The 57,671-nt window shown below is 43.0% G+C and carries 49 protein-coding genes, 1 tRNA gene and 1 pseudogene (2 of these 51 cut by a window edge); 21 read left to right on the top strand and 30 right to left on the bottom strand.

All coding sequences use genetic code 11. The features are described 5' to 3' along the window. The 5 genes from JWG45_RS08290 to JWG45_RS08270 all read left to right on the top strand — a co-directional run. On the top strand, positions 1-1,018 hold the 3' portion of the coding sequence (locus tag JWG45_RS08290; RefSeq protein WP_332476383.1) for an AraC family transcriptional regulator. 161 nt of this gene lie to the left of the window's left edge; only the last 1,018 of its 1,179 coding nucleotides appear in the window; its start codon lies off the left edge, out of view; its stop codon occupies positions 1,016-1,018. 227 nt (positions 1,019-1,245) lie between these two features. Further along, complete coding sequence (locus JWG45_RS08285) at positions 1,246-2,349, top strand: helix-turn-helix domain-containing protein (RefSeq protein WP_205279300.1); 1,104 nt, start codon at positions 1,246-1,248, stop codon at positions 2,347-2,349. A gap of 174 nt (positions 2,350-2,523) precedes the next feature. Further along, on the top strand, positions 2,524-4,758 hold the full coding sequence (locus JWG45_RS08280) for an Lcl domain-containing protein (RefSeq protein WP_205279299.1): 2,235 nt from the start codon (positions 2,524-2,526) through the stop codon (positions 4,756-4,758). Positions 4,759-4,770: 12 nt separating this feature from the next. Then, the gene (locus tag JWG45_RS08275; RefSeq protein ID WP_205279298.1) at positions 4,771-5,367 is read left to right on the top strand and encodes an Lcl C-terminal domain-containing protein; all 597 of its coding nucleotides are present in this window, start codon (positions 4,771-4,773) and stop codon (positions 5,365-5,367) included. Between the two features lie 469 nt (positions 5,368-5,836). Beyond that, a complete protein-coding gene (locus tag JWG45_RS08270; RefSeq protein WP_205279297.1) occupies positions 5,837-7,480 on the top strand; it encodes an EAL domain-containing protein in 1,644 nt (547 codons plus the stop codon). An 11-nt stretch (positions 7,481-7,491) separates the two neighbouring features. On the opposite strand, the gene JWG45_RS08265 is transcribed toward JWG45_RS08270, so the two are convergent. Next, entirely contained in the window at positions 7,492-8,406 is a 915-nt protein-coding gene (locus tag JWG45_RS08265) for an AraC family transcriptional regulator (RefSeq protein WP_205279296.1), read from the bottom strand. Between the two features lie 194 nt (positions 8,407-8,600). On the opposite strand from JWG45_RS08265, the gene JWG45_RS08260 reads away from it, so the two are divergent. From JWG45_RS08260 to JWG45_RS22145, 6 genes and pseudogenes are all read left to right on the top strand, one after another. Next, positions 8,601-9,356 carry an SDR family NAD(P)-dependent oxidoreductase gene (locus tag JWG45_RS08260; protein WP_205279295.1) on the top strand — a complete coding sequence of 252 codons (756 nt, stop codon included), beginning with the start codon at positions 8,601-8,603 and terminating at the stop codon, positions 9,354-9,356. Positions 9,357-9,915: 559 nt separating this feature from the next. Continuing rightward, positions 9,916-10,728 (top strand): hypothetical protein, encoded by an 813-nt coding sequence (locus JWG45_RS22165; protein ID WP_232380588.1) that lies wholly within the window; start codon positions 9,916-9,918, stop codon positions 10,726-10,728. 8 nt (positions 10,729-10,736) lie between these two features. Continuing rightward, positions 10,737-11,042: a hypothetical protein gene (locus JWG45_RS22160; RefSeq protein WP_232380587.1), complete on the top strand. Its 306-nt coding sequence runs from the start codon at positions 10,737-10,739 to the stop codon at positions 11,040-11,042. A 35-nt stretch (positions 11,043-11,077) separates the two neighbouring features. Beyond that, entirely contained in the window at positions 11,078-11,509 is a 432-nt protein-coding gene (locus JWG45_RS22155) for an SNF2-related protein (RefSeq protein WP_232380586.1), read from the top strand. Positions 11,510-11,619: 110 nt separating this feature from the next. Continuing rightward, positions 11,620-12,055: pseudogene (locus JWG45_RS22595) on the top strand (SNF2-related protein); the annotation flags it as partial. Between the two features lie 24 nt (positions 12,056-12,079). After that, positions 12,080-12,655 carry a DEAD/DEAH box helicase gene (locus JWG45_RS22145; RefSeq protein ID WP_232380584.1) on the top strand — a complete coding sequence of 192 codons (576 nt, stop codon included), beginning with the start codon at positions 12,080-12,082 and terminating at the stop codon, positions 12,653-12,655. A 186-nt stretch (positions 12,656-12,841) separates the two neighbouring features. Here the strand turns inward: JWG45_RS22145 and JWG45_RS08250 are convergent, their stop codons facing one another. From JWG45_RS08250 to JWG45_RS08220, 7 genes are all read right to left on the bottom strand, one after another. Then, positions 12,842-13,318, bottom strand: coding sequence for a hypothetical protein (locus tag JWG45_RS08250; RefSeq protein ID WP_205279294.1), 477 nt, complete (start codon positions 13,316-13,318; stop codon positions 12,842-12,844). Between the two features lie 399 nt (positions 13,319-13,717). Then, a complete protein-coding gene (locus tag JWG45_RS08245) occupies positions 13,718-15,451 on the bottom strand; it encodes an ArnT family glycosyltransferase (RefSeq protein WP_205279293.1) in 1,734 nt (577 codons plus the stop codon). Positions 15,452-15,465: 14 nt separating this feature from the next. Beyond that, positions 15,466-15,753, bottom strand: coding sequence for a Cys-rich protein (locus tag JWG45_RS08240; RefSeq protein WP_069606545.1), 288 nt, complete (start codon positions 15,751-15,753; stop codon positions 15,466-15,468). A 30-nt stretch (positions 15,754-15,783) separates the two neighbouring features. Then, positions 15,784-16,845 carry a 23S rRNA (adenine(2503)-C(2))-methyltransferase RlmN gene (gene rlmN / locus JWG45_RS08235; RefSeq protein ID WP_205279292.1) on the bottom strand — a complete coding sequence of 354 codons (1,062 nt, stop codon included), beginning with the start codon at positions 16,843-16,845 and terminating at the stop codon, positions 15,784-15,786. A gap of 628 nt (positions 16,846-17,473) precedes the next feature. Beyond that, positions 17,474-17,863 (bottom strand): hypothetical protein, encoded by a 390-nt coding sequence (locus tag JWG45_RS08230; RefSeq protein WP_205279291.1) that lies wholly within the window; start codon positions 17,861-17,863, stop codon positions 17,474-17,476. A gap of 688 nt (positions 17,864-18,551) precedes the next feature. Next, positions 18,552-19,310 (bottom strand): indole-3-glycerol-phosphate synthase, encoded by a 759-nt coding sequence (locus JWG45_RS08225; RefSeq protein ID WP_205279290.1) that lies wholly within the window; start codon positions 19,308-19,310, stop codon positions 18,552-18,554. Between the two features lie 7 nt (positions 19,311-19,317). Further along, positions 19,318-19,650, bottom strand: a complete 333-nt coding sequence (locus JWG45_RS08220) for an STAS domain-containing protein (RefSeq protein ID WP_010575596.1) — start codon at positions 19,648-19,650, stop codon at positions 19,318-19,320. A 79-nt stretch (positions 19,651-19,729) separates the two neighbouring features. Between JWG45_RS08220 and murD the strand changes: the two genes are divergently transcribed. Next, the gene (gene murD / locus JWG45_RS08215; RefSeq protein WP_205279289.1) at positions 19,730-21,121 is read left to right on the top strand and encodes a UDP-N-acetylmuramoyl-L-alanine--D-glutamate ligase; all 1,392 of its coding nucleotides are present in this window, start codon (positions 19,730-19,732) and stop codon (positions 21,119-21,121) included. A gap of 853 nt (positions 21,122-21,974) precedes the next feature. On the opposite strand, the gene JWG45_RS08210 is transcribed toward murD, so the two are convergent. The 6 genes from JWG45_RS08210 to JWG45_RS08185 form a co-directional block, all read right to left on the bottom strand. Continuing rightward, a complete protein-coding gene (locus tag JWG45_RS08210) occupies positions 21,975-23,957 on the bottom strand; it encodes an HD family phosphohydrolase (RefSeq protein WP_205279288.1) in 1,983 nt (660 codons plus the stop codon). A gap of 248 nt (positions 23,958-24,205) precedes the next feature. Next, positions 24,206-25,600: a flagellar hook protein FlgE gene (gene flgE / locus JWG45_RS08205; protein ID WP_205279287.1), complete on the bottom strand. Its 1,395-nt coding sequence runs from the start codon at positions 25,598-25,600 to the stop codon at positions 24,206-24,208. 27 nt (positions 25,601-25,627) lie between these two features. Continuing rightward, positions 25,628-26,338 carry a flagellar hook capping FlgD N-terminal domain-containing protein gene (locus JWG45_RS08200; protein WP_205279286.1) on the bottom strand — a complete coding sequence of 237 codons (711 nt, stop codon included), beginning with the start codon at positions 26,336-26,338 and terminating at the stop codon, positions 25,628-25,630. A gap of 18 nt (positions 26,339-26,356) precedes the next feature. After that, positions 26,357-27,955 (bottom strand): flagellar hook-length control protein FliK, encoded by a 1,599-nt coding sequence (locus JWG45_RS08195; RefSeq protein WP_205279285.1) that lies wholly within the window; start codon positions 27,953-27,955, stop codon positions 26,357-26,359. A 234-nt stretch (positions 27,956-28,189) separates the two neighbouring features. Further along, on the bottom strand, positions 28,190-29,416 hold the full coding sequence (locus JWG45_RS08190) for a hypothetical protein (protein ID WP_205279284.1): 1,227 nt from the start codon (positions 29,414-29,416) through the stop codon (positions 28,190-28,192). Between the two features lie 4 nt (positions 29,417-29,420). Continuing rightward, positions 29,421-29,972: a thioredoxin family protein gene (locus JWG45_RS08185; RefSeq protein WP_205279283.1), complete on the bottom strand. Its 552-nt coding sequence runs from the start codon at positions 29,970-29,972 to the stop codon at positions 29,421-29,423. Between the two features lie 274 nt (positions 29,973-30,246). Between JWG45_RS08185 and JWG45_RS08180 the strand changes: the two genes are divergently transcribed. From JWG45_RS08180 to JWG45_RS08170, 3 genes are all read left to right on the top strand, one after another. After that, positions 30,247-30,675, top strand: a complete 429-nt coding sequence (locus JWG45_RS08180; RefSeq protein WP_232380583.1) for a DUF1499 domain-containing protein — start codon at positions 30,247-30,249, stop codon at positions 30,673-30,675. A gap of 138 nt (positions 30,676-30,813) precedes the next feature. Continuing rightward, positions 30,814-31,911: a helix-turn-helix domain-containing protein gene (locus JWG45_RS08175; protein ID WP_205279281.1), complete on the top strand. Its 1,098-nt coding sequence runs from the start codon at positions 30,814-30,816 to the stop codon at positions 31,909-31,911. 138 nt (positions 31,912-32,049) lie between these two features. After that, positions 32,050-33,267 (top strand): serine hydrolase domain-containing protein, encoded by a 1,218-nt coding sequence (locus JWG45_RS08170; protein ID WP_205279280.1) that lies wholly within the window; start codon positions 32,050-32,052, stop codon positions 33,265-33,267. 230 nt (positions 33,268-33,497) lie between these two features. Here the strand turns inward: JWG45_RS08170 and lp30 are convergent, their stop codons facing one another. The 6 genes from lp30 to JWG45_RS08140 all read right to left on the bottom strand — a co-directional run bounded on the left by lp30 (position 33,498) and on the right by JWG45_RS08140 (position 42,611). Continuing rightward, positions 33,498-34,352, bottom strand: coding sequence for a plasminogen-binding receptor Lp30 (gene lp30, locus JWG45_RS08165; protein WP_205279309.1), 855 nt, complete (start codon positions 34,350-34,352; stop codon positions 33,498-33,500). Positions 34,353-34,839: 487 nt separating this feature from the next. Beyond that, a complete protein-coding gene (gene carB, locus JWG45_RS08160; protein ID WP_205279279.1) occupies positions 34,840-38,160 on the bottom strand; it encodes a carbamoyl-phosphate synthase large subunit in 3,321 nt (1,106 codons plus the stop codon). A 42-nt stretch (positions 38,161-38,202) separates the two neighbouring features. After that, positions 38,203-40,470, bottom strand: a complete 2,268-nt coding sequence (locus tag JWG45_RS08155) for a sulfatase-like hydrolase/transferase (protein ID WP_205279278.1) — start codon at positions 40,468-40,470, stop codon at positions 38,203-38,205. 703 nt (positions 40,471-41,173) lie between these two features. Then, entirely contained in the window at positions 41,174-41,830 is a 657-nt protein-coding gene (locus JWG45_RS08150; RefSeq protein ID WP_205279277.1) for an RsmD family RNA methyltransferase, read from the bottom strand. Beyond that, complete coding sequence (locus JWG45_RS08145) at positions 41,827-42,414, bottom strand: hypothetical protein (RefSeq protein WP_205279276.1); 588 nt, start codon at positions 42,412-42,414, stop codon at positions 41,827-41,829. The genes JWG45_RS08150 and JWG45_RS08145 overlap by 4 nt, the downstream gene beginning before the upstream one ends. Beyond that, complete coding sequence (locus JWG45_RS08140; RefSeq protein ID WP_100785869.1) at positions 42,411-42,611, bottom strand: hypothetical protein; 201 nt, start codon at positions 42,609-42,611, stop codon at positions 42,411-42,413. The genes JWG45_RS08145 and JWG45_RS08140 overlap by 4 nt, the downstream gene beginning before the upstream one ends. A gap of 105 nt (positions 42,612-42,716) precedes the next feature. Here JWG45_RS08140 and JWG45_RS08135 point away from each other — a divergent pair, with 105 nt between their 5' ends. The 4 genes from JWG45_RS08135 to JWG45_RS08120 all read left to right on the top strand — a co-directional run bounded on the left by JWG45_RS08135 (position 42,717) and on the right by JWG45_RS08120 (position 46,861). Further along, positions 42,717-43,721 carry a hypothetical protein gene (locus JWG45_RS08135; RefSeq protein ID WP_205279275.1) on the top strand — a complete coding sequence of 335 codons (1,005 nt, stop codon included), beginning with the start codon at positions 42,717-42,719 and terminating at the stop codon, positions 43,719-43,721. Between the two features lie 18 nt (positions 43,722-43,739). Further along, positions 43,740-44,159: an LIC12806 family lipoprotein gene (locus JWG45_RS08130; protein ID WP_205279274.1), complete on the top strand. Its 420-nt coding sequence runs from the start codon at positions 43,740-43,742 to the stop codon at positions 44,157-44,159. Between the two features lie 149 nt (positions 44,160-44,308). Next, the gene (locus JWG45_RS08125) at positions 44,309-45,001 is read left to right on the top strand and encodes a response regulator (protein ID WP_205279273.1); all 693 of its coding nucleotides are present in this window, start codon (positions 44,309-44,311) and stop codon (positions 44,999-45,001) included. A 9-nt stretch (positions 45,002-45,010) separates the two neighbouring features. Then, on the top strand, positions 45,011-46,861 hold the full coding sequence (locus JWG45_RS08120) for a sensor histidine kinase (protein ID WP_205279272.1): 1,851 nt from the start codon (positions 45,011-45,013) through the stop codon (positions 46,859-46,861). Between the two features lie 6 nt (positions 46,862-46,867). Here the strand turns inward: JWG45_RS08120 and JWG45_RS08115 are convergent, their stop codons facing one another. The 5 genes from JWG45_RS08115 to JWG45_RS08095 all read right to left on the bottom strand — a co-directional run bounded on the left by JWG45_RS08115 (position 46,868) and on the right by JWG45_RS08095 (position 51,552). Next, complete coding sequence (locus JWG45_RS08115) at positions 46,868-47,602, bottom strand: hypothetical protein (RefSeq protein ID WP_205279271.1); 735 nt, start codon at positions 47,600-47,602, stop codon at positions 46,868-46,870. Positions 47,603-47,650: 48 nt separating this feature from the next. Continuing rightward, entirely contained in the window at positions 47,651-48,568 is a 918-nt protein-coding gene (locus JWG45_RS08110) for an energy transducer TonB (RefSeq protein ID WP_205279269.1), read from the bottom strand. Continuing rightward, positions 48,543-49,568, bottom strand: a complete 1,026-nt coding sequence (gene ruvB / locus JWG45_RS08105; RefSeq protein ID WP_205279267.1) for a Holliday junction branch migration DNA helicase RuvB — start codon at positions 49,566-49,568, stop codon at positions 48,543-48,545. The genes JWG45_RS08110 and ruvB overlap by 26 nt, the downstream gene beginning before the upstream one ends. Further along, the gene (locus JWG45_RS08100; protein WP_205279265.1) at positions 49,569-50,726 is read right to left on the bottom strand and encodes a S1C family serine protease; all 1,158 of its coding nucleotides are present in this window, start codon (positions 50,724-50,726) and stop codon (positions 49,569-49,571) included. It lies immediately after the preceding gene. 217 nt (positions 50,727-50,943) lie between these two features. Beyond that, positions 50,944-51,552: a S1C family serine protease gene (locus JWG45_RS08095; RefSeq protein WP_205279264.1), complete on the bottom strand. Its 609-nt coding sequence runs from the start codon at positions 51,550-51,552 to the stop codon at positions 50,944-50,946. 92 nt (positions 51,553-51,644) lie between these two features. Between JWG45_RS08095 and tmk the strand changes: the two genes are divergently transcribed. Further along, positions 51,645-52,280 (top strand): dTMP kinase, encoded by a 636-nt coding sequence (gene tmk / locus JWG45_RS08090; RefSeq protein WP_269750283.1) that lies wholly within the window; start codon positions 51,645-51,647, stop codon positions 52,278-52,280. Between the two features lie 98 nt (positions 52,281-52,378). Here the strand turns inward: tmk and JWG45_RS08085 are convergent, their stop codons facing one another. Further along, positions 52,379-52,765, bottom strand: a complete 387-nt coding sequence (locus JWG45_RS08085) for an LIC10421/LIC12816 family protein (RefSeq protein WP_205279261.1) — start codon at positions 52,763-52,765, stop codon at positions 52,379-52,381. A gap of 128 nt (positions 52,766-52,893) precedes the next feature. Between JWG45_RS08085 and JWG45_RS08080 the strand changes: the two genes are divergently transcribed. Next, a tRNA-Arg gene (locus JWG45_RS08080) sits at positions 52,894-52,965 on the top strand. Positions 52,966-53,696: 731 nt separating this feature from the next. On the opposite strand, the gene JWG45_RS08075 is transcribed toward JWG45_RS08080, so the two are convergent. From JWG45_RS08075 to JWG45_RS08060, 4 genes are all read right to left on the bottom strand, one after another. Next, positions 53,697-54,152 (bottom strand): hypothetical protein, encoded by a 456-nt coding sequence (locus JWG45_RS08075; protein ID WP_205279260.1) that lies wholly within the window; start codon positions 54,150-54,152, stop codon positions 53,697-53,699. A gap of 134 nt (positions 54,153-54,286) precedes the next feature. Next, positions 54,287-54,946, bottom strand: a complete 660-nt coding sequence (locus tag JWG45_RS08070) for an ankyrin repeat domain-containing protein (RefSeq protein ID WP_205279259.1) — start codon at positions 54,944-54,946, stop codon at positions 54,287-54,289. A gap of 437 nt (positions 54,947-55,383) precedes the next feature. Further along, positions 55,384-56,547 (bottom strand): YncE family protein, encoded by a 1,164-nt coding sequence (locus JWG45_RS08065; RefSeq protein ID WP_205279258.1) that lies wholly within the window; start codon positions 56,545-56,547, stop codon positions 55,384-55,386. Between the two features lies 1 nt (position 56,548). Further along, positions 56,549-57,671: the 3' portion of a TonB-dependent receptor plug domain-containing protein gene (locus tag JWG45_RS08060; RefSeq protein WP_205279257.1), read on the bottom strand. The gene runs 1,010 nt beyond the window's last position; only the last 1,123 of its 2,133 coding nucleotides appear in the window; its start codon lies beyond the right edge, outside the window; it ends in the stop codon at positions 56,549-56,551.

Genomic DNA, 57,671 nt, shown 5'->3' with positions numbered 1-57,671 from the left:
ACTCATCTTTTCTACTCAGAATTATCTTCTCGATAAAACCATCCGTCTGATCGGAGATTTTCTGTATTCTTTCTTTATGATCGCCGGAACAATCATCATCTACACGATTTGTAAAGAATCCTTCGATCTAGGTGAAAAGAATAGAACTTCGAACCAGAAAAAAATCTCCTTCACAAAGGAATTATTAGGTATCGGTTCGATCGCTCTTTTCGCGAGTATTCTAATTTTATCTTTTTGGAATCATCCTGAAAATCAAAACCTCCCCAATCTTTTTGTATCGGTTAGCGAGGCCTCCATTTCCATACTTATCCTTTATTGCATCTATGTTCATTTTTTTATAAAGAGCTTTTACGCAAAAAGGGGACTGAGGCTTATCTATTTTCTAATAACCCTCATGCTCGTGGAAAAGATGAACCGATTTTTGCCCGGAAACTTTCAAGGACCCGCAATGAAAATCGGAGGTATCGTCTATATCGTTTCTCCGATTTTTCTTTTTAACAGCCTGATCCAGTTTCCGTTTCAAAAGATGGAATCCAAAAAGCTACCTTCGATTTCGATCTCCTCCGGCCCGCCTACTTCACAGTCCACAGGAAATTATTATCTAACGAATATGGATACCGAGAAAATCGAAAAGAAACTCTACGAACTTCTCGATATTGAAAAGATATTCTTAGACGAAGACCTCCGGCTTCCCTCGGTCGCCGAAGAAATGGGATTGTCCACACACCAGCTTTCCGCGTTTCTCAATGGTCATCTTCAGACGAACTTCAACACACTCGTCAACGTTTACCGTGTAAAGGAAGCGATGAAACTACTTATGGAAGAACCTTCCAGATCGGTGATATCGATCGGGATGGCCGTCGGATTCAATTCAGTTTCAACGTTTCAAAGGGCTTTTTTGAATCTAGTTAAGATGAGTCCGAGCAGATACAGAGAGAGTATACTTCTCGGGAAAGAGATCCAGTTATCTTTTCAGTCTACGGAAGAGGCGGAGAAATCATCCGCAATTTCTTGTTAGTATAGTTTTCGATAGAACTTTTTTTATACAATCCCCTCGGTAAGAGGGTTTAAACTCAAGGGGTAACATCCTTTAGAAAAAAGAAAAGAGTATTATCCCTCGTCAAAAATTAATTTCCGTAGAGAGTAATTTTTGTCGAATCTTAGTTTTAAGTTTTTGTGAGATAGATTTCTTTTTTGGAGTCAAAAAGCTGAGAACATATTCATTTCCCGTTTCTTGATTTCCAAATGAATGAGCTTATAGGTTTTATATTCAATCAATGTGTCGGTTTCGGCGGAATCCTGTCGCTCTTCTTCGCGTTGGTTCAGATTTTAAAAGGAAGAAGCCTAAAAAACTTCATCCTATTTTTGATTTTTGTTTCTATGGGCTTTTTCTTGACCAAGGGATTGCTTCTTTTAAACGGATTTGGACTCGCCTATTCTCATTATTTTTCTTTCGAGATTTTTTTTATCTTTTTGATCGGGCCTTCCCTTTTTATCTATTTTAACCTACTACTTTTGAACGAAAAAGTCAATCTGCGGATTCTGCTTCCGCACTATATCCCGGCGGTTTCGTTTTTGATCGGTTATACCATCGATACGGTTTTTCTTATTTTGCGAAACGTTCCTTTGAACGATCTGAACGAAAAATTCGAAAGCAGATACGACCTCCTCTACGGGATCTCGACCATAATCACCTTTGTTTACATGCTCGTGATTCTGGTAAAATTTGTTCAATTGTTCAAAGGTAATATCTCCGATTACCCCTGGTCGAAACATATTATCCTGATTCTAAGCGTGGGGCTCGCCGGCGTTATCACCAATCTTTCGATCGACTTTCGGTCCTTACTATCGTTAAACGCAGTATTTGTTCAGCTCTATTTTTCTGCTCTGGGCATTCTCACTCTTACCGTTCTTTATGCGTTTGTGATCAGTCAAATCTACCCGATTACGTTCAATGCCATCTCGGAAACTTTCCAAAAGATGAGCTACCAAAAAAGCACACTTCAAAACATAAACCCAAAGGATCTTGTTGTACGTCTTGAAACGTTGATGTATCAAGACAAGGTCTATCTCGAAGTTGGAATCACCCTCAATCAACTCGCCAAAAAACTCGATATCAAGTCGCATCAACTATCGGAACTTTTAAACAATCACCTCAATAAGAGTTTTTTCACATACATCAATCAATTTAGAATTCAAGAAGCAAAAGATCGCCTCCTCTCCGAAAAAGAAAGTTCGGTGATCAAGATCGCATTCGACAGCGGGTTCAATTCGCTTTCGGTCTTCAACACGGTCTTTAAGAAGGAGGTCGGTATGACCCCTTCTCAATTTAGAAAGAAGAATTCTTAACTTTCACTTCCTATCGGATCGTTTCTAATTTCGATAAAAAACCTAAAGAGTAATTCTTCGCCGTTCGTTTTTGCTTATAAAATTCGGAAGCCCGAGGCGTTTTATAGAATTGAGAGATATTTGATTTGAAAGCTGTTATCTTCAAAACAATCGATTCTTTACGGGTGGGGAGTTATGAAGAAACATCGTTTCTATTTAAAGTTTCAAATTCTATTTTTCGGGAAGATTGGATTTCTTCCGTTGATTCTTCTCTTGATTCTATCAAATTGTCTTACAGAAAAGGAAAACAAAAATCGTTCCTTTTTCTTTTTTCCATCGGGAATCAGCAACGATCCTTCCGTTGTAAACAACTCCGATGGAACTCCCATCCCGGTTTCTTTTGTTCCTTCGACCACGGGAAACCTAACCTACTCTTCTTCGAATCCGATTTATGTGAGCGGTCAAACGGGCGCGATCGAATTTGTCGACGTTCAATGGAACAGCTCGATGGCGGCCGCCTATGAAATTCGATACGGCTCCACCAACTGCTCGGACGGTAACGCCGACAGCTCAGGCTCCGTTCTCGCTTCGACTTCCACCACTTCCCGTATCCACGCGATTGCCGGCGTAAGCGCACTGAGTTTAGGTAACAACACGATTCGTATTTGTCTTTTTAATCCCGCCGACTCCACTCTCTGGGATTCCTATTCTTTAAATGTAGTGAGAGACGACGTCGCTCCAACGGTAAGTTTCACTCCCTCCGCTGGAACCTACGGCTCCTCCGCGCCGAACGTTTCCATCTCCTGCACGGATACCGGAAACTCCGGTTGTTATAAAACCGCTTATCGAACGGACGGAACTTCGGCATCCATCTCCAACGCGGGAGCCGCAGGCACGGGAAGTTCCCTCTTTTCTTCGGCCATCACACTTCCCAACAACACGACCACAAACTTCAGCGCCCTTGCGGTAGACAAAGCCGGAAATATTGGTTCGACTAACAGCGCTTCATACGTTGTCGCTTTTGGAAATCCTACGATCACGATGGTCTCTCTGAGTAAAAATAGCATCCAGGGAACCGGCAGCTCCACTCTTCGTTGGAAATCCGACATCGCCGGAAACTATTCAGTTCGTGCTGGAGGAAGCGATTGTTCAACGGGATCCTCTCTGAGCACCGGAACGGCCGCAGCGAATACGAACGTAGATTCCGTCATCGCCGGTTCGGATCTAAGCGCAGGTGCGAATTCGATTCGGGTTTGTTTGACTACCGCAGGTTCGAACGTTGGCACGAGTACGGCTTCTATCGCCAGGGACGATGTTTCTCCTCAGATCATTTCCGTTTCTCCCCCGTTGACACCGAATTCTTCGGCTTATGCGTTAAGCGTTTCCCAAAAGACTTTTAGTCTTACTTTTAACGAGGATATGGATACGTCTTTGACCCCTAACCCTCAACACAGAGACCAGACTACGGCGGGAGATCCTGAAATCAAATGGCCTGGCGTGGTCGGCTCTTGGAGCGCGGATAAGAGAACCTATACATTGGACATTTTGAGTAACTTACCGGAATGGCATAAGTTTTATCTCCTTTACAACGGAACATCGTTCAAAGACATCGCGGGCAACGTCGTAACATCCAGTCCTACGGTTTCAGTCGTCTCCGGAAATATCATACTAAACTATGGAACCGTCAACGACGTCCGCAATTTGATTGCGTCCGACACGAGACAAACGGTTTGTTCGGACGCGAGCGGGAACGTAGTCTCTTGTGCCGGTACAGGACAAGACGGAGAATTTACGGCGCTTTCTCCCGGTCTTTTAGCGCCCGGAACGTTAGGCGCTTATACGAACGACTATGTGACGGTGGATACAAAAAATCTACGCATTTGGAAAAGTTGTTTATTCGATTATGAATGGAACGGTACGACCTGCGTTAAAACTTGTGCGGCCGATCAAATGTGGAATGGAACCGCCTGCGTCGCGGATCTTGGAAATCCTTATAAGACTTTCAATCGTTCCATTGAGGATTGTTCTAAACTGAATTTAAGAAACTCTGGCAACGGTTATGCGGGCAAAAAAAGTTGGAGGGTTCCCACATTAGAAGAATATTATACGATTCTTGAATACGGAGGAAGTGTAGGAAACGAGGTCATTCCTGAAACCTATTTTCCGGGAATACTTCGGGACAACTACCAAAGATATTGGACGAGCACGAACGCGATCACAATCAGCTCTTCCAATCGTGCATCACTTTCTCCGGCCATCGATCCCTTGTCCAACGGCCCGATCAATTATTCTTCGATTTCCACACTCCAGTCTTGGGGAGCATGGTCGGTTTCCGTCTTTGGTGGAGTCACACAACCCAATAACAAACTAAAAGACACATCCTGGAGTTGGCCCACGTACAATTTTACTTCTCTTTGTGTAGCGGAATAAAAGGAGTTCGAAATGAAATTACTGCTTAGACAATCTTTTCTTCAGGGTTTTATCGGTTTGGGAATTCTACTCGGATCCTTTTTGCCGATCGATTCGATCGGAGGTCCGTTTACGGATAACTTGGATGGAACGATCACGGGTGCGGGGGGACTCGTCTGGCAAAAATGTTCCAAAGGACAAGGAAGTACGGTGTGCAGCACTCCGGCCGCAAGCGCTTCCGATTGGGCGAACGCTTTGAGCTACTGCAATTCACTTTCTCTGGCGGGTCGTACGTGGAGACTTCCGAATGTGAAGGAATTGTCAAACCTCGTCGATTACGGAAAAACATCCTCCCCGACTATCAATGGAATTTTTTTTCCGAACACTTCAGCGAGTTATTATTGGACTTCGACTTCCGGTATTTCGACCGGAACTAGTCCGAACACCGCGAGCGATAACGATCCCGTTTCATACATAGCGACCACCGATAACGACAATGCGTATAGAATTCCAAGAAACACAAAGTACCGAGCGATGGCTTACGTCGTTGATTTTAGAATGGGAGGAGTGATCGAATTTCCAAAGAATAACTCGACAACTTCGTATGTCCGTTGTGTCAGCGGACCGTAAACGATGTCGAATTTTTAAACCCTGAAATTACTCTCAAGGGCCCTTGGTATCATCTCCCTTCTTTTGCCAAGGGCTCGTTTTTTACAGAAGCGCGAAACTCTTTCCGGCCACAACGAGAACCTTTTAAAAATATCCTAAATTTTCCAGACAGATCGACAGCCTTCGTTGGGGAAAGGAGTAGAGAACGTTTTCGATTTCTTTTTATCAAATTGAATAAAGCGACTTCGAAGTATAAAATAAACTTTCTATAAAAATGTAATCTTGGAAAGGAATGAAAATAATTTTTTACAACCCATAAATGACGGATTCTTGAGAGTGGAAAAAAGACAGATCTTTACCGAAGCAAAAAGTTTTTAATTTATCATTAGCCAATTCCGTTAAAGAACGAGAGTTGTTTAATGGGTGCAAATTATAGAACAAGGATCATCCTGCGCAAAAGTGTGGTATAAAACACTAGGCGTCAAAGAGAATGAATTTATTAAAAAGCGAAAGAGAACCGGCTGCGAATATTTCCGGAAAAATACGATGCGGATTTAGAGGAGGATGTATCGAGTTAGATCCCGTCATTCAGAGAGAACTCCAGACTTCACCCGATTTAAAAATTAAACTCTGCAATCTTGTGGAGTCGATCTCCCAATTTTCAAAACAAAATCAGAACAACTCGAAAACCTTCGAACTCTTTATGGAGATCGTGAGCGAGAGCGAACAAACCTATCATCTTTATGCTCTCGTCTATCAGCAGAAGGAGGAAATCACTTTCGAACTCACGAAAATTCCTGCAATACCGGATTCAAAGGTGAGACTGATCACTAACAAACAAAGGATCAACGCTCATAAAGCGGAACTAAAAGCTTTCTTGAGTAAGTCCCGATTGGCCTTTTTCTTAATCGAGGTTCAATTCGTTTCCACAAAAGGACTTCCGGAACCGGGAACCGAATATATCGAACAAGTATTTATGGACATATCCACTGAAATTTTTACGCTTACAAACGGAAAAACAAAGATCGTAAGATATTCTCAAAATAAGATATTAGTAATGATCCCGGTCGAAAACAAGCCGTTCAATCTTTCCGTACTTTCAAAACAAATCATTTCGATTATGGATTACCCGCTTTCGTATTATGAAACCGAGTTATTCTTTAAGATATCGATAGGCGCTTATCTCATGAAGGATCAAAAAGAATCCTTTAAAAAAATCAGATCTACACTCACGGAATCCTTAAGAAAAGCCGCAAAGTATCCATTCAGTCATTATATCCTCGGAGAACAAGAAGAAGAGATCGAAAGACAAAAAGCGATTCAACTCTACTCGTCTCTAAAAAACTCGATTTTTAACGAAGAATTGATACTCAAATATCAACCGATCTTGAATTCGAAATCCAAAAAGATCGAATTTGTGGAAACACTAACGAGATGGGTCCACTCCGTGAACGGAAATATCAGTCCGGATATATTCATTCCCATTGCTGAAACCTCCGGTCTGATTCTAACGATCGGAGAATGGGTGATGAAAAACGCGATCAGTGAAATTTCAATCTTAAAAAAAGTCTCAGGAATCGATCCCGATTGTAAGCTAACGATCAATGTTTCACCGGTACAATTGAATCATAAAGAGATCACCGAAAAACTCTTGGAATTTGCAAGAAGATACGAGATCGCACCGGATCGGATTCTGATAGAGATAACTGAAACCTCGATCGAAGGAGAGGATAATTACGCTCTCGATCGACTTAGGGAACAAGCCGAAATTCTCCACTTAGAAGGTTTTCAAATCGCGATCGATGATTTTGGAAAAGGGCATTCTAACTTTTCAAGGTTGGAACAGATCCCTTCCGACATCGTAAAAATCGATAAGAACTTGGTCTTCGGTGCGTTACGCGATCCATCCAAGATTAAAATTTTAACTTCCATCGTTGGAATCATACATACGATGGATAAAAAAGTAATCTTAGAAGGAATTGAAAATCAAGAATATGAGAAAATTGCGATGGATACCGGCGCGGATTATCTACAGGGATATCACTATTTTTATCCGATGAACATCCGAGGCTTATCGCAGGTTTTCGAAAAAAGTCCGAAAGTCAATTCTATCCTATACGAATCGAAACGTTAGACGAAACCGAATTAGCCGGCGAGATCCGTTCTTTCAAGGGATCTTGCGTCTTCCATTTTTCTGATCCGAGACGCGTCTCTGGATGGAGGAGCTCCGAAAAAACGGGAGTATTCTCGGTTGAACTGCGAAGCGCTTTCGTAACCGACCTGATACGCCGCTTCCGAGACCGGGTAACCGCCGAAAGCCAAAAGTTTTCTCGCCTCCATCAATCTCAATTGTTTCTGAAACTGAATCGGACTCAAACCGGTGATCTCCTTAAACTTACGATGAAACGTGGTCACACCCAATCCCGACTTATCGGCGAGTCGTTTGATATCGATTGGATTCGTATAATTTTCGCGAAACCAACGAATCGCCTGGTGCATTCCAAAAGCCTTACCTACCGACCAAGAGAGTTTTCGTAAACGCCAGCCTTGAGGCCCAAGAAGAGTCCGATATAAAATCTCACGTTCGTAAACCGGAGCTAACGCTCGGATATGTTCTGGTGTCTCCAAGAGTCTAAGCATCTTAACCCATACCTCGATAAAATCATCGGTTGCAGGACAGACCTCGAACTCACCCGAATATCCCGTATCCCCCTGATCCACTCCGATGTCCTCCAATAAATCCAGCAGAGAGTTTTGATTCAAACGAAGTCCGACGGAAAGATACGGAGTTCCGTTTTTTCCCGGATGAACTTTAGCCGTCGCCGGAATTTCCGCAGTGATCACGAAATAAGAAGGAGCTTTTAAGCTGAGAATCCGTTCTCCGATCGAAATCGTTTTTCTGCCTTGAACGACAAATCCGATCATAGGTTCGTAAACCGCGGCAAGTTGATGCTCCGGAACTTCCCCTTGAATGATCCATACACCGGGCAACTCAGTTTTCGTTGGTTGACTTGTCGCATGAGCCGCCAAACGGGAAATTTCACTTAACGGATCCTTCATACTCCCAGAGTATAAATGAAGACAGTTTTAGGCATTCCAAAAAAGGAGAATAAAGAAAAATATAGAAAGAACCCTACCATATTTCAATTCATCGGTAGGATTAGGCAACAAAGCGGCACGATTGGATCTTGTTCTTTTTTAGAAAATTCTTTAATATAAGAAATATCAATAAAACCGAATATAAGAGGATCCAAATGAAAGTAGCAATCGTCACAGGTGGAAGCAACGGAATCGGGAAGAGCGTCGCGTTGGAACTTGGAAAAAAAGGGATCGGAGTGATTCTAACCTATCATTCCGATCAGAGAGGCGCGGACGATATTGTCCGGGAAATCGAAAAAAAACATCCGGGAGGCGCCGTTGCGCTCAAACTCGATTTGAGCAAAAGGGAAACGTTCGAGGAATTCGTTCAGCTTGTAAAAAAGAATCTCGATGAGAGATGGGGTCGAAAAACCTTCGACTATCTGGTCAATAACGGAGGAATCGGAGGCGGAATGCCGTTCGTCGAAATGACGGAGGAATACTTTTTCAAAATATTGAATACGAACTTCACGGGGCCTTTTTTTCTCACCCAAAGTTTGATCCGATTTATGGAAGAAGAGGGAAAAATCATAAACACTTCGAGCACTTCCAGTCGCGGATCCTTCCCGGGATATTCGGCTTACGGCCCATCCAAGGCTGCTCTCACTTCTTGGACCCGTTACTTGGCAAAGGAACTTTCTCCGAGAAAAATTCGAGTAAATTCGATATCACCCGGCCCGGTTCACACAAATCTTGGAGACGGGGTATTTGACAAACATCCGGAGTTCATCCAACCCCTTGCGGATCAAACGGCTCTCGGCAAAATCGGTTCGCCGATAGACGTTGCAAACGTCATCGTTTCTTTTCTTTCCGATGAATTCGGTTGGGTCACCGCTCAGGATCTCGAAGTATCCGGCGGATTTTTACTCTAAATATTTTTTAGAATAGAAAAGGATAGGGAGAGAAGAATTAAAATCGTATTTAGAAAACGAGAAATTGACTACTTTCAAAAAAATATGAGGAATGTATAATCATCAAAACTATAATTCTTCTCTCCTCGCGCCCTATTTTTTTTATCAATACGATTTCAATCTTTTAAAGAAATAGGAGCCATCCTAACGCTTCGAAGGATCTTTTTTAAAATTTGAAATACGAAATTGAATGGAATTTAGAGAATCTTCAAACTCCTTGTTACAATTCGACTTGAAGAGTGGCGAAAAAAAACTCACTTTGAGGGAAAGAATTCGTATTTTCTTATATGAACCCTTCGCTTCTAAAATTTTTCACTGCTGAACGAACGGAATTTACTTTTCAGAATTTCCCTAAAACTCATTCCATAATTCAGGATAGAAAGAAAGTTCTTCCGTTATCGAAATCCGTGTTTAATAAAGTAAGAAGGACAAAAACTTGTAGTATGACGAGTAGAATGGGTAAAAAAATCAACAATCGGATAAAAGGCTGATCCAACCAATACAGCTTGCAGTTTTTCTAATGACCGACGGTTATTTTTACGAATTTGCTGGAATTGCCGAAAATGGTCGTGTCTATTCGATTTTACAACTTTTAAAGAATCGTCCTGATCTTCACGGATTTCGAAATTTATTTCCCGTGGGACAAAGGGAAATCGTCGAAAAAATTCTATACTACTCTTTCGGGGTTCAAGACCGAACTTCCAATCTCAAACACGCGCGCATCTGGAATTCATGCGAACCGTCTCTTCAAATTTATACAAACGACGGTAGGAAGGCGCGGTTTGCGGGTGAAATTCCAACACAACTCAAGCTCGCTCGAACGGGAAACGGGCTTTATAAAATTTTTATAGAAAGCACAAATTCCAAAGAGTTCCCGGACAAAAACGGAACCTCGGAAAGATTTTTTTGGAAAAATCCCTCTGCGGACCGAATTCCTATTTACTACGACAGCCCAAATCCAGAACAGAAAAAATTACTGCAAAGAGTTGGAACGGAAAATATTCAAGGATCGCAGTTAGTAAAATATAAGAAATTCTTAAAGTTAGCCGACATAAAGGGCCTGGGACTCATTCCGGAAGTCCATAAGGCTGGGCCGGGGCTATGTTTACTCTTAGAACCGGGTTACAACGAGTCTCAAGAATTGGGAATGCAAGGAAGAATCGAACTTGTTTACGCAAAATATAAAAGAGATTTATCCCCTCTTCCAAAAAAAGGAAATTCCGAAAACCCAATGCCATCGGTCAGCCGTCTTTATATGAATTCAATGTTGCCTCGGCTTGGACTTACGCAAATTGGAAAACCGTATATGCGGATCATTCGAGCGGAGTTGTGATCAAAAGAGTGATTCGAAAAGAAAAGGCTCTTCTATCGGTTGATCTGCCGATCAAATACTCCCCTATATCTGGAGAATTTAAAACCCCACAAAAAAAAGTGTCCAATTTTTTTACGGACATTCTTCCGGAAGTTCTTAAGAATCACGTAATACTCCGTCTCCATCCGGATCTGGAAGGACTTCGAAAACCAAAAATGGTCGACTTTCAAATCAAATTATCCTCCGGAATCGATTGGTTCGGCGGAGGAGTGCGGATCAAAGGACCGGATTCTTTCGAAAGCGCCGCCGCGTACGCCGCTTGGAAGGCCGTTTAAAATTCGTCCGTTTACAAAAATCGGGTTGGATCGATTTGAAAAATCCAGGACATGAATCCTTAAACATGGGATTGGACAGCGCCGGAATCCAATTGGACGGAAACGCAATCGGTTTTAACAAAGGCCAAGCGATCGCATTGGAATCCATTTCCGATTTCAGAGAAATTAAGACTCTGCAAAGAATTCGACAGACTCTTTCGGAATCCCGGAAAACTAATCCAGTTTTGGAAAAGTTCGTAGCCGGTCCGGCTTTTAAAGGCAACCTAAGAGATTACCAAAAGAAGGGGGCTCATTTTCTTTTGCAACTTTATACCCTTAAAATCGGAGGGATATTAGCGGACGAAATGGGATTAGGAAAAACGATCCAATGCCTCGCTTTCTTTTCCCGAGTTTTCGATTACTTTCCCAAGTCAAAGTCTCGTACTAGGCCCGTTAGCCGCTATTGGGGTTTGGGAAGAAGAATGTAAGATTCTGCCCGAAATTCCTTTACAAGTTTGGCACGGCTCAGCTTGAAAAGAAATCAAACTTACTGCTTCCGGAATCATTTTGACTACCTACCAAATCTTTAACCAGAGACATTGAGATCTTTCAAAAATTAAATTACAATGTCGCGATCTTAGATGAAGCTCAAAATGTAAAAAACGCCTCAACTGACGCCGCGAAAGCGGCACGCAAATTAAAAGTGAGCTCCTTATTTTGCCTAACAGGAAAACCGATGGAAAATCATTGGAACGAGTTCTGGGCTCTATTCGATCTATCGTTTCCGGAACTTTTAGGCAATTTACGTTCATTTCAAAGGAATTTTTCTTCGGAAGTTCCCGAAGACATAGAGGGAACTGCAAAGGAGAACCGGAAAAATTTTGCTAAGGAGAAGAAAATCGGAAGTTTTACAAGACCTCCCTCCAAAAACAGAGATTCGTATTCCGGCGCCGATGGAAAAACGACAAGAAAAACTATATGAAAAGGCGAGAAAAGAGGCTATCGAAATTCTCGATAAGGCCGGATCGAATTATATTTTCGAAATACTTCCGCAACGGATGAAACTACGGAGATTGGACAATCATCCTGATCTTGGAATGGAAAAGATTGATCCGTTTCAATCTGGAAAAATCCAACGTTTTCTTCTCATGATCCGAGAAGAACTTCCGGATACGTCATCCGCTCTTGTATTCAGCCAGTTCACGGATACTCTGTCGATCGTTAGATCGGCTCTGGACAAATGGAAGATGCCATATTTCTATCTGGACGGAAAAACTCCTCAAGCCAAACGAGCGTCCTTTGTAAAACGATATCAAAATGGAGAGAGGCGGTTTTTCCTGATTAGCCAGCAAGCTGGCGGAGTGGCTCTGACTCTTACCAAAGCAGACACCGTCTTTCATCTGGACCCTTGGTGGAACCCTGCCGTGGAAGACCAAGTCTGCGATAGAGCTTATCGCTTCGGACAAAAACAACCAGTCTTTATTTACAAACTTTATTCGGAAAACAGCGTGGAGGAAAGGGTGCTCGAACTACAGGAAAAAAAACGAAAGCTATTTGCCGCACTTTTGGACTCCGGAAATAAAAAGAAACAAACTCCAATTAGCCGAGAAGAATTGAGTGAATTGATCGGATGATGTGCCCTGAATATAAGGGGATCAAAAGCATGAACAAAGTATAATTTTCTCGGTATAGCGAATCTATATGCTATTTACTTTATATAGTCTCGAACTTCAAAAAATCGCATCCTCAACGACGTTGTGAAAATGAAAACCTTACATCCAAAAAAAAGGTGAAGATCAAAAGATAAAAACTTACTTCAATCACGGAATTCTCTTCGGGGATCGTTTCGTAAAAAGAGCGATCAAAAGACCGACACTTGCAAAGAGGAAAAGCAAGAAAGATGTCAGCCAAAACAATGGATCCGGATTTATTTTTGCATGGTATGGCCCCGAACGAGACTCAAGAGCTGCGTTCAAATCGTTTGCGATCCGATCGACGATCGAGTTTCCGATCGGAGAACGCAGAACCGATTCTTCACCTGACGGCGTCAAAAGAATCAGCTGATACGTTACGTTCGTTCCTTTTCTACTTTTCTGGAAATTTTTTAAAGAACGTGCGCCTCTTGCCATGTAAACAACGCTACGAGAAGTGAATGCAAATCTTTCCGATATCGTACATTCCAGAGTATGGGCGGATTTTTTTGGAACGCAGTCGACGGAAATCCATCCTTCCAAGGTGGACAAAAACCAAGCGGGCAATGCGGCAAAAAATAGGGTGAGAAAAAGAATCGAGGTCATTCGCTCCAGCATATCACTCAACTTTAAAATCCAGAAGGCAACTTCAACAAAAATAACGTTTCAAGCGGGCGAAACAATGTAAGAGATTATAAAGCAACAAAATTCGCCTAACAGAAAGAATCGGTAGCGCATTCTTTCCAAAAGGGAAAAGAAACTTCCGGCAAAAAAGACTAAGACAAAAAGGAAACGACTCTAATCGCCACAAGTAAGGAAGGAAAGGAAAAACACGAATCTTAGGAGGTGCAAGAAGTCTCTCCGACGGATTGACATTAACAGGACTGATTTTGGAAAAGTAGTCCCCGGTTTCACCCAGGGACCAAAACCAAACCAGGCTCACAATTTAGCCTAATTTACTTTTCGGGAGAATCGAAAATTCTCCTCATCATTTTTTACGGACTCTTATTTTTTCTCCGATTTTTTTAACGTGGCTCGCATCAGAATCACCTTTCCTGTGATCTTCTCTCTTTGTGATTTGAGAAAGAACTTCCCTTCCGGAGTCGCCACTTTATAAGAAGGGTATTCTTTTACCGTTTCAAACTGAACGTCTTTGCCAAAGAATTCATCCATCTTACTCAACCACTTGTCCTGAACGATCAGATAACGTTGTCCGTCCTTTTGGATCGCCTCGACCAAAATCGCAGGATCAAAAAGGGTTCTCGAAATCCTTTGCGAATAATAAGCATAAGATCTTTTGGAAGCGGGAACTCCGAAGAGAAAAAGTTTTTCCTTTCCAGGTTCATTCTCTCGAATAAAAGTTCCGATCTCTTTCGAAGGTTGATACGAAGTCAACATCGGATAGAGATACAAACTCACGACGGAAAAAAACAAAGACACAGGAAAGATCCAAGACGCAAGAAGAAGCCCTTCCCTACCCGATTGAAAATAAACCCAGATAAAAACGGCTACATAAATCAAAGGAAGGATCAGATAACTCCAGCCAACTTGAATGCTTAAGACGGGAAGAATCAAGATCGTGACCAAAAAAGCTCCGGCGGTGATCAAAAGAAGAACGACTCCGATTCGCAAAAAGAAATCTCCTTTTTCGGAATCTTTCAAAGAAAGAAGAATCGATTCTAAAACTCCCGCACCGATTACCGCCGCGGCGGGAAGACACCAATAGATATACTGCGGAAGTTGATATCTTGAAAAGCTGATCAAAAACAAGAACAGAAAAAGCCAAAATCCGGGAACAAAATCCAAATTCTTATATTCATTTTTTAGAATATTCTGAAACACTCCCTTTGATTTTCCTTCTTTGAAAAACTTACTCACCCGATCGATCACAAAACCGGCAAAGGGAAGAATAAAAATTCCGAACGCCCAGGAAAAGTTGGAATAGAAAAAGAGAGGATTGAATTTTTGGTTGTACATCTTCACATAGAATCTTCCAAAGGATTGAATCCACAAAAAGAAATAAGGGCCGTAGGTCTGAAACTCAAGATAAAGAGGAATCGACCAGAGAACCGGAGGAAGGATCGCAAGAAACGCGCCCGGAAACAACTTCATCTCCAGAAGACGCTTCCAGTCCCTTCTAAAAAGAATATCTCCTCCGATCGACAAGGCGGGAATCACCATCGCGATCGGGCCCTTCGTGATAAAACCGAGGCCCATCGCAAAATACATAAGATAATAATAATTTCGATTCTTCTTAAATCCCAAATAATAGAATGCATGGACCAAAATCAGATACGGAGTCAGGTAGACGTCGATCTTCGGATCCACGACCATCGAATAGAGGCCGGGCGAAAGAGAATATAAGAATACGGCGATCCAAGCGCGAAGGCGACTTCCGGAATACAATTCCGTGAGTTTAAAAATCCCCCAGAAGGAAAGAAACGTAAAAAGAAGGGCCGGAAGGCGAAACGCGAAATTTTGATAACCGAAGACAAGAAAGGAAAGGGAAATTTTCCAAAACGTGAGAATCGGTTTATCCAGATATCTTCTTCCGTTGTCTCGAATAAAAAACGGATTTCCTCCCTCGACCATTTCTCTCGAAATCTCAGCGTATTGGGAAGAATCGATATCGATCACATCGAGAGGAAGCGTGAGAAACAAAGGAAGAATCGAAATCAAAAGAAAAACAAAAAGGACTTTGATGGAAATCAGAGGTTTATCGGAAGTGATTGAATTCATTTTCTATTCCTTTATTAATCCATAAATCCGGATTCGAGGACACAGGTATTAAAACCTTTGCATGTAGTTTCGGATTCGAAACAGGGAAGAACAAAACTCTGTTCTCGGATACAACCGCTCTCGCAGTCGATCATCGCCTGATTTTTTTCCAGCTCGGTCACCTTCACGTCCTTAAACGTGGTCACGGCGCACTGGACGAAGAACTTACAGGCAGAGCTGCATTTTTGCTGAACGTATTCCTGACAGGAAACGAATGGTAAGATCGTTAATAAGAGGAAAAGAAGAATTCTTCTCGGATTCATTCCCCCATTTTTCAAAAAGGAAAGCTGAGGTCAACTTTTTGAGGCGAGCATTCCACAGGCCCCGAAAATATCTTTTCCGGGAGATCTTCGGTTGAGGATCGGAACGCCGGCCGGTTCCAAGAGCGCAATGAATTCTTCTACCTCGCTTCTCGTGGGTCTTCTCCAACCGAAGAACTCCGTATTGAGAGGAATGACGTTGATCTTACAATCCATGGATCTCGCGATCTTCACGAGCTTGTTCGCGTTCTCTTGTCCCATGTTGACGCCGGGAATCATAACGTATTCGAATGTGATTCTTCGATTCAATTCTCTCGTAAAATCCTTCGCGGCTTGTATGAGTTCGGGAAGTGCGAATTTTTCCTCGATATCCATGATTTCCTTTCTTCCGTTCGGATCCGGATGATTGAGGGAGATCGCAAAGTTATAAGGTTCTTTATTTTCAATAAAACGTCTGATTCCGTTGACGACCCCGGAAGTGGAGATCGTGATTTTTTTAGCGCCCAGATTGAGAGCGTCCGGATCGTGAAGGATGGAAGCCGCGCGAATGACGTTGAAATAGTTGTGAAACGGTTCTCCCATTCCCATAAAAACAACGTTAGTCGCTCTATCGCCGACGATTCTTTCCACTTGGAGAATCTGATCTACGATCTCGTGAGCTTTGAGATTTCCTTGAAATTCCAATTTTGCTGTCGCGCAGAATTTACAGTTAAGAGTACAACCCACTTGGGAAGAAATACAGATCGTCTTTCTTCCACCGTCGCCGGAGGGAATCCAAACGGCTTCGAATTCTTTTCCGTTGTTAGGCTCGGAACTGAAGGTAAACTTTTGAGTTCCATCTACGGACTTGAGATGTTTGGCAACGTGAAGACGAGTGAGGGAGCAGAGTTCTTCTAACTTTTCTTTAAGAGCTTTGGAGAATGTAGTGAACTGTTCCCAGGATTCGTAACGATTTACATAGAGACCATGATAGATCTGCTTGGCACGAAAAGGTTTTTCACCAAGAGAAGACATGATATCCGAAAGTTCTTTTAAGGTTCTTCCTTTTAAAGGAATCTTTCCGGTTTGAACGTCGCCTATCGTATCCTGAGTCATGGAAATCATCCTACAAGTCGATGTTTTTCTCTGTGCTCGTAGAGAAAACTCTTTTCAATCTCGATTTTTCAGCGAAATAAAAAAAGGAGTCCTCTATCGCAGACAAATTCAAAGAATCGAGAAACATTTATTTTGATTCTTTTCAAAATCGCGTCTTTCTTTTTATAAGAATTCTTATGTCATTTCTTCCTTCCGTGGCACCAAGGTTCCCTTGAGTGAATCTTGGTGGAATGTTAGGTCTAGCTTGGCTTTGTCCTAAACTGGCTCGCGCTTAGGCGAACTTCGGATAAGTGCGGATCAACAGAGAAGCCCTATTCTCTCAGTCGGTGTTACGATAATCACAAAGCGAACTTTACTGCACCGCGCGTTTAGGCGAACTTCGGATAAGTGCACAAAATCCGATTGTTAAGATCGAGCCTTCGGTCGTAGTAACGATAACCACAACGCAAATGTTACTGCATCGCGCGTTTAGACGAACTTCGGATAAGCCCAGCGTCAATCGGTGAAAGCAAAATTCTCCCGTCGGAGCTACGACAACATAAAGCAGCTTTACTGCACCGCGCGTTTAGGCGAACTTCGGATAAACCCGTGAAGGAAGACCGATTCTCCTACCTGAGTCTTTTTTCTTTTAAGAACGATTCAGAATTTTAAAAAAGAAATAAGGAGAAACCGCGATCCAGAGCAAGATCAAAACCCAAAGTTCACCTATGAAAATATCGTGGGCTCGATAGAAATCGGAGAGCGGCTTTTGGGACCAAAAGACGATCATCGTAAATTCAAAGACCTCAGTAAAAATCAACCAAAGAACGCCGACCAAGATCGACTGTCTCGAATTTGTAAATGGATAATGTTTCGCGATCCAAGCGATTGGAATACTTAGAAGAAAAATTCCGGAAAAAACCGAAATCTGGTGCGATAAAAATTCCCCGAAATAATTTTTATAAGTAAGTTCTCGAATCATCGCATTTAAAAACGCAAAAACGAGAAGAAACAACCAAAAAAAGGAATATTGAATCATAACTTTCCCCACTCTTCTCAAATCAACTCTGAGATTTTAAGAACTTTCATTCTAAAATTCGCGCTTTTCTATTGATAAATGTCTACAGAAAAAGTTCCTTAGAGGACGATCCTTTGCCGAGAAACGGAAATCCCGAAATTCAAAAAGCATTTTGGAAATTTGAAGAAACGAGAAACCTCTCTGAAAGTCTAGGCCCTCTTCCAAAACCGAAAAAAATGTAGGAACTCCAATAAAAGCTAACAGAATTCAGTTCCTTAGAATCTTCTTGAACCGGCTAAGAAAAGGAACCTGTGGGAACTCCCTCGCTTTGGTTCATATCCTTACCCACAAGTTGTCTGAATCTTCAGATAAATTGTAGGCACTCCGACAATTCTTCCGTAAAAGTTGCGCGCCCCGCCCAAATTTCGGGTGGAGGGGAGCGGTGGCGGGAAAAATTCCGGAGACTTCTCTATATCACAGAATTCTAATTTTGCAAGGAAAAATCCCCATGTAGGAACTCCTGCAAAACCCTTGTCTCGGGAAGATTCATGTTGTATCTACTCTTAACTTGTGGGTAAGATTATGCTTTCGTTCGGAGTGTATCAAGTTTTATGCGCAACTTTGCGGAAGGCTTTACAAAGCCCTTAATGAAAAACCGCGCTAAATCCGGTGTGCCTTTTCCGGAAAAATTAAAGAATATGAGAATATTCTAAAATAGATCGAGCCAAGCCTTGTGAATATCGGACTTTTCCATAAAGTAGGTTCCGATCAGGGCGGCGTCCACGAGCTTTCGAAAATTATCTAGGTCCGAACGATTTTTCACCCCCGACTCTCCCACCTTAACTATATTAGGTGGTAAAAATGAAGAAACCTCTTCCACAAGGTTCTGATGAATCTGAAACGTATCCAAATCTCTTGTGTTGATTCCTATAATTTCAGCCCCACAGCCCAAAGCCAACTTCGCCTCTTCCGAAGTATGGACTTCCACAAGACAATCCATTCCCAAAGAGGAAGCGGATTTTAAAAACGTTTTGATTTTCTCTGGACTCAAAATTCTTACGATAAGAAGGATCGCGGACGCACCATATTCCCTCGCTTCCCGGATCTGAACTTCGTCCAAAATAAAATCCTTTCTCAAAACCGGAATTCTTACTTTCGAGGAAACGTTTCTCAAGTCATCCAAAGAACCTCCGAAATAATCTCGATCGGTCAAAACGGAAATCGCAGACGCGCCACACTCTTCGTAAACGCTAGCGATCTTTACCGGATCATATTCGGAACGAATTTCACCGGCGGAAGGACTTTTCCTTTTACATTCTGCAATGATCGAGAACTTACGACTTCTGAGGGATTCTCGAAGTCCGAGTCCTTGATATGGTGCAGGATCAAAACTCGGAGTATTTTGGATTTCGTTCTGCTTGGTGGCGATAATTTCCCGGAGAACCCGGTGCAATTGAGTAGAAGACATCAGAGGCTTAGAAAGATTTCAAAGCCTCGTCTTCAGTTTCGCGGATATCAAAAAGAGAGGTGAGTTCGATTACATCAAAAATGCGTTTCACCGCAGGTTTGATATTACTGATTTTTAATGCACCCTCTTTCGAATTGAGTTTTCTGAGGGTTGAAATACAAGCTCTAAATCCGGAAGAAGACATATAATCGACTTCCTGCATATTCAGAATTACTTTTTTATGACCTTGATTGTCGATCAGATCATTCAGATTTTCCTCTACTTCATTGGCGATGGAAACATCCAAACGTCCTTTGAGATAAACAATCAAAACACCGTCGCGTACTTTGTGATCGAGCAAGGGAATATCCTTAAGTTTTTGCTACTGACAACTATCGGGGGTGAAAATAACCTGTCAATCACAGTTCCAAGGTCAAAAAATGAAATTTCCCGAGTCCCTAAAAGGCCAGAAGACTCTTGTTCTTGGCGGAGGAATCTCCGGAAATTCCGCGTTGAATCTTTTGATCACCTTAGACGCGGATCCGATTCTTTGTGATCGTAATCCTCCGCTTTCCAACTCAATCCCTTATCTTTCGGATTCCATTGAACCGAACACTCTTCCTCAAATCTCTCTTGTCATCAAGTCCCCTGGAATCTTACCGAATCATCCGATTCTTCTTTATGCAAAAGAAAAAGGAGTTCCTGTGTTTTCGGAAATCGATCTCGGAAGACATTTTTTTTCAGGAAGAATCATAGGCATCACGGGGACGGACGGAAAGTCGACAACAACCGCGCTCACAGCTCATCTTTTAAAAAAAGATTTTTCGGATCTGAAAGAAGGTGGAAACCTCGGGATTCCTTTTACTTCTTTTTGCAAAGAGCCGATCTCGTTAGCGGTTCTCGAACTTTCCAGCTATCAATTGGATGATTCTTCTCCGCTTCAATTGAACACATCCGTATTTTTAAATCTCGCTCCCGATCATTTAGAAAGACACAAAACAATGGAAAATTATTTCCTTGCAAAACTCAAGATTGCCGATCTTCAAAATCGAAATCATTCACTGATCGTTTCTCAAAAGATTAAAGATCGAATTTTAAACTCCGTAAAATTTCAATGTAAACTTTTGAGTTTTGGAAGAATCCCGGAAGCTGATGCGTTTTTAGATGAGAATTCTCTGAAGATTCGGACCACAAAGTTCGAATACGATATTTCAGGGTTTCATCTTCCCGGGAGCCACAATCAAGAAAATCTCGCAGCGTCCATTCTTGCCGCCGAAACGATCGGAGGAAAACCGGAATCGATTCAATATCAGATCCCTCTTTTTAAGGGTCTTTCCCATCGGTTCCAAATCGCGGGAGAAAAAAAAGGGTTTTCGTTTATCAATGATTCTAAATCGACAAATCTTCATAGTATGCTTGCTGGAATGTCAACTTGGAAAAATAGGGGGGGAACCTGCCTTATCCTCGGAGGAAGACCGAAACAGGAAGACCCTGAACCGCTTTATAATTTTCTAATGCAGGGAATCGGGGCCGTAATCCTCATCGGAGAAGCTCGGCAAGTCTGGGAAGAAGGAATCGGAAAAATTATCGGAGAAAAACTTTTTGTCGTCGAATCCTTAAACGAAGCCTTTACAATATTAGAGAAAGGAAAAAGAAAACTTTCCGCGGATTCTTCTATGGATACGTTTCGAATTTATCTGAAGAATGAAGCCCGAATTTCTTCCGTAGTCTTTTCTCCGGCCTGTGCAAGTTTTGATCAGTATAAGAATTTTGAAGAGAGGGGAAATCACTTTCTTTCTCTCGTTGAATCTTTTCTAAATAATATTCAATAATTAGAATATTTTTTACGCCTCCTCTTTACGTCCCATATTCCAGTATTAAATCGGAATTTCGGAAATAGGCACAAAAAACCTCCGCCGTTTGAATCGATTTAATTATCCTTCGTTTCGATATCTTCTACTCATAGTTTGGTTGAGACTTATGTTTTTAGAGGATAATACAAGGTTCACCACTTTTGAGTTCCTATCAGTGAATAGTCGAAGTTAGGACAGCAGGAAACTAAGACCGATGGTCGTGTGTTTAGGCGAACTTCGGTTATGTGAATCAACGGAAATTCTTGCCGTCGGAGCTACGACAACATTAAGTGAATCTGTTAAAGACTACGCGTTTAGACGAACTTCGGATAAACCCGGCCCCAACCGATGAACGTAAAATTCTCGCCGTCGGAGCACTACAACACTAAGCGAATTTGTTTAAAACTATGCGTTTAGACGAACTTCTTATAAGTGCGGATCGGCCAGTGAAAACTGATTCACACTCGTAATTAAGACAATACAAAGCAAACTTTTTAGCACCGTGTGTTTAGACGAACTTCGTATAAACCCGGCCCCAACCGATGAAAGCAAAACTCTAACCGTCGGAGGTACAAAAACTCAAAGCGAGTCTGTTAAAGACTTTGCGTTTAGACGAACTTCTTATAAGTTCGGATCGGCCAGTGAAAACTGATTCTCACTCGTAATTAAGACAACTCAAAGCGAACTAACTTCATTGCACAGTGCGTTTAGACGAACTTTGCATAAACCCGGCCCCAACCTTAAGGCCTTGTACGAACCGAATGTTACCTTGAGTTTTGAAACAGGAAAAGATAAACAATTTAAACTGTGGAAATAAAAACTTGATCTTCTGTTAACGTAGATATCCGGAATTAGAAAGTTTTTCATAGACCTTACCTTCGATAAAAATCTTAAGAAGATCCTGGTCCACATGATTTTCGCGGGCTTCCATCTGAAGAATGTCCAAAGCTCGTTCCAAAGGGACGGCCCTCTTATAGGGTCGATCCTTATCAGTAAGGGCGTCGAAAATATCGGAGATCGTCATAATTTTTGATTGAATCGGAATCGAATCACCGGCTAAACCTCTTGGATAACCGGTCCCATCCAACCTCTCGTGATGCGCGTGGGCGATAGACGGAACCATCTTCAAATCGCCCGTCCATGGAATTTTACTTAAAAATTGGAACGTATGCTCCACGTGCGATTCAATTTCTTTTCTTTCTGCAAAGTCTAAAGAACCTTTTTTGATCGTAAGAAAACCGAATTCATAAGGAGAAATGAGATTTAGATTTTCACCGGCGGTTGTGGAGTAGTTCACCTTCGCAATTTCTTCTAACATTTGAAAATTAGATTCTTCTAAAATAGAAGGTTCGTTAGAATCAATTACGATCTGAAACATTTGATCAAGCTTCTGATATTCAACCTGAAGTTCGAATTCGAGAGATGTTTCATAATCCGGAAAACCTGCACTACCATGTTTTTTAAGATAATCAGTTTTCTTTTGTAGAATCCGAGATTCGATATCCTTTTTGATATATTGAAATCTCCAACGAATCAACTCCAGTTCATAGTCTTCCAATTTTTTGGATTTTACCAGAACCTTTTCCCGAACCCCTACTTTCCCAAAATCGTGCAACAAAGACGCATAACGTATTTCTTTGATCTGTTCTTTGGAAAATTTGACATCCTTATATTTTCCGTCCCCGACCAGATCTACAGTCTCCGCAAGACCGACCGTAAGAAGAGCGACTCGAAACGAATGTCCGCTAGTGGTCGGATCGCGAGATTCGATCGCGTTTACGGAGGCCGTCACAAATCCTTCAAAAAGTGTTTCTATTTCCTGTAAAAGATTATTATTCTGAATCGCGACCGCGGCCTGCCCAGCCACGCTCATCACAAGCTGCGCGGAATAGTCGTCAAAGGGAAGAATATCCTTCCCCTTCATCTGGTCTACGGTTAACTTCTGATTGAAGTTTCTTTTTTTATTGATAAGTTGAATAACCCCTACCACTTCGTTTCTATGATTTTTCATAGGAACTACCAGCATGGATTTCGTATGGTAATTGGATAAAACGTCGAAATTACTGTTAAACGTATATTCCGCGTCCTCGGGTAAATCGTAGACATCCGGAATATTTAAAATTTTACCCGTAGCCGCTACATAACCCGCGATACTCGACTTATTAATCGGAAGTAAAAATTCTTCTGTATCGATATCCATGGAAGAAATCTTAAATCTCAAATTTTTTATAAAGCCAAGATCATCCTTTTCAACGAGATAGAGAGAACCCGAGTCGGCCACCGCAATCTCTCTCGCGCTAAAAATAATTTCTCTTAAAAGTTTATGAAAATCTTTCTCATCGGCAAGACTGATTCCGATCCGAGTCAATTTTGAAATTTCGTATTTTGTCGTATTTACTTTGTGCTGGAGATCGAACTGATCAGTAATCATCTGAATCTGAGTAAAAGCGTTCAGAACCGTTTTGTTAAGAATCACATCCGAAGAAGTTTCAGGTAGAATTGTAAAAATCAAATCGTCTTCGATTTTCAAATCCTGCGATTCCGTATAATCCAGACTATCGTTCAGAATAAAACGACTGAGAATCAAGGGATTCCCCTGAAACTGTTTATGAATCTGTCTTTGAAATTCTTTTAAGGTGGGAACGGTAAGATAAAAAATTACGTTCAAGAAGCCGACGGAATCACGAATGGCCTCAGATTCAAAGAATTCTTTCAATTCTAAAAACTGGACTTCTAAACGTGAAGTAACCGGATTGAGTCTTTTGGCGATTGAACGGGAGTCCGTGACTATGTATTTAGGGAACTTCTGACTCATCCTTTCTAGGAACCAATGAAACCGTACTGGAAATATAGTGGAAAGAGAATTTTTCCCGAAACCTGTCAAAAAAAATTAACTGTTATTTAAGAAATGAAAACTTCTTAAAATTCAGTCTTTTAGGATAATATTGAAGGGAAACGGCAATCTGAGAAAAAAATGAACAATGTTTTGGAAATTCTCCAAAGAAAGGAGAATTTCTTCTTAGACAGACTAAAGTTGCCTAAGAAGAAATAGTTAAAGAATTCTTAACGTTTGAGCCCCAAGACTTCTTGAATCATCTGATCCGATGTCGTAATGGTTCTTGAATTCGCCTGAAATCCTCTCTGGGTCACGATCATATCCGTAAACTGATCGGAAAGATCCACGTTAGACATCTCAAGAAGCCCTGCGTTGATTTTGCCTCTTCCCTGAACGCCCGCCTCACCGATGTTAGGTTCTCCAGAGTTCATGGAATAAGCGAACATCGTATCTCCCGCTTTGTCCAAACCGGCCGGGTTGTTAAAAACGGCGGTCGCGATTCTCGCAAGCGGTTGACGGACTCCGTTGGAGAAAACCCCTGTTACGGTTCCCGAATTATCGATCGAAAAAGATTCCAGATATCCCATCGTATATCCGTCTTGTTTAACGGCTTTCGTCGTAAAATCGGAAGAGAACTGAGTGATTCCGTCGACCATTCCTGCTTCGCCTAAATTTAGGTCGAAGTTTTGAATCGCAGGATTACCCGGAATTCTAAAAGAAACTTTCGCGTTCAACTTACCGGTGTTCATCGAATCGGTTCCGTCCGAAACGTAGACGAGTTTTCCATCCGGAGTAAAACCGAGTTCGATCTCGGTGTTACCCGGAAGTTGCGTGTTCTGACCTCCGGTCCCTGCCACATCCACTGAAATCTGAGTCGCATCGGTTAGACTCAGACGAGCTTTCCAAGTATTATCACGAACCTTGTAGAGTTCCATTTTGAATTCTCTCTGGATTCCTTGATCGTCAAAGGTTTTAATAGTGGTAACGTGTCCCCTTCTCATCTTCGGATCCGGATCGTTGATCATTGCGGTAATCTCTTCTTGGGTTGCATCCGGAGGAACTGCAGGAACCGAAGAATTCAAATTGGATTTAAAATCGATCTGAGAAGTGGCTCTCGCCGGTTCTTTCGAATAAACTGGAATTACGATGTCTTCGATCGATGCTGAAGAATTAATAAATTTATTTCCTTTGTCGTCCAATCTTGCATTCCAACCCTGCACCTTAAGACCGTTAGCCGGGTTTACATAGTAACCGTTCTTATCCAAATTGAACGCACCGGCTCTTGTATAAAATTGTTTATCCCCGTCCTTAACGATAAAAAAGCCTTCTCCGGACATCGCAACGTCAGTGTTCTTTCCTGTAGTTTGAAGAGAACCTTGAGTCATAATTTTATCGATTGCGGCAATCAAAGAGCCCAAACCAACTTGTTGAGGGTTTACACCTCCGATATTCTCTTTCGGTTCGGAAGCTCCTCTGAGCTCCTGAGAAATCATATCTTGAAACGTAACCCTTTCGGTTTTGAAACCGTGAGTGTTGACGTTAGATATGTTATTTCCAATGACATCCATTCGGACCTGGTGGTTTTTAAGTCCGGATACACCGGAATAGAGTGACCTCATCATAAAGCTGTTACCTCGATTATCCTTTGTTTATTCGTATGAATTGCTTTTGTCTTTACCCGGAAACTTCCAGTCGGATGGTTTTTCTTCCGCGGCTGTTTTATCTTTGAGTTCCGGAGGTTGCACCGTTGAAGGATCGGAAGACATTTCTTTGTTATCCGAGTTCGCGGGCGTTGCGTTAGGCGCCGTTTTCGGCGCCGGAGCCATAGTCTGAGCTTGAGCTTGGTTATAAGCCGCTTCTTGTTCTTTGAGAACGGTAGGGTCGCTGATTAGGGAGATCTGTTCGACATCGATAGATCTACCGTTCACTCGAACGAATGTCTTTCCTTCTCCGTCGAAAAAAAGCGCTCCAGCAATACCTGCGATTTGTTCGCCGTTCACAAAATCGGGACCGGAGACAAGTTTTCCAACGAGAGAAAAACTTTGACGGTTTCCCATCTTCTGAATCCCGGTGGAAATATTGTTCATCTGTTCGAGAGAGGAGAATTGCGCCATCTGTGCGATAAAATCCTGATCCTTCACCGGATTGGTAGGATCCTGAGAGGAAAGCTGAGTTATGAGAAGTTTGAGAAAATCATCCTTACCGAGAGACTTTACCGTGGAACGAATTTCGATTCCTTTGAGACCGTTCTTTTCTTCCTTCTCCAAATTCTCCATGTGGTTCCGGATTTTAAAACTTCTGTCTCCTTCGAGGTAATTATCTCTCGTCGCTTGTTGGCTTACGCCGGCTGTTTCTGGCATGATGATTTCCTCCGAGGCCTATACTTTCAGATCGAGCAGTTTCTCTGTTTTCCCTTCGGTTTTTTCGGAAAAACCATGAGACTCGGAAGAATTTTCTTCCAAAGAAAGTTCGTCCTCTTCCCAGGAAGAATTTTTGAAATCGGAGTTCCATTCCTCGCCGAAAGCGGTTTGAAAAGAATGGGAATCTTGCTTTTGTTTTTCGGCGTCGCCGTTGAATGCGAAAGTTTCTTCTTTTTCTTTCACTTCGATCACGAGAGATTCGAGTTCGAGACCGTTCGCCTTGAGTTCTTGTTTTAGATTCGCGAGTTCCGCGGTTAACTGTTGTTTGACGAAATCGGATTCTACCAAAAGTTTTCCTCGGACTACGTCCTTATCGGTGGAAAGGGAAAGCGACATCTGACCGAGATCCTTCGGATTCATGCGAATGTTTGCTTCCATCTTCCCGTTGTCGAGAATTTGAACCCTCGCGGAACGGATTAGGTTTTGAAAGTTTTGCTGAATGTCTTTTTTAGAAAGGACCTGCTGATCTTTGGATATCGAAAATTCCTTACCGGATCCCGACATTTCCCTGCCGACAACGTTAGGTGCCGTTGAGCCCTTGACTAAGGAAGAGTAAGAATCCCCGGATCCTCCTCGAGAAAATTGCTCCTGTCCCGATTTTCCGGAGGAGTTTTCCGAAAATTGATTGAGGACCGCCGTTTTGATCTCTTCTCTTCCAGAAGTTTTCAATTGAAGATAAGAATCCGTCTTCTTGTCCCTGCTGATTTTCCATTTTTCCGAATCGACCGCTAATTCTTTCGCAACTTCGGTTTTATTTTCTTCGGCGATTTTAGAAAAATTTTCCTTTTGAGAGAAATTTTTCAGATTCTCCTTTGAATCCTTCGGCGTCGATTCGAGAGAGCGCGATTCGGCTTGTAAGAATTTTGATTCGTTCTCAACGGAAACGTCTTCCCTTTGTTCGGATCGGATTTTATTTTCCCGGATCGTTTTGACCGGAGCCTCTTGGATTTGCTCCTGGACGGGAATGGCAACTTCCAATTCTTCTTCCATAACCACTTCGCTTAACAATTCGGAGGATTCTTCCTTGGAAAAAAGGGTTTGAACGAGGTCTGTTGTGGTAAGCGGTTTCGGTTCGGGTTCGGAAAGAGCAACTTCTTCGGAGAGGATTTCCGTTTCGAGTTCGTTTAATATTTCGTTTTCAATTTTTGGATCTACGGCTTCGTCTGATTTTGCATCGGCAACGAGAAACCAAGGAAGAACGGAAATATCGGACGATTCTTCCAAGGTTTCGACTTCGTCCTCTTCTTGCGCCGTTTCTTCCTTCTTTGCGGTTTCGGATATTTCAGTAGAGGATGATGTCTCTTTAGATTCTAATTCTTCTTTGGGAACTTCTTTTGCTTCCTCTTTTTTTTCAGGAATTTCTATTTTGGAAAAAACGTTCTGAATTCCGGTAAGTGTCTCATCCAATCCTTTCTGCGCGGATCCCTGAAGCGATTTCATAAGATCCATAAAGGAATTCTTTCCGACCAAACCGGAAAAAGAGGACACACTCAAGGGTTCCGTTACTCGCTTTTGGGGTTTATATTCTGATATGGAAAGATCGCCTGAAATATTCATACTGAGCTCCGCAGTATTAAAATCGATCTTTCGTGGAATTCCTTGATGGTTTTTTAAATTATCTTCTTCCCTTTTGCGATTATGTCGCACAATTCCGCTGAGACGAGGTCTCTATGTGTTGAGAACGGGTTTGGGGGTTCGCAACTTTTCCGAGGAACGGGATTTTTTTAGAACGTAGGAACTCCCCATCCCTTTCAGGTCGGAGAATTCCCGGATCGATGGGAAAATTTCGGACTACTTACAAGCTTTTTGACGTTTGATCATCTCGTTCAACTTGCTTTCTTCCTCTTTCGTTATGTTATGACGTTTTAAAACCGATTCAGCCAAAGGAAGAACCGAGGGATCCTTGTTGATACACTGACTAAAAAACTCGATCGCTTCCGCTCTTGTGTTTTGATTTTCTTTGCTCAAACGGATTCGATGAAGCTCGAGACGTTTTTCCCGAGTGGAAACGTCGACGATCAAATAATCGGCGTAACATTCTTTGATGAGATGATCGGGGAGATCGGTGATCGGACAACTTTGTTTGGAAGAATTCTTCTTTTCGGGTTCGTTTACGATTCTTTCCACGATCTTTTGTGTTTCGGTTTCCGTCCTCGTGGGATTCGGGATGATCGGGACGTTCTTGCTCTCCACTTTTTTTGGTTCTTCCGTCTTTTCCGGAATTACCATCTTACTTTCCGCAACCGGTTCTTTTTTAAGAAGTCGATTGTAAAAGTAGTCTATCATAAAAATTGAATACTTTTGTATTTTGTCTTCGTCGTGAAAATTGAGGACCGATTTTTTCGCCGACTTTGAGGAATTTAGGATTTCCGCCTTACTCGCCTTAGACGTTTCCAATTCTTTTACTGTTGAAGCAAGACTTTGATGAAATTTTTTTCTATAGGATTGATTCCAATTCAAAGCCGATTCTTTCAGCAGATCCTGAAAGGATGAAAAACTCCGATCCCTTTCTTTCAATTTTTTCTGAACCATCTCTCGATAGAGTTTTTTCAAATCGTCGTCTTGAGCGGGTTTCGGTTGAACCTTAACGGGAGGCGGCGGGGATTCCTTCTTCTCCGAATCGAACCAACTGTAAACCGAGGTCAAAACGCCGTCGACTACCGACTGAAAGAGATCTCCGATCAGGGAACTCGGTTTCGCTGTATGATTCTTATCCGCTACTAATTTTCTGTAGATGAGCTCATATTCCAAGTTTCTGCTTTTTTGAAGTTCGGAATACTTCTCAGTAAGATTCTTTTTTAAAACCCTCCAATCCTGATAGAGTTCTCCGCTTTTTCTCAGATAAGGAATAAGTCCGGAAGTGGGGACGTTTTCCAAAACGTTTTCATTTTTTCGAAATTCCAAACGGAAATGCTCCAAGGTTTTGGCTTCGATTTCTCGATAGTGCTCCGTTAAAAATTCAGCATCTTGAAAAGACTCTGCGGCGGCTGGCGTATGATCGGGTGTTATTGCGGGCAAGAGATTATTCCTTCCATTTGATAGAGCAACCCATCGAGGGCAATTGATTGATGGGAGGCGGATTTCCTTTTACGAGTTGGTGAACGGCGTATTCGAGTTCCTTCCTGGAAATCTGTTTTTCATTCTTCCAATTGTCGTCCATTCTTCCATGATAGAACAACTTTCGATCGCCGTCGTAAAGATAAATATCAGGCGTGCACATGGCCTTCAGATTTCGCGCAACGTTCTGAGTTTCATCCACGAGATAAGGAAAGGAAATTCCCCACTCTTGGATCTTGGTTCGCATAACCTCCGGAGAATCTTCCGGGTAATCCGGGCGAATATTCGGATTGATCGCAACCGTCTTAACCCCCAAAGATAAAATCTCTCCTGCAAACCGGATCAAACGAGGCCAGATCGCCTTTGCATAAGGACAGTGATTGCAGGTTATAACCAGCAAAAGACCGGTAGAACCCGAAAGTGAATCGGAGGAATAAACCTTGCCGACCGGATCTGGCAACTGAAAGGAGGGTAATAAACTTCCCAACGGTATTTTTTCGGATTCAAGGAGAGACATCGGTTTGGACTTAGACTGAAAGCCTATTTATTTCATGAAATTAATTTTTTATCGAAAGTCGTAAGAAATTTCGGAAAGATCCTAAAATTCTTTGTCATATTCCGGTTTTCCTGTTATTCTTGCCCCTATGAAAAATAGACCCTTTTCCACGTCTCGTGCAACTTCGACCTCGCCGAAAATTTCAGCGACTAACCGCAATCAGTCGGAATTCCCCCGGGAGCGAATCGGAAAGTTTCTTCCGGTTTTAAATTCCCAAAAAAACGGGAAATTTCTTTTGCTCGCGATCATCCTCCTTTTCTTTTTTCAATGCAACGGAACTAGACCCGCGACCTTGGGTGTGCAGAACGGTAGATTAGGACTTTGCCCTCAAACCCCGAACTGCGTGAGTAGCGTCGTCCCGGAAACGGATTCGGAACACAACATTCAGCCCTTAAGCTACAAAGGAACCTTAGAGGAAGGAAAAACAAAGCTAAAAGCTGCGATAGGCGAAATCTCGAGAACACAAATCGTAAAGGAAGAATCGGATTATATCTACGTGGAATTTACGAGTCTGATCTGGAGATTTGTGGACGACGTCGAATTCTTATTCGATCCAAAATCTTCAACGATTCACGTCCGTTCAGCCTCTCGTCTGGGAAAATCGGACCTCGGAGTCAACCGAAAGAGAATCGAGACAATCCGGGAAAAGCTGAATTCCATCTAATAGCGGAACTAAAAAAAGTCGGTTCGAAACTTTACCTTGAGAATGCGGTTCGATTCGAATTAGATACAACTCCCAATAAAATCGAATCGTATCCGTTTCCCAATTTAGGATTTACACTCCTTCACTCGCTGAGAATTTTTGGAAGTCAAATCTATGATCTGGATCGGATTCTCATCGGCTCTTTCATTGTTGCTTTCGTTCAGCGAATTCTTAGGTCGAAAACGAAACCAAAACAATTCCCTTCTTTCAGGAATTTTTCTTTGTATCTCGATTATCCTTTCTTACGGTTGGGCTTATTCTACAAATTGGATTTCGGAATATCCGCTCCTCCTGTTCTACCATATCCCGGCCCTGATTCTGATCGGTCCTATGTATCATCGGTGGGTATCGAACCTTACGAGAAGCGGCGATTCCTTCCGTAGCTTTTCTAAAGTTGAATTTTTAGTTTTAGTTTTTTTGATCCTTTCGATCGCTCCATTTTATTTTTTTCCACCCGATTTGAAATTACAAATCGTGACTTCATACGCTTGGGACAAGGCGGGTCTGATTCAAAGATTTCTTTTCGGAATCGGGCTGATCACCTTTTCCACATATCTAATCCTATCGATTCACAATTTTTTTTCCACGTTCCGTTTTAAAGACATACTGGAAAATTCTTCGGTTCGTTTTTCATTTTGTCTGATCCTCACCGCTTCGGTTTTTGACTTTTTTTCCTGGATCAATTGTATCTGGCCCGGACGTATCACATTCCTTTTGGTGATATCCTCTCTCTCGCTTTTTATCCCTGTTCTTTTTTTGATCGGGAGATTACATCCGAACTTGCTCTTTGAAATGCAAGAAGCCGCCAAGTCGGTGCGATATGAATCTTCCAAACTCAAAGGTTTCGATCTCGACCAACTCAACATAAGAATCGAATCCGCACTGAATCGAAACAAAGGATACTTAAACGAAAACTTTTCGCTGACAGATCTTGCAAACGAGTTGGAAATCACGACTCATCAATTATCTGAATTTGTGAATGTTTATAAAAACGTAAACTTCGCGGGTTTTATAAACGAATATCGAATTCGAGAAGCCTGCGAGCGTCTGCTTCGGGAACCTAAGAAAAACGTCCTTACAATCGCCTATGAAGTTGGATTCGGCGCAAAGTCTTCGTTCAATCTTGCTTTTTTAAGACATACGGGAAAAACCCCGAGCGCCTATCGAAAACTTCATCTCGGAAATTCCGACTTGTAAGACAAAAGTTTTCGGTTCTTTTTTGGTCCAATTCTATACTTCCGGTCGAATTCGTCCCCGTTTTGTATTAACTTGAATCCAACGGCTCGGATTCGATCCCAACTCCGAACCTGCAAAAAAACGAATGTGGAGTTTGAAATGCAGATTTATTTTTATAAAAGGAAACGAAACTTCTTAATCCTGGCGGGCGTTTTCTTTCTTTCGATTTTGATCTTTTTTTACGCGGATCTAAAAAGATTATACGAAGTTATTTTTTTGTTCAATAGGAACCGGATCGTTCACAACTTTCGCAACATGAACTCCATGTTTGAAAGCAGGACGATAAGAAGAGGAGATTCCGTCTTCGAACTCCAAAAATCGGAATCGGCCCTTCCTCGTTCTTTTTTGTGGAATGGAGAGGAAAAAGATATTCAAAATTTCTTAAATGAGACATGGACTACTGGATTTATCATTCTTAAAGACGACCGAATTCTACACGAAAGTTATTACAGAGGAAACGACGCTTCTACTCGGTCGATCGTCTGGTCGGTTACAAAATCGATCCTATCCGCGCTACTCGGAATCGCCTTTCATGAGAATCAGATCACCGACCTTCATACTCCGATCACAAAATTCTTACCCGAACTAAAAAACACAGGATACGATGATGTACCGATCGAAGACCTTCTTCACATGACCTCCGGAATTCGCTTTAACGAAGACTACGGCGATTTTAATTCGGATATCAATCGTATGGGAAGAACCCTCGCTTTCAGGACTCCGATGAAGGACTTTATCATGACCCTCCGATCCGAAAGACCTCCGGGCACATATAGGCACTACGTTAGCATGGATACTCAAGTTCTGGGAATGCTACTCGAAAATATCACGAAAGAAAATTTATCCCGGTTTCTCGAGGAAAAGATCTGGCGTCCTGCCGGAATGGAATCGGACGCCTATTGGCTCATCGACGGCTCCGGAAAAGAATTAGGATTTGCGATGTTAAACGTAACTTTGAGAGACATGGCGAGATTCGGACTTTTGTATCTCAACGAAGGAAACGTTAAAGGAAAACAAATCGTTCCCAAATCCTGGGTTCGTGCTTCCGTCTCTACGGACGCTCCCATCTTAAAACCGGGAAAAAATCCCCAAGCGGATATTAGTCTCGGATACGGATATCAATGGTGGATTCCCGAAAAACCGGAAGGCGATTATTTTGCTTCCGGAGTTTACAATCAATTTATCTACGTTAACCCCAAAAGAAGGATCGTGATCGCAAAAACTTCTGCGTATCCGGACTATACAAAGGACGGATTTTTAAAAGAACAACAAACCCATGCATTGTTTCAGGAATTGGCTCGAAAACTCGGACGCTGAAGAGTATTCTTATTGTTTCGAAGAAGTTTAATTTTTCTTAAATTAGGATTTTTTTATATATACAATGCAAAATTAAAAATTCTCCGGCCCCAGTTTCCGAGTAAGGATGCTGCTGCGGACCGGGAAGGTAAAAAGGATTCTAAAAAAAGTTCGCTTGAGAAAGGATCTAAAATGGATTCCGATCCTCCAGAAAAATGAAACCGAATCGAAAAGAATCCGTTTTGCAGAACTCAATTTTCCAAAGTTGCCTTTTTTCTTTCCGCAAAGGATTTCCAATAACCCTGAGGATAGGCTTTGATTATATTTTCGTAAAATAGCTTTTCGGCGTTTTTTTCGTTCACAACTCCGCCGTAGAAATATTTTCGAAGGAAATCGGAATCCATATTTTTGATATATTCTTCTCCCGGCTCCAAATGAATGGCCACTTTGTTGCCTGAAAAAATTTCGGTTAATTTTGGAGTATCATCGGAAATTCCGTAAGGATCGTCCGGAGTCGTTGGAACCACCTTCGCCATTAGAATTCCGCCGAAAGTGATTTCTCCCGCCTTGGTTTTGATCGGAAACGCGCGAAAGGATTTGGAAGGATCGAGCGTAAAATTTCGAAACACGAATCTTCGACAGTTCTGTCCGCAACTGACTTGATAGAGGTAATTGATTCCGGTGATCGTATATTCTTTCGAAGGATCGAAAGAAAGCAGAAGATAAAAAGGAGACAAATAACCGGTCTTCCCTTCGTAGTATTGTGTGGACTCGACGGTTTCAGCCTTCACAGGATCTTCGTTCGGATAGCGCCTAACGTCCTTCGGATTATTTTTGGAGTCTTTGAGAAGAATTTCGGAAAATCGAACACCTTCGGTTCCCAGCTCGTGAAAAACAGTTCCGGAATCCTTGCTGAATAAGTTTAACAAATCCTGATGTCTTGGATTGTACGCGTAAAGACCGAAACCGATCACACCAAAGGAACGTTTCTCCTGATCGGATACCGGATTTTGCACTCTTACGATTTCCTTTGTGCAATTCACGACGAGCGCAAAAAATAGAAATAAAAGGAAATGACTTCGAATGTTTGATTTAAGATTTCTCATAGAAGCACAAAATAAATTCTTTTCATTCTCTGCCAACATTCTTTCTACAATGGAATTCGTTTGTACGTTGACGTTCGTTCCCGAAATGTTGATCGACAATTCGACAAGGATTCTTTCTTACTTCGACAAAGTTCCGTCGATTCGATGAGGATTTTTAAACCAAGAAAATTAAGAACGGTTTCGGACTCCGAATCTCTAAGAATAAATTCTTTCCTCTAAGATAGAAAGCCGGATCAATACTTCCGTTCATTTTGGAAGTGAAAATAGAATCGAACTTTTTCGGCGACGGGGAACGACGAATTCAAAACCGATACGAATGGAAAAGGTGGGCTCGCAATTTACGAAACAAAAAGTGGCAATTACTACGAGCGGCTCCGCAAATTGCCAAGTTGTGATCGAAAACCGTCCAATGCGAACAGATTCGATCACACGTTTTTACCGCTCTTCTGAGATGTTAATACCGCACCCGATCCAAATCAAGACTTCGTCAGAAAATCTTAGGCATCGCGTGGATTTCTTGAAGAGAATGGATCGTAAATCCCTTATTCTTCATTTCCACCATACCTTTGATGAGCGCCTTAGCCGCGTTAGACGTTGTCAGACAAGGAACCTTAAAGCGAATCGCCGCCTGACGAATGGTAAAGCTGTCGTCCCTCGTCACTCTGGAAAGCGGAGTGTTGATGATCAGATGGATTTTATTCTCCCTAATATAATCCAACGCAGTTGGAAATACTCCGTCATACACCTTGTTGATCTTGGAGGAAAGAATTCCGTTGTCCGATAGGAACTTATGGGTTCCGGAAGTCGCGATCAGATTGAAGCCGAGTTCGGAAAGATCTTTGATATAGGAAAGAAGTTCCAACTTCGTCTTATCATTGATACTCACAAATACGGTTCCCTGAGATGGGAGTTCGTCCCCGGCCATATACTGCGATTTCAAAAAAGCTTCCCCGGCGGTTGAAGCGATTCCCATCACTTCACCGGTGGAACGCATCTCCGGACCAAGAATCGTGTCCACACCCGGAAATTTATTAAACGGAAGAACGACTTCTTTCACGCTCACTTGAGAAAAAGCCATCTCTTTTGGAAGGGGTAGGTTTCTCAGTGATTCTCCCATCATAATCCGGGTCGCATATTTTACGATCGGATGACCGAGCGCTTTCGATACAAAAGGCACTGTTCTGGAAGCTCGAGGATTGACCTCGATGATATAAAGGACTTCGTTTTTGACGGCGTATTGGATATTGATCAGACCCTTAACTTGGAGTTCGATCGCGAGGGCCACGGTCGCGGAACGGATTTCATCCATTATCTTTTTGGAAAGTGTTTGAGGGGGAAGCACACATGCTGAATCGCCGCTATGAACCCCGGCTTCCTCGATATGTTCCATGATCCCGGTGACAAAAACTTCCTTCCCGTCGCAGAGCGCATCCACGTCCACTTCGATCGCGTCTTCAAGAAAAGAATCTATCAAAAGCGGTTTGTCTTTGGAGATTTCTTCCGCTTTCTCCATATATCGATCCAACTCTTTCTCTTCATTGATGATGAGCATCGCTCGTCCGCCAAGGACGTAACTTGGACGAACCAAAACCGGATATGTGATCTTCTGTGCGATCACCCTAGCTTCTTCCATCGAGGTCGCGATCCCGCTCTCAGGAGAATTTAGTTTCAATTTTTCTAATACTTCAACGAAACGTTTTCGATCTTCCGCGCGGTCGATGGAATCCGGACTCGTCCCGAGAATTTTCACTCCCTTTCTTTCCAGATCCTTTGCGAGTTTCAGAGGAGTCTGTCCCCCGAATTGGATGATCACACCTTCCGGTTTTTCATTTTGATAAATTCTAAAAACGTCTTCCAGCGTAAGAGGTTCGAAATAGAGACGGTCCGAAGTGTCGTAATCCGTCGATACGGTTTCGGGATTCGAGTTGACCATGATCGACTCGATCTTCAGATCCTGAAGTGCATAGGAAGCCTGGCAACAGCAGTAGTCGAATTCGATCCCTTGTCCAATTCGGTTCGGACCTCCACCCAAGATCATCACCGACTTCGCGGGGGTCACGGCCGATTCGTCCTCTTCGTCGTAAGAAGAATAAAAATACGGAGTATAGGCTTCGAATTCTCCTGCACAAGTATCAATCCGTTTATAAACCGGAAGGACCTTTTTAGAATCGAGCTCCGCTTCAATTTCCTCTTCCGTTTTTCTGAGAAGATTCTGAATTTCGGTCTTCTTGAGATCCACACGAAGACCGCCGTCCAAAAGTTCCAGAATCTCCTTTTTACTTTTCAAAAACGCGAGTTGTCGATTGGAAAAGCCGGCCTGTTTCATCTTCCGAAGAATCGGGTTCCCTTTTTCGGAGAATTCTTTTTCGAGTTTGAGAAGATCTTCCATCTGCCAGAGAAACCAGCGATCCACTTTGCAGAGATCATGAATCTGATCCACGGAGTAACCTTCGTCCAAGGCGAGTTTTATATAAAAGATACGTTTGTCGTTGGGACGTTTCAGAAAGGAATCGATCCATTCTTTTCTCTGCCCCGGATTTAAACTTCTAGAATATAATAATTCCTGAAAGTATCCATCTGAACCGAAACCGTAACGGTCAGTTTCAAGAGATCTAAGGGCCTTTTGAAAACTTTCCTTAAAGGTTCTTCCGATCGCCATCGCTTCACCGACGGCTTTCATCTGAACTCCTAGGGTATCGTCGGTTCCGGGAAACTTTTCGAAAGCAAAGCGGGGAATTTTGGTGACGACATAATCGATCGAAGGTTCGAACGAAGCCGGCGTCACACGGGTGATGTCATTCTTAATTTCGTCTAACGTGTATCCGATAGAAAGAAGCGCTGCGATTTTTGCGATCGGGAATCCTGTCGCCTTGGAAGCCAACGCAGAGGATCTGGAAACCCTCGGATTCATCTCGATCACGATCACGTCTCCGTTTTCAGGATTCACGGCGAACTGGATATTGGATCCGCCGGTTTCCACTCCGATCTCACGGATGATGGCGATGGACATATCTCTAAGATTTTGATATTCCTTATCGGATAAGGTTTGTTGCGGAGCCACGGTGATCGAATCTCCCGTATGAACTCCCATTGGATCGATGTTTTCGATGGAACAAATGATGACCACGTTATCCGCGAGATCCCGCATCACTTCGAGTTCGAATTCTTTCCAACCGAGAACGGATTCTTCCAAAAGAACCTGACTGATCGGAGAAGCTTTGAGTCCTTTAGAAACGACCTCTTCAAAGGTTTCTTCGGTGAAGGCGATTCCTCCTCCGGTTCCGCCGAGAGTAAAAGCGGGGCGAACGATCAGAGGAAGTCCGAGTCTTTTTTTGATTTCACTCGCGTCTTTAAGATTATGGGCAAGACCGGAGTCAGGAACTCTCACTCCAATCTTCTGCATCGCCTTCTTGAAAAGATCCCTGTCCTCAGCCTTTTTGATCGCCTCCACTTTGGCGCCGATCAACTCCACATTGTATTTTTCTAAAAGTCCGGCGTTGTTGCAGGCAAGAGCGAGATTGAGAGCGGTTTGACCGCCGACTGTAGGTAGGATTGCGTCCGGTTTTTCCTTCTCAAGAATTTTCTGAACCACTTGAACCGTCATCGGTTCCACATACGTGGCGTCCGCGAGATCCGGGTCCGTCATGATGGTTGCAGGGTTTGAGTTAAGAAGAATTACACGAATTCCTTTTTCTTTGAGGGCTTTTGCGGCTTGAGTTCCCGAGTAATCGAATTCACATGCTTGACCGATTACGATCGGACCAGAACCCAGGATGAGTACAGAGCGGATATCTTCTCTTCTAGGCATACTGAAAATACAGCTTTTTAGTTCAGCGCTATCCTTCAAGCATCAATTTGACGATGGCAACAAATACTCCCCGGCTTTCTTAAATTTTCCGGAAGAAAGCAAAAAGGAATAAAGAGACTCCTTAAGAGAGGAACATTGTGAAATCGGAAGGGAATTCGTATTCCAAGGATCTCGAATTCTATCGTAACAAGCCCAGAGAACGCCGTCTTCGGAAGGTATATATATGAGTTTGCGCTTTGCGCTCTGAAACATTCGATGTTTGGAAACTATGATACTTTCCTTTGCATAAGAATCTCCGATGGAGATAAACGGAAGATCCCCCGTTTCGATCGAATGGAGCTGAAGAATGTTCGGATAAAAAATTCTTTGCTTTTGAAAAAAATGATCTCCTCGGTCGCTGAACCAAATCCCGGTTTCTCCATAGACCGACCGATCGTCCTTCCAGGAAGAAGATTGAAACGCAAAGGAAAGATCTCTACCGGGACGATTTTGGATCTCGCTTCGGATCGTATTTTTTTCGGGAGAATCTCCGATTCTTTCTAAAACGAATTGCAGAAGAGTCGGGAACAAATCCAAGGAACTGCTGATTCCCGAAAACGTTTTTCCGCCTCCGGCGTTGGAAGGAAACTTTATCAAAAGAGGAATATGGGTCACTCCCTCCCCCCTTAGGTGTTCTCCGTGTCCGTGGCTATGATCCGCTTCAAACAGGGATTCACCGTGATCGCTTGTAAGAACGATCAGAGTGGAATCGTAGATCCCTTCCTCTTTTAACTTCGCTACGATCTCTCCGACCGATCCGTCAAAGGAAGCGATCGCAGCCTGAAAAAGCCCGTTGATCTGTTCCCTATCCTCGCGACTCGGAGCGGAGGAATCGCTCGGATCCACAAACTTAAAGTATTTAAACTTTCCATAATATTCAGGATTTGTGAATTTTTGATAATACGGAAACGGAGGACTAAACGGAAAGTGGGTGACCGAGGAAAAGAATACGGTAAAAAAGGGAACTTCCCTTTTTTTCAAACCGGGTAAAAGATCCGGAAGAATTTTAGAATCATCTCCCAAGCTCGGAAGACCTTTGAGAGAAGAAAAATATTCTCCAGCGCCCGGGATCGAACCCGTCAAAATTGGAAGGAGAAAAATTTGAGATTCCAAAATCCTCTGAGCCGTAAGAGTTCCTGCGTGAAAGATCGGAGCCTTAACAGATTGAAAACCCCAATCAGCCCTGGGAAAAATATCTCCCGCAAAGGAAGAGACGACGTTTGTCTCGTATCCGAGTTCGCTCAAAATCCGAGGAAGGGTTCTCGAAGAAATCCGGGTCATTCCAGAGCGGTCCTTTGCATCGGGGAACATATCCTGAATCCCATGTACAAAACTCGGCTGTCCCGTGAGGAGGTCGGCCCAGGCGGGAAAGGTTCTCGGGATCGTCGTATGATGATCCTGAAATAGAATCGAGTCCTTTGCCAGCAAATCGATGTTTGGTGTAAAATTTTCTTTCTTCTGAGAAAATCCCATCTTATCATAGCGTAGACTGTCCGCGCTGAGAATGAGAATATTCGGAAGACTTTTGGAAACGTAGGTTTTGGTTTTTATTTTAGAATCCTTTCCGCTCCAAGAAATTCCCAGAGTTACGAGAAGCACTCCCAACCAGACGAACTTAGATCCCTTGGAATTCTGAAAGACCGCACTCAAAAGGTAAACCGAGGAGACAATCCAAATCCCCAGGACACTTCCTAAAAGATGAAAACAAAATAAGAACAGACAAAATAGGGTAAAAAAGCTCAAGAGCCTCCATTCTTTTTTTATCGCAAAAGAGAAGATTCTCCATCCTACAAATCCGACTAACAAAACAAAGGCGGCCACCTGCGGAACCAAAGGAGAAAGACGATCCGTGAGAAAAAACAAAAACGGACGCAAAAACGAAAAACGATCAAAGAAAAATTCTCCGTAGAGCTGAGGATATAAAATAACGGAATGAATCCAGAGTAAAAAAACGAAAACGGAAAAGACGATGATTTCTTTTTTGGGAGAAATCAGATTTTGATCCTCGGGCCCTCCGGCGCCAAAAAGAACCAGCGCGATTGCTGAAAAAAGAACACCGCTCGCAACCAAGGTTCCGGCGTAGTCTTTTAAGAACAAAGGAAGAAAAGACAAAAACAAAGATTGAAACTCGGAAAGATCGACTCCCATGATCTGAAAAGAAGAATTAAGAATCAAAGTAAGCAATGAGACTCCCATTCCGATCGTAAAAAAGCGGAAGTAACGCCGAAGAGAAGCGTCTTTCAGGATAATTTGAATTTGTTCCAAGTTCATTTTTTCTTTTCTTTTTTCGAAAGATCGTTTCGATTTTACGTCAGACGGAACCTTCTCGCTTCTGCAAGTTGATTCATAAGTTGCTTTTTTAATTTTCTCAGCATCGTTGTTTTTTTTAAATATCCATAATATTCTATTATTATAATATGACTTTTCTTTGTAATTCCCTCTCGATTCTCGAGAGAATAATTTCAAGACGGACCCTCACTTGCCATATTGAATAAAGCCGCCCGTTCCCTTCTTTTACGAAAGTAAACAGAACCTTGAAAAGAATCTGTCGTAGGTACAACGTTCTACTGTGAAAAGTCGCGCGCCCCGCCCTGATCTTTGGGTGGAGGGGCGGGTGGTGGAAAAATCCCGGAAACTCTCCTCTATCACAATATTCCACTATTCGCAAGTAAAATTCTCCTTGTAGGAGTTCCTACGAAACCCTTTCTCGCAATACGATCCTTGTTGCAGTTTCTCTCAACGTGTGGGTAAACTGATAAGATCTCGGGTGTTGGAAAACTCCGGGTGACTTTTCTCTATCCTAAAATCATAATTTTGCCCGTTAAAAGTCCTAAATGTAGGAACTCCTAAAAAAAAAATCCCTCTTGAATCTTGTTGACTCTAAATCGATTTCCAAGTTGTGGATTCGGTTACGCGGTTTTTCCCGAAAGAACACAAACACTTCGTAACGAAAGACGGATCCATCCTTCAATTCCTAACCTTCCCGACCCGGAACTTCATCTCCATCCGATTCGGATCCCTCCACGTTCGTATCTTCTGCTTCTTTCGTTTCCGATTCGAAATCTTCCATTCCTCTTACTCGGTAAGTCAAAAAATTCTTTCCAAACTTGCGGGTGACAAAATCTGACCAACCGGGCGAAACCGGTGATTGGACAAACACTATAACTGTGGATTCTTCCTTCAAAAGCGCCTCGGCGAGACTCTTCAGCTTTTCATTCTTCTTATCCCAAAAAGAATACGGCGGATCCAAAAAATAAACCTTCGATTTTTCGGGGATATCGAGCTTATCATAAAAACGGAATACGTCTTTTCGAAAGATCTCCTTGGCTCCCCCGATTTTATCGAATAACTTTCGAAGACTGTCCGATCTTTCCCAAGCCAGTTCGTATAAAACGACTCTCCCAAATCCTCTGCTGACCGCTTCGAGAGCCATCTGCCCGGAACCCGCAAAAAAATCGATAAAGGCAGAATCTTCAGGAATCAATCTGCCTTTCAAGACCAAGGAACCTAACACGTCAAAGACGGATTTTTTGATCACCGCGGGAGTGAAGTTCATATTCCCGGCGATCGCCGGAGGCGTTTCGATCGACTTACCCTTCAGCGTCCCCGTTTGCACTCTGAGTAGTTTCATGTCTGTGCCTCCATTTTTTTATCGATGCTCAATTCTAAGATCCGGATTTTTTTATTCAACTTTTCGGTCGATTTCCATTCTTTCAATTTGGAAAGAACCTGTTTCGCCTCCGAATACTTCCCGGCTTCAAACAGGATACAAGCGTATGTGTAGAGACCTTCCGCATAACGCACTGAAGCCGCCCCGTGTTCTTGAAAAATTTTTCCCCAGTGGATTCCGGATGATTCCTCCTCCAATACCAGACAACGTTCCAAAAATAAAAATACGGAGTTATAGAATATTCCGGGATGAGACGACTTTTTTTCGTAGATACTTCGGAGAGTTTTATCGATCTCTTCCGGATCCTTCTCCGCGGCCGTGTACAAAAGAAGAATGCGATAGTCCACTTCTTCTTTTCGAAGTGCGGAACGCGACACCTTCACTAGGGTATCATAGTTTCCCTTTTTATAAAAATCATAAACGTCGCTAAAATCGGTGGAAGAAACTGATTTTTGAGGGGAGAGAAAAAAAAATACAATTACAAACCCGAGGAACCGGGAGGCAAAATTCTCTTGGAACTGCCTGACCGGCCGGGCAACTTTCAAAGTTCGATCACTGCCGCCGAACCGCACATGGGACAAATTGCCCCTTCCGGACCGTAATCCTCCGCTTCAAAGGCTTCTTCTTCCCAACGGTGGTCACAGTCCTCGCATGCAAACGTTACAACGTCCTCATCCGTAGCATCTTCATCGTCTCCGGTTTCCAGTTCAAACTCTTCGTCAAAATCGTAATCGTAGGGCATAAATCCAACGGAATCAAAGGTGTCTTCAGTGTCAAGTTTTAGGGCTTGAAGCAAATTCAAAAAATACGTGAACCCTGGATAGGCGGGTAAAAACTAGGACGCATTATGCTGTATCAGTCCGGCCTGAAGAGTTACAAAAAGAAGACCAGTTATAAACCGTATATTCTTACGATTCTCTTGATTACCTTAGGAGGGGTCGGATTTTTTTTCCGGCAGGATATCAAAAATCTCTTCGCCGGGGATCGGAAAATTCTTCTTGAAAAGGAAAGAAAGAACGTTCAGCAACAGATTCTTTCAGGAAATCTGGAGGAAAGTTCTGTCAAAAATTTTCAGAGCGCGGCTAAGGACTACGTTGCGGCAAATCCTACGGACGAAGTGGGTTATTTTTACACTGCATTAGGAAATTATTATTCTTTTTTGTTAAACGGTTTTTCTTTCGATTCGGGCACGTTAGTCAAGCTTTCCTATTCGGGTTTTAACGACTTTCTCAAAGAGGACGCGTCTTATCTTCCGATCTTGGAGGAAATGTATCGGAACGGGCTCCGCGCGAAGTCCATCGATCCGGCGATGCGCGAAAATCCCGATAACGAAGTGATGATCGCATTCGGTGAAACGATCAAACAACATCTTTCCCGAAAATCACTCACGAGTCTTTTGAACTCGATTCCTTATGATAAGATCAGTCCGGAGTTTAAGACGGGTTATACTTGGATCTCCCTTTTAGGAGCTTCTCTCTCGGGAGATACGGAATTCTTAAAGAAGAATCTGGCAAGCCCCGAATCCACGGCTTCCATTCTACTCACGGAAAGAGAGGCCCACTTTTTGACGGGACTTTCCGAGTTTCGTGCCGGCCAATATGTTTCTTCTTTGAATTTTATTCGAAAGGTGAGAAACGAAAATGAAGACTTTATCACAACCGGGTCTTGGATCTTAGAAGCTAAAATTTTCAGACTTCAGAATCTTCACGCAAAATCCATTACGATCCTGGAAGAACTTTTTCCGAAAGCGGAAGAAAGAAAGGATGAGATCATAAAACTCGCCAGAGAAATCATAGAGGAAAAACCGCTTCTCAAAACAAAACTCAATCTGGAACTCGAAACGGATCAATAGAATTCTCGAGCCAGAAAAATGATAAACGAAATGAAATTTAAAAAGACATTCTCTGCTTTTCAAAAAATGTTCGGTTTTAAATTCGTTCTTTCCGTTACGTTTTTAACGATCACCTGCGGTTTAAAGCCGGTCCCACCGCCCGAAGGAAAGTTTTGCGACACTTGGCACAAACCTGTGGATTGTGTAGAACTCGATTTTAGAAAAGGGGTCGCCAATCTCGGACGAGGTGCGATTCCCTTGCGGATGAAAAGTGTCGTCAACTACCAAATCGCATCCGATCACAATCAAACGATCCTCGTAGAAGTCCTTCACGAGCATCGGGTAAGAATCTCGTATCCCGGCGCTGAACCCAGGCTTTATCTAAAGATCAAAGACAAAGACGATCGTAAAAGAAGATGGGAAAAAGCAAAAGAAGAATGGAACGAGTTTTTTAAATAACCCAACACCTCGCTGTTCAGGGCTACCTTTGGATCTGGAAGATATAAATCGTGAGAAGGAGCTGGCCTAGTAAATCACACCGGCAATCGCACAAAGACGAAGGGAAAAATTTAATTTACCGATCGAAGGCAATCCGAAGAATCAGGTCGATGCTCAAACGCGAAGATTCCCAAGAGACCCATTCTGTTTCGATCATAGAAGACAATCTTCATACCGCCCTCAATCTTCAAGAACTACTCTCCAAATCAAGCGATCTCAAATTCTTAAAACACTATTCGAACGCGCAAGAAGCCATTTCTAAATTACCGGACGAAGCTCCCGACATCGTCATTTTGGACATAGGACTTCCAAGAAAAAGCGGCTTGGAATGCCTGCGGGAACTCAAGGACAAAACGCCTAACACAAAATATGTGGTCTTTACGGTTTTTGAAGACGAGGAAAAAATTGTGGAGGCGATTCGGGGAGGTGCATCCGGATATCTTTTAAAAGACACTTCTCCTGAATTATTTCTCGCCGAACTCAGAGTAATCGTATTAGGCGGGGCACCGCTTACGCCTCGGATCGCGGACAAGATCATACGGGAGTTTACGAAAAAAGAGGAAACAAAAAATCCTCCGATCGTAAACACTCTGGGTTTGACCGAAAGGGAATTGCAGATTTTGAATTTTGTCGCGCTGGGAATGACTTTCCCCGACATCGCCGACGAATTGGATATTTCCAGTCATACGGTGAGCCGACATATTGAAAAGATCTATAAAAAGATGGAAGTTCATTCCAGGTCCGAAGCGATCATTCGGGGCAGAAGAATGGGGATCATACGAGACGTTCCCGGTTATCCTTAGAGGCCGTCTATGAAACGGATCGTATATTCAATTTTTATTATTCTATTTTTTTCGATCATGAACCTTTGTTCGCCCTCGACTTCATCCAAGGAACGTCCGACCGCACAAAAGGGCGTGATCGATCTAAGAAATTTCAATCTCAACGAACAAAATACGACCCTAAACGGCGATTGGGAATTTTACTGGAATGAATTGGCTCAAGGAAATCAACCCGTATCAAAAAGTGTTTTGTATAAACCGGTTCCCGGGATTTGGAGGGATTACGATTCTTCCTATACACTAAAAGGTTATGCGACCTATCGTTTACGCGTGTTATGCGACTGGAACCGCCCGAATCTAAAGATTAGAATTCCGAGACTTCCCGGAGTTTACGACGTTTATTTTGACGATCACAAAGTTTATTCCAACGGGCTTGCCGGAACGGACGAGATCGACACGGTATTTTTGGCACATCCTTTGATCACGAGTGTCTTCGTTCCGTCCGGGGATTTTCGGATCACCGTCGTCGTTTCCAATTTTAAAGGAAATCATCTCAAAGGGGGGATTCGAAATTCTTTTAGAATCGGAAATGGAAATTCGATCGATCTGGAGGAAAGAAGATCAGAATGGTTGGAAATCATTCTGATTACAGTGATCTTCTCATTCGGAATCTATCATATCGTATTCTTTTTTGCTTATAGAAAGGATCCGGTTCCGCTGAACTTCGCGGCGTTTTGTTTTTTGGTGTCCCTTTATACTTTTATCACTTCCGGGATTCAATACATGGCGATTCCGAGCCTTTCTCTCGATCTTAGAATCCGAATCGAATTCTTTTGCGAGGTTGCCTTTTTTCCCACGACCTATCTGATCCTTAGAAAAATGTTTCCCGTTCAATTCGGGAAAAGGTGGATTCGGATCGCGATCGCGAGCACGGTAGTATTCGTAATCGGAATACTACTCTTGGATGAATACAATCTGGTTCGATTGTATTCCCTATTTCTCTATATTCCTCCGATATACGCGATTCCGATCATAGTCCCTTCATTTTGGGCGTATCGAAAACGGGAAGCGAGAGCGAGAACGATTCTTCTTACCGGTCTTGTTTTAGCCTTAACGATGTTAAACGACGTGGTATACGGTCTGTTTGAAGTTTACGTTCTGTTTCCTTACAGTTTCCCGTTGGGATTAGTCGTCTTCGTCGCGCTCAATTCTTATATCATTTCCTCTCGATTTACGGAAGATTTGGAAAAGGCAAAAGAATTTGCACAACTTCAAATCAAATATAACGAACAACTCAGACTTCAATCGGAGGAAAGAACCAGAATCGCATCCGACATTCACGATACGATCGGTTCCGAACTGACCGCGATCCTTTTCGAATTGGAATCCAAAAACAAGGAGGATTCCACTCTCAAAAAGCTAAAAGCTGAAGTTACACATCTGATCTCGAACGTAAGAGACATCGTATTCTTAATGCAACATTCGGGAACTCATAAGGAACTCGTGGAAGACGTGATGATCCGATACGCCGAAAGAATCCAAAACACCGGGTCGATCCAAGTGAAAACGGACATCAGAGAAGTTTCCGACGTATTACGTCTGGATCAGTGCCTACATATACAGAAAATATTTTTAGAGTTAATGTCCAATCTACTCAGACATTCCGAAGCGAAGAACATTCAAATTTTATGGAATAAGGAAGGGAAAACACTAACATTAAAAATCATCGACGACGGAATCAAGTTCGAAACCAACAAACCTATTTTTTCCGGAATCGGGTTGAACAATATCCGGATGCGTGCGGAAAAGCTGAAAGCAAGCTATGATTTTAATTCGAAAGACGACAAAAACCTATTTGAAATAAACATTCCGATTTTATAATATTTCTTAATCGTTACTTTGATTACTGAGAGAATCCACGTAGATCGGCCCTGAAACTTTTTCAATCGACACCGACCGGATCGAAGATTCAAACCGATTCAATCGATCCAATTTTCTAAAAAGGTCCCTCACCAAAAGTAAGGCAATCCTCGAGTTCCCGCTCCCGGTCAGGACCAGATTTTTTCCACGGCTCCAAGATTTTCTCGGATCGGTTCCGGTATCCGCATAAGGAGCGTAAAAACGTTTTTTGGAAATAATACAAAAAGAATCAATGATGGCTTCGATGGCTTCCTGGTTGTGATCCGCTTCGATTCTCAATTTAAGTTCGAACCACTGATAATATTCTAATTTTTTATTCTCATAAAACGGTTCAAAGCCGTAAACAGAGAAGGAGAGTTTGGAAAGAATTCTTCGAAAACCGATCCATCGAAACCATTCGATCGCAAGAACGATCGGGAAAAAAAAGAAAATCGTCGCCATCGTAGGACTTTCCAGCATTTCCGGTATCACAAGACAGGGAAGATAAAAACTGGGGAGGCCCATTCCTAAAAGCCAAAGAATCGGTGATTGATTTAGAATCCAGAGATCGGCCATGACAAAACGTGAGAATTTTTGAATATACAAAAACGGTTTTGTACGTCCCAAACAACGAAAGAACAAGAGAATATTTTTTTTAAGTTTGCGAAGCCTGGTTTTTCGGATAACGGAACGTTCAAGATCTGAAATTTCGGCCTCTTTCAACTTTTCGCGTTCTTGAAAGGCTTTTCGAATCGGATCCAAGGGAATTCTTTAACGACTCCTCATCTCAGGAAAGATAAAGTTGATACCGAAGATCATTCCCTGCGCTTTTACCTCTTCGGGGACTTTTCCGAAATTCTGGCCCCGGATAGAATCCACACAAGCCTGACCTACGATATCCTGTCCTTGGGTTGAGATCAGCCTCGTATCCAAAACCTGACCGCTGTCGCTTAACAAAAATTGAACCTTGACCTGTCCCGGAGAAATACCCGCACGGATCACGGTTCCCGCCATATCTCGATACGCAAAGTTCCCACCGCCCGGAGGAGCAAAACTTCCTTCGATCTGTCTCAGCATTCGTTTAAAATATTCGTAACCCGCGAGTTTTTTTCTGGGAATCGAAAGCGCCTGACTTCCGTCCCAGCGAAAGAGGAAGTCTTGTTCGAAACGGTAGTTAAAAGGAATTTTGGTCATCCTTCCGTAAGTCTGAGTGCTTTGTTTCGTATTATCCGTGTTAGACGTTTGCACCGGATCGATTTTATAAATTCCTACTTCGAAGGCCTTTTCATCGTTTTTTTCCAAGGACTGTTGTTTTTGCGCTTCCGAATTTCTTCTTGCAACGCTTCCCATCACGAATTCACGAAACGGACTCGCGGAGTGAAAGCCTTCTTTTTTTGTAATTCCGCCGGCGCCGGCCGCGTCCACGTTGGAAAGGGCTTTGTACTCGTCTTTGATATGTTTGTCTACGAAGTCTTGTTCCAAAAGAACTTCGTAGATTTTTTCTTTTTCCTCGTTGCTCTCCATTTTGACCAAAGGTTCGCTTCCGAGAATTTTCCAGAGCATGTTGCGTGTGAGAAGATGAGCGGTAAAAAAAGACGCGAGCGCGAGAACCACAAAGGAAGCGTAGATCAACCTCTTGTCGTCCTCCGGCATTCCGGAATATTCAGAATAAAGTCGGGTCTTGTCCATTGTTTCCGGGAAAGTCTCCCATTCGCTTCAGTTGATGATACGCCTTTTCGGTAGCCACTCTTCCGGCGGGAGTTCGATTGATGAGTCCGATTCTCACCATAAAAGATTCGTACGTGTCTTCGATGGTTTTTTCCTCTTCTCCGACCACGACGGCGATCGCTTTCAATCCGACGGGACCGCCCTTATAACGATCGATCATACAACCGAGGATCTGTCTATCCATAGCATCCAGTCCCAGGTCGTCAATCCCCATCTTATCAAAAGCTTTGATACAAAGATCCTTTTTGACGGAAGAATGACCGTCGACTTCGCTGAAGTCTCGGATTCGTTTGACGAGATGATTTGCGATTCGAGGAGTTTTTCGAGAACGTTTTCCGATTTCAAGAGCCGCGTCCTCTTCGATTGCAACGTTCAAAATTTTAGAAGAACGCAAAACGATTTCCTTCATCTCCTCGTCGCTGTAGTAATCCAAACGAAGTTGAATTCCAAAACGACTCTTGAGAGGTTCGCTGATAAGACCGCTTCGGGTTGTAGCTCCGACCAAGGTAAAAGGTTTGAGAGGAATTTGGACCATCTGTGCGGTCACACCTTCTCCGATCACAAGGTCGATCATATAATTCTCCATCGCGGGATAAAGAATCTCTTCGAGTTTCTTGTGAAGCGTATGAATCTCGTCTATAAAAAGAATCTCATTCTCACCCATGCTCGTGAGAAGACGCGCGAGATCGGCCCCCTTCGTGATCACGGGAGCGGAGGTGATCGTAAGTCTGGTTCCCAGTTCGTTGGAGATAATTCCGGCGAGAGTTGTTTTTCCGAGTCCGGGCGGACCGGAGATGAGAACGTGGTCCAGAGCTTTTTTTCGATTCTTCGCAGCTTGGACGTAAACTCCGAGATTGTTTAGAACTTCTTTTTGGCCTATAAATTCGTTTAGAAGAGACGGGCGTAAACCCGACTCTTCTTCAAATTCTTCTTCAGGATTGAGGGTGTGGGATTTGGACAATCAGTTTGGTCTTTCCTTAAGCTGAATCGAAAGTCTCGAAACGTTTCCTTGACGGAGGATCGTAACGTTGATTCTATCTCCCACCTTATTCTTCTTCACCGTATTGACTACGTCTTCGGGGGAATTGATCTTGGTTCCGTTGATCTCGGTAATCACATCCATCAATTGAATTCCCGCACGATCCGCCGGAGAATCATTCTGGATCTGAACCACAACCGCTCCACCGGAAATTTTTAACTGTTTCGCATCCTCTTCATGAAGATAATCCACTCCGACTCCGAGCCAGGCTTGTGCGGGACGTTTCACCTTTCCTGTGGTTTTCAATTCTTCCATGATCGCCTTAGCTTCGTTGATCGGAATGGCAAAGCCGATTCCCACAGAACCTCCGCTTTGAGAAGCGATCATACGATTGATTCCGATCACACGACCGTTGATGTCGAGAAGCGGACCGCCCGAATTTCCTTGGTTGATCGCGGCGTCCGTTTGAAGATAATGAACTCCGCTATTATCGATTCCCGCACGGCCCACCGCGCTCACGATTCCCGCGGTGAGAGATTGTTCGTAACCGAGAGGAGCTCCGATCGCAATCGCCCAGTCGCCCACTTTTACGGCGGAAGAATCTCCGAGTTCGATCGGTGTGATTTCGGAATCCGGTTTGATTTTTAAAAGAGCCAAGTCGATGGTCGCATCGGAACCGACGAGTTCCGCGTTGTAAGTTTTCCCCGTCTTGAGACGAACCGTAAGCTTATCCATAGAACGAACCACGTGTTCGTTGGTAAGAATATAACCTTGCGTGTTGAGAATGATTCCGGAGCCCAGACCGGTTTGTTTTTGTTTCATCACTCTTCCGCCGCCCTGCCCTTTTCCGAAGAATTGATCAAAGAAAGGATCTCCGAACGGATGAACGGGAACGTTTTGAGTTCTTTCGGTTGCGATGGATACGACGCTCGGAGAAGCGGTTTGATATACTTCTTCAAAAGCCTGTTGAATGGTAATAGCCTGGCGAGCCGCCGGAGTCGGTTCCCTGTCTCCCTTAGCGCTTAGGAAAAGAGGACTGTTCTGATTGGATCCGCAGAACATCACAGGAGATAAGAATGCTCCGAGAAGAAGTGAGATGCTGACGATCGCAAAATACTTCAGTTTTTCCAAGTTTTTCATTGAATTCTATCCCTCTGAAAATGAATTTCCGATAGGTACTGAAAGGATCGGCTCGCTCCTCCGACTGTCAAGTTGGATTTGGAAGCAAGTCTCTTACGGAACCATATCGGATACAAGTTGGATTTGGACAGGAGGAGAATTCCACACTGCCTTGTTTGATTAGACCTCGAACCGAAGAAAGAGTTTCCCGGAATTTGAGAGAGAAGGGAAAAACGGATCAGCGCCGCAAGTGAACCGGAATTTTCTTTTTCAGCGCATTCTCCCGCATTTTTTTGAGAGCCTCTTTTGAGTTCGTATATTTCAAGATCGCTCTTTCCACAATCTGAAGAGAATAAGAATCCAAAACTTCCACGGGAACGATTTCCGAATCCGCTTCCACTCTCAAAATCGCTAGGTCCAGTCTTTTATCCAAACCGATGATCTGCGCCTCATAGAGTTTTCCGGACTTCAGTTTTACATTCAACTTATCATAAGCGCGAATAACGTGTTCATTGGTGAGAATATAACCTAACTGATTGATGACGATACCGCTTCCGAGGACCGCCTCCGTTTTTTTTGTTTTGGAGGTTCCCTTAAAAGAAGCGTTTTGAGAATTTTCATTTTTTTCGGAGGTGATTTGGACGGCACTTTGGGAAGAATCCGGATAGACCTCTTCGTAGATCGTATGGATTTGAATAGGGCCTTTCGAAGAGGAAGGAATGGAATTGAGCGTATCGTTTCTATTTGTGGAATTTTCTTTTCCGGAATAAAAAGTGCAGAACTGAAAGAAGAGAAAAATGAACAGAACGAAAAAACCCGCACGAAAGAAGGGAAAATTATTTTTCATCTGGGAATTTTTACTGGATTCTTCCTTTTGAAACAAATCCATGTATCTAAAGAAGAACGGTTTTGAATCGATCCGTCCCTGTCAAGGTTGAATTGGAAAAGGTAAAAATGAAAAAAGAATCTCCGCTCTTCGTGGTATTTGAAGGCATCGACGGAAGTGGAAAGTCCACTCTTTGCAGATCGGTGACTGAACTTCTTCTCAAAGAAGAAATTCCCGCGGTCTCGTTCACAGAGCCAACCCATTTAGAAACCGGAAAGTTTTTGAGAAAGTTTTTAAGAGGAGAGATCGAACTCAAAACGGAAGAACAGATCGAAGCCTTTCTTGCCGACAGAGAAGAATCCTTAAAACAAAATATTCTTCCCGCGCTGAAATCCGGAAAGAATGTTCTTTTAGATCGATATATGTATTCCACGGCTGCGTATCAGAGCGGACCCGATCTTTCTCCGGAAACGATTCTCCAAAAAAACCTGGATCAAAAGTTTAGAATTCCGGACGTTCTTTTTTATCTGAATCTAAAACCGAAAATCGCTCTGGAAAGATTGAGCCGAAGAAAGGAAGAAAAGGAAAGATTCGAAACTCTTTCGCAACTGGAAAAGATTCATTCCGCTTATGAGAGAATTCTTCCAAAGGAAACGATTCGGATCGACGCCGAAAAAGGACCGGACCAGATCGCGGAGGAATGTCTGAAAATTTTATTAGATAGAATCCGGATAAAAAAGAAGAATTAGGGCGCGGGAAGACTTTTCTCTAAAAACTCGGAAACGGTCCGAAGAAAGGGGCCTTTCTAAATTCTTAGAACCAATTCAATCACATTCTATTTTTTGAATCAATGACTTTCGATCGGCAACTGTTTGAGCGCCGTTTCGTGACGATCTGCCTGTCTATCTAAAGAATCCGCCATTCTATGAAGTTTTTCTTTTCGAGCTTGTGCATGGAGAAATTTTTCTCCTCTGGAAAGTTTCGCGAGTTCTCGAAGTTCGTTGGCTCTGTTTCTTTTTGCAACCGCAGTCGCTCTGAGATAATTGGCGACGGCTTGTTTTTGTCCGGGTGTTACCGCGCTTTCAACGAGCGCCTTTTCGAGAAGTCTTTCCTCTTCTTCTTCGCTTACGGAAAAAACAGGTGAAAGAATCCCCAAAACCACAAGGAGGAATAAAAAGTACAATCCCTTTCCAAAGAAAATTCTATTCCAATCCATCCGAAACGAAACCTGCATCTCTACCTCTATCTTTTAGGAAAAGGATTTCATACCGATTCCCTTTTTCAAGGACTTTCCGTCCTTAACGACCCTTTCCGGATTTGCATTTGACAACGGTGGCCTCTCCAAAAGACTCATTTGTGAGCGTACCTATAGCTCAACGGATAGAGTACAGGCCTCCGGAGCCTGGGGTCCGGGTTCGAGTCCCGGTAGGTACATTGCGCCCCATAGGAAGCAATGGAGTCAAAAGCCAGCGGAGCGTTGGCGTTGACTCTTTGCGAAGCAAAGAAATCAAACTGCACCTTCTCCCCAAGAAGCATCAACACCTTCAAACTTTTCCATAACAATGTCAGGACTCGAAGCGAGAACTTGAAAGCGTTCATAGCGATCCATAGAGAGCGTCATGAACGCGACCGAACCACAGATAGGTTCCGACCCGTAGGGAGAAACCTGCTGAGTTTTTTGTGGTGAGGAAAGTTCGAGACGCCGTGGAGCTAAATTCGTCACGATGACGAATTGCGTAACGGCGAGTCCCTATTAACTCAATGTAACGCTTCCTATGGGTCGCGTTACAGGTACATTGCGCCCCATAGGAAGCAATGGAGTCAAAAGCCAGCGGAGCGTTGGCGTTGACTCTTTGCGAAGCAAAGAAATCAAACTGCACCTTCTCCCCAAGAAGCATCAACACCTTCAAACTTTCCCATAACAATGTCGGGACTCGAAGCGAGAACTTGAAAGCGTTCATAGCGATCCATAGAGAGCGTCATGAACGCGACCGAACTACAGATAGGTTCCGGCCCGTAGGGAGAAACCTGCTGAGTTTTTTGTGGTGAGGAAAGTTCGAGATGCCGTGATAGATTCTGACCCGTAGGGAAGAATCTGCTGAGTTTATGCTGCACGACGCGAAATTGCGTAACGGCGAGTCCCGGTCGAACTCAGTGTAACACCCTCATCCGGCTTCGCACAAATCCTTCAGCGCCTTTAATGCCTTGGGCCACATATCTTCGAACATAGCCTTGTATTCTTGTACGGTTTGCATCTCTATGATCAATTCCGTTTTACCGGAGTCTTGTTCTTGGAACGTATAATTCTCGAAAGCGGGAGTCCACTTTTTCACCTCTTCGCTTTCGGTATCGACGACTCCGTTGTTGATCATTCCTAAATGTTCGATCGAAATAAATCGATACATGATGTTTTCTTTGACCCGACTGTACATACCTCCGATGCCGCCGTTTTCGTCCGGTCCCAAAAAGCGGATGATGCTTCCTTTTTCCCAGCTTCCTTCATAGTAAGAACCCGCGTGAAACGCTTCCGTCCAAATTCGATAACTCTGATCGTCGAGCATCTTGTGCCAAACGGTCTTTACGTCGGCGTGAATTAAAATCTTAAAACTTAAAGTTTCCATTTGCAATTCTCTCTTTCTCTAATTTGCTTTTTTCAGGAAAAGACCTCGGCAAAAATCGGATCCGTTTTTGTTTTTTTCTTTGCGGGAACGTATTGAATCAAATACGAATTTATTATTAGGATAGATTTTAAAAATCAAAAAATCTCCAATTCCCTCGCTTCTTCCACATTCCCTTTTTCTAATGCGATCGCATAAGGGGTTTGCTCTTCTTCGCTTCGACTGGTTTTGTCGGCTCCTTTTTTCAAAAGGATATGAATGATTGCGATACTCCCTGGACGGCTTGCGGCGAGATGCAAAGGTGTAATTTTTCCGGGTTCTTGGATCGCGTTCGCATCCGCGCCTTTTTCCAAAAGGAGTTCTACAATCTCCTTCCTTCCGGTTGCAATCGCAGAATGCAGCGCCGTATTTCCGTAAGACATCTTACTCTTCGACGTGAGGTTCAGGTCGGCTCCGGCTTCGATCAAGAATCTTACAATCTCTAAGTGACCGAAATAAGAAGCGAGGTGCAACGCGGACCATCCGTCTTTGGAAAGAACGTTGATCTCTTTCGGAAATTCCAAGATCAGTCTTTTTGTTTCTTCGAGATTTCCGAGCGCCGCGGCCTCGAAAAGATTTCGATTCGGACTCAGTTCGAAGATCTCTTTGGAGAGATCCAGTTTTCCGTAGTAGATAGAAAATAAAACCGGAGTGATTCCTTCTTCCGTAACACTTTCGAATAGACTGGGATCCCGTTTTAAAAGACCAATCACTTTGGATCTGAGCCCGCTCGCTATCGCCTGAAAGAGTTCCTGCATATTCTCACCGTCGCTTTTTGTGCATAACTTTACCCACACGTTGTTGGGGTAGGACGAAAATCTGTCGGAACTACGACAATCTTTCAGTGAACGTCGCGCGCCCCTCCCAAATTTTGGGTGGAGGGGCGGGTGGTGGAAAAATTCCGGAGACTTTCCTCTATCATAAAATCAAACTTTTCGAAAGTAAAAAATTTCATGTAGGAATTCCTACAAAATACCTTTTCCGAGGACGATTCTCATTATATCCCTCTCAACTTGTGTGTAAGGTTATGCTTTTTGTGAGAGGATTGAATCTCTTTTTAAAAAAAAATCAAGAGATTTCAAAAGAATTCTCACCTCTTCTTGAAAATCAGAATTCTTTTTTAAGAATCGAATCCGACAAAAACGTTTTCTACGTTTGAAGAAAGCGGGACCCGATTCCAACTCCGAAGTTATGACTATTTTAATTCGATAATATCATAGGGTTGTAAGTCAACGGAGATCGGAGTTGGAGTAAGAAGCGAGTTCCCCCTTTCCGTATCGAACATCGTAACACCAGGCTGTTGAAACTGAGTGTTGCCCACGTATAGAATTTTATCGGAAGCGAGTAGAATACTTGAGAGACTTGCATCGAAACTGGAAGGAATGCGTAAGAGTGTGGCAACTTTTTCTCCGTTGCTCGGATTAAAAACCGTTAGAGTTTTCGTAAAACTCGAATCCAACACGGAAGCATAACCGACCGTATCGGATTTAATCTGAACGTTCACGATATCTCCTCCCGCATTCGATTCCGAAAACAAAAACCTTGGGAGAAAAGAACGGGTTCCAAGTCGAAAGGCGCTCACACCTCCGTCTATCTGACTTAAAAAACCCATTCTTGAAGGAGTTGCAAAAATAAGATGCGGTTCACCGAAAAGATCCAAGAGTTGCGGCTTATTCAAAGGATTGGATGCGGGAAAAGTATAATTTCCGATTACCGTATCCGTTGGAACGTGGATTTCAAGTAAGATCGAAGTTGTATTCGGAGGGAAGTAACCGGAAGGATCGTTTCGATCCAATCTCTGAAGACAAACAAAAAGAGAATCTCCGACGATCTTCATTCCGCTCATTTCAGGGATTCCGTCCGGAGATCCCCCGGAAGAAAAGGTTTCAGAATAACTCCCCAAATCGATCGAACCCGTAATCGTCATCGAGGTCGGATCCAAAATCAGAAGCCGACTGGAACCGTAAAGGGTAACGTAAGCTTTGGAAGGCCCCGCAAATTCCATATCCGCAGGGTTAACCTTGGATCCGAGAGCAAGTTCGGAAACCGTAACGAAGCCGAGATTGGGATCTAAAACTTGAATACTATCTCGATTGAGAAGATTTAAAATATAAACTCTACCCAAACCGAATCTTGCAAGAGCATCCGAATGAATCGGAGTCAAACCGGGATAACTGTAAAGAAGGGAAGGATTGACAACCTTAAATCTTCCTCCCCCGCTGAAATCGGAGGTAACAACTCCGATATTCCCGGAAAGATTCTGAGCCAAAAGAAGACTCAAAAAAGAAGGTTTTTGAATATCCTGGCAGGAAACATTCAATAGATAGAATATAATGAATAACAAATATTTCAATCTCATATCAGAACCTCATACTCAGAGTCGCATACCAACTTCTACCGGGAAGCGGATAACCGATCAGATCGGAGACTCTCTTATCTGTAAAATTCTTAACCTCGAACGTTAGTAGAAATTCTTTAGAAGGTGCTCCTTCCTTAACGTTACCCAAAGAATCTTTAGTGGAATCTCCTGGTTCTAAATAAAAAACCCAGGTAAAAAAACAATTCCAGATCTGTCTCGCGGGAATGTAGTTGATGTATTCGTTTGTTCGATCCCGAAACACAGCCCCGATATATAACAATTCCAATCCGGTCTCGAGCCGTTTTCCCTTCCAGGAAACGGTACTCGAAAATTCATGCCTTGGTCTCAGAGGAAGCGTCTTTCCGTTGAGAAAGGGAGAGGAGGAATTGTTGATCGCGCTCTGATAGGTATAATTGAGGAGAAACTTAAATCCGTATTTCCAATCCTCCCTATGGGAGAACTCCACACCTCGGATCTTCGCCGAATCGACGTTCTCCGGTCTCAAGGTAAATTGGGAATTCGGAAGAAAAAGGATCATGTCTTGGATATCTTTCGAGAAGTAAGAAATGCTGGTTTTAGTTTTCAAAAAAGAATGATCCGTTTTCAGAACAAAACCGCCGTCTCCGTTTTCGCTTCGTTCCGGTTTGAGATTCGAATTGGCAAGGATGCTTCCCTGCTCTCCGAACATCTCCAAAAAGGAAGGAATCCGAAACTGCCTGGAAACGTTTGCAAGAAATTGAACGTCCCAGGTTTCCTTTTCGAAGATTTTCCAGACAAAACCGAATTTAGGATTTGTGAATGTGTTTTTCTTCTGATCTCCGGAAAGAGGATCGTCCTTTCGATACCAAGGTTCCTCCGAAGGAAAACGATCTTTATAATGATCCCAAGTCACCGATGGAATCAAAAGTATCTTCGCGTCAAAAAGACGAACCTCGTCTTCAAGACGATGAGAAGAATAGGTTCTTTCCTTGCGAGGTTCGATTCTCGAGACGTAATTGGAAGAAGTCAACCTCTCCCGATCGAAAGACTCTTTTTCTAAGGAAACAAAACCTCGTACAATTTGATAATACTCGGTGAGATAGAGAGTGGGCATCAATTGGACTCCCGCTTGTCGAATCTCAGCT

Source organism: Leptospira ainlahdjerensis (assembly GCF_016919175.1).
GTDB lineage: Bacteria > Spirochaetota > Leptospiria > Leptospirales > Leptospiraceae > Leptospira > Leptospira ainlahdjerensis.
This window is presented reverse-complemented; position numbering and strand designations above follow the sequence as displayed.

Coding starts and splice junctions, on each gene's coding strand:
- JWG45_RS08260 (WP_205279295.1), top strand. CDS start 8,601: ATGAAAGTAGCAATCGTCACAGGTGGAAGCAACGGAATCGGGAAGAGC.
- JWG45_RS08120 (WP_205279272.1), top strand. CDS start 45,011: ATGAAACGGATCGTATATTCAATTTTTATTATTCTATTTTTTTCGATC.
- JWG45_RS08135 (WP_205279275.1), top strand. CDS start 42,717: ATGCTGTATCAGTCCGGCCTGAAGAGTTACAAAAAGAAGACCAGTTAT.
- JWG45_RS08085 (WP_205279261.1), bottom strand. CDS start 52,765: ATGCAGGTTTCGTTTCGGATGGATTGGAATAGAATTTTCTTTGGAAAG.
- lp30 (WP_205279309.1), bottom strand. CDS start 34,352: ATGAGAAATCTTAAATCAAACATTCGAAGTCATTTCCTTTTATTTCTA.
- murD (WP_205279289.1), top strand. CDS start 19,730: ATGAAATTTCCCGAGTCCCTAAAAGGCCAGAAGACTCTTGTTCTTGGC.
- JWG45_RS08195 (WP_205279285.1), bottom strand. CDS start 27,955: ATGAATATTTCAGGCGATCTTTCCATATCAGAATATAAACCCCAAAAG.
- JWG45_RS08275 (WP_205279298.1), top strand. CDS start 4,771: ATGAAATTACTGCTTAGACAATCTTTTCTTCAGGGTTTTATCGGTTTG.
- flgE (WP_205279287.1), bottom strand. CDS start 25,600: ATGATGAGGTCACTCTATTCCGGTGTATCCGGACTTAAAAACCACCAG.
- JWG45_RS08210 (WP_205279288.1), bottom strand. CDS start 23,957: ATGAGTCAGAAGTTCCCTAAATACATAGTCACGGACTCCCGTTCAATC.
- JWG45_RS08185 (WP_205279283.1), bottom strand. CDS start 29,972: ATGTCTCTCCTTGAATCCGAAAAAATACCGTTGGGAAGTTTATTACCC.
- JWG45_RS08240 (WP_069606545.1), bottom strand. CDS start 15,753: ATGAATCCGAGAAGAATTCTTCTTTTCCTCTTATTAACGATCTTACCA.
- JWG45_RS08225 (WP_205279290.1), bottom strand. CDS start 19,310: ATGTCTTCTACTCAATTGCACCGGGTTCTCCGGGAAATTATCGCCACC.
- JWG45_RS08265 (WP_205279296.1), bottom strand. CDS start 8,406: ATGAAGGATCCGTTAAGTGAAATTTCCCGTTTGGCGGCTCATGCGACA.
- JWG45_RS08140 (WP_100785869.1), bottom strand. CDS start 42,611: ATGCCCTACGATTACGATTTTGACGAAGAGTTTGAACTGGAAACCGGA.
- JWG45_RS08100 (WP_205279265.1), bottom strand. CDS start 50,726: ATGAAAAACTTGGAAAAACTGAAGTATTTTGCGATCGTCAGCATCTCA.
- JWG45_RS08270 (WP_205279297.1), top strand. CDS start 5,837: ATGAATTTATTAAAAAGCGAAAGAGAACCGGCTGCGAATATTTCCGGA.
- rlmN (WP_205279292.1), bottom strand. CDS start 16,845: ATGACTCAGGATACGATAGGCGACGTTCAAACCGGAAAGATTCCTTTA.
- JWG45_RS08070 (WP_205279259.1), bottom strand. CDS start 54,946: ATGCAGGAACTCTTTCAGGCGATAGCGAGCGGGCTCAGATCCAAAGTG.
- JWG45_RS08110 (WP_205279269.1), bottom strand. CDS start 48,568: ATGGACAAGACCCGACTTTATTCTGAATATTCCGGAATGCCGGAGGAC.
- JWG45_RS08245 (WP_205279293.1), bottom strand. CDS start 15,451: ATGAATTCAATCACTTCCGATAAACCTCTGATTTCCATCAAAGTCCTT.
- JWG45_RS08170 (WP_205279280.1), top strand. CDS start 32,050: ATGCAGATTTATTTTTATAAAAGGAAACGAAACTTCTTAATCCTGGCG.
- JWG45_RS08280 (WP_205279299.1), top strand. CDS start 2,524: ATGAAGAAACATCGTTTCTATTTAAAGTTTCAAATTCTATTTTTCGGG.
- JWG45_RS08285 (WP_205279300.1), top strand. CDS start 1,246: ATGAATGAGCTTATAGGTTTTATATTCAATCAATGTGTCGGTTTCGGC.
- JWG45_RS08150 (WP_205279277.1), bottom strand. CDS start 41,830: ATGAAACTACTCAGAGTGCAAACGGGGACGCTGAAGGGTAAGTCGATC.
- JWG45_RS22145 (WP_232380584.1), top strand. CDS start 12,080: ATGAAACTACGGAGATTGGACAATCATCCTGATCTTGGAATGGAAAAG.
- JWG45_RS08065 (WP_205279258.1), bottom strand. CDS start 56,547: ATGAGATTGAAATATTTGTTATTCATTATATTCTATCTATTGAATGTT.
- JWG45_RS08155 (WP_205279278.1), bottom strand. CDS start 40,470: ATGAACTTGGAACAAATTCAAATTATCCTGAAAGACGCTTCTCTTCGG.
- JWG45_RS08200 (WP_205279286.1), bottom strand. CDS start 26,338: ATGCCAGAAACAGCCGGCGTAAGCCAACAAGCGACGAGAGATAATTAC.
- JWG45_RS08130 (WP_205279274.1), top strand. CDS start 43,740: ATGATAAACGAAATGAAATTTAAAAAGACATTCTCTGCTTTTCAAAAA.
- JWG45_RS08230 (WP_205279291.1), bottom strand. CDS start 17,863: ATGATTCAATATTCCTTTTTTTGGTTGTTTCTTCTCGTTTTTGCGTTT.
- JWG45_RS22165 (WP_232380588.1), top strand. CDS start 9,916: ATGACCGACGGTTATTTTTACGAATTTGCTGGAATTGCCGAAAATGGT.
- JWG45_RS08095 (WP_205279264.1), bottom strand. CDS start 51,552: ATGAAAAATAATTTTCCCTTCTTTCGTGCGGGTTTTTTCGTTCTGTTC.
- JWG45_RS08075 (WP_205279260.1), bottom strand. CDS start 54,152: ATGGAAACTTTAAGTTTTAAGATTTTAATTCACGCCGACGTAAAGACC.
- JWG45_RS08125 (WP_205279273.1), top strand. CDS start 44,309: ATGCTCAAACGCGAAGATTCCCAAGAGACCCATTCTGTTTCGATCATA.
- JWG45_RS08250 (WP_205279294.1), bottom strand. CDS start 13,318: ATGACCTCGATTCTTTTTCTCACCCTATTTTTTGCCGCATTGCCCGCT.
- carB (WP_205279279.1), bottom strand. CDS start 38,160: ATGCCTAGAAGAGAAGATATCCGCTCTGTACTCATCCTGGGTTCTGGT.